Below are 57,671 nucleotides of genomic sequence, written 5' to 3'. Positions count from 1 at the left end.
CTGGTTCCGCTCAAGACAGCCAATTCCTCGTTGATGCCCGCGGAGATCACGTCAACGCCAGGGCCTACCAAGGTGGGCTCCGTATTCGAGAACCGTGCGACCGCGAGAGCCGCGTTGACAGCGCCGACGGCGACCACGCTATCGGCCGCCGATGGACTGGCTTTTCCCACCACGAAGGTGGGACGGCCGCTTTCGTTCCCTGTGGCCGCGACGATGAGCGGATCGGCCCCCTCCTTCTCCTTCCTTCTCGCCCTCAACTCATTCATCCAGGCGTCAAATATCCGTATGTTGTCGCGAAACGCATTCAGCGCCATCGAGGTAGCCGCGTCCGGATGCGTGCTCGCGGCGTCCAAGGACGCCCGATATCCGACGAAATCGAAGCCAAGCGACATCGAAATGACGTCGGCCCGTATCGTATAAGCGGCCCAGTTTAGAGCGTCGAGCAAGGCAGCGGCACCGCGCGTTCCGCCGATCGCCTTGGCGACGAACAACCGTTCGATGTTCGGCGCGACGCCGATCCGAACCCCATCTACGATACCGCCGCAGATCGTTCCCGCACAATGCGTTCCGTGGCCGTCGTCATCGAAGGCGACCCCTTCGCCGAAGTTGCCCCCCGGCTTCGAGGTGAAATCGGCTTCATCTATGGCGCCCTTCAATTGGGCAAACGCCGGATGATCTCGCTTTATTCCCGTGTCGATGATCGCGACCTTCACGCCTTTGCCATTGTAGCGTTTCGGGTCCACGCCCAAAGAAATCAGGCCCCACGCGGCGCCAGCGGCCTTGGAACCGCGTAGTATCGCGTCTGCCATCTTGGCTTCGACCTCGATCGGCTTGATCAGGGACACGGGCATCGGCCCAGCAGCCATTCCGATCTCTTTCGGGTTCGGAAGCGCGTCTCGGGTTGGCGCGTGCTCGAGAGCTACCCGATTCGAGACTTCGGGCGGTGCCGCAGTGGATGCAGTCTTCGCGTAGGGCGCCGCACCTCTTCGATCGCTGAGGGCAGGCTGAACGCGTCTAACAACCAGCCATTCCTTCATCGTCGTTATTGTCCTATATATCAACCAGGGGTCGTGGGCGCATATTACCCGAAATCATGTTTTAGAAAATGGACACGATTAAAATCGACAGAGCAATGGGAATCATCGAGGTCAAGCGCCGCGATCCTATCGATCCGAAGTCGTTTGAGCATTGCGGCATGGGAATCCTGATATCGCCCCGCGTGGCTATCACCTGTGCGCACGTGGTCAACGCGGCGGTCCCTCGGATGGTCGAAGTGGCGGAGGCTCCAGACGAGCATACGCGCATCACCGTTCTTTTTCCGATGGTGGAAGGGCAGCAGACACGTCAGTGCCGCGTCACGAAATGGCGGAAAATGGGAAAGAGCCCCCTCGACGACATCGCCATCTTGGAGTTGGACCAGCCGGCCCCTACCGCGGCTGGCGTCAACGTGCTCGCCGAGATCGTGCAGCAGCGCGACGAAACTGGGGATCTAAGCCTGTTCGGCGTCCGTGGCGATCGGGAGCTCGGCGAGCATGTGTCGGCGAGGTTGCTCGGACAATCCAGTCCGGCCTGGCGACAGATCGTGTCCGACCACGAAGAGGGCATAGAGCCCGGATTCAGCGGTGCCGGCGTATGGGACGAGACACACCAAGCCACGATCGGCATGGCGGTACGCGGCTACGATAGCAAGGTGGCTTTCTTTCTGCCAGCCAAGGCGCTTATCCGTTTCGCTGAAGATATACCGTACGAGCGGCGAGACTTGTCAGCGGTCTTTTCCCGCAACTTCACAGTTCTAGGTACGGCGTTCTTCTTCGCAGCTCTCTTTCATCTCCTCGCGGACCGCATCAGAGAGTTTCCAAAATTTTTATCCCTCGGACTGGGCAACGAGATCTTGGCCGCCTTCTGGGGATTACATCTCATCGTGGTGTTCATGCCCTTCCTACTACGGATGCTTCTTTCGTTCGCGAAGGCATACCGCGAACATCCTTGGTGGATGCGGATTCCGCAGTTCGGCTACCTAGGTGATCCTGCCCGACCGGCCGCCAGCCGCTTCGCGGCGATCGCCACGCTGGTCCTCCTCGTCGCAGGCCCGCTCTATCTAAGCGGCCATTTCATGCGTCGACTGCACAGCAACGAGATGAAGGTATATATCGACGCCAAAGCGTTCGGATACGATCCCTCGAAGCTCGTAGCCGCGGGCCAGAGTTGCGGACCCGGGCTTTCGGCGGGGTACTGTACACACCCGTGCGCGACTCTTTATTCATTGGTTCCGCCGGCGGAGCCAGGAAAGAGCGGTTACGTCAACAACTACTATCAAATCGGCGGTCTCGATCGGCACGTTCCGGAATCGGTAACTTTCTATCCTATCGTTCAACCGATCGCCCTGTGGGTGCTGACGGCGGCCTGCTTTATCCTTTCGGCTCTGCTCGTTTGGCGCGTCGCGAAGCCGGCGCGCAGACTGCTCGACGCGCCGGCGCCAAACGACTATTTGCTGCAGTAGACCTTGATCTGCTTGGCGGCCGCATCGCGAAGCTTGTCCTTTAGATTGGCGATCTGAATTCCGGTCTGATTCTCGAACTTTCCCGCCGAAACATCCGCATCGAGAGCCTCGCAAGTGTCGCGATTCGCCGACACGCTCGCAGTCAAGTCATCCTCAAGGTCGGCCGAGATCAAGGCCTGGTCGGATGTGGCGCACCGGACGTGTACCGTGATGGTGGCGGCGACGACCGGACCCGTCTCGCACAGAGAGAACGAGCGCAATTCGAGCGCCTTTGTCTTGTCAATGCCGAACGGGCCTTTTTTCAAGCCCGCACATGCGTCGTCGCGATGATCCGCGACTGCCTTTTCCGCGGCCTTTTTGGCGATCCGCGTGAGAGCAGTATTGCAGTTCTCCTCCGTCTGCGCCGTCGCCGGCGACCCCAAAAGGGTGGCGACGATGATCGTTAGGATCCTTGGCCACCCCGTGCTTCGAGGACCAGCCTCGAAGGCAATCGCGACGGCCCGGGAAAATACACAATAAGTCATTGGTCGCCAACAGCTGATCGGTCTTGAAATCGTCCACCACGAACGCTTTGCCAGCTGCTCTGCAAACAAGATTGTTCTGCTTGCAGTAAACCGGCCCCTCGATCTTGGATACGCTCCACGCGGTCGCTCTCATGATCTCCGCGGCGCCGGTGTAGTCGGCGCGGAATTCCGGGCTAAAACATCACCATGGCGCTTTCTTGCCGCCCTGAGTCACGCCTGGCGTACCGAGATTCGCGGCCGAGATTTGGTATGCGATTTGGGTGATATTATACGCGTCCAGCGCCATGCACTGGACTAGCCAGGTGCTGAACGTATCCGGGCCGTTGGCCGCTGAGTTGCCGCAAAACCAACCGTTCGTTAGCACCGCGTTCCAATCCGCGACCGTAAGATTCGTGAGCGGCGCCAGGCGGCCTGTTGCGTCCGACCCGTCAATCTTCATCGCAGCGATATTGGCGCGCGCGGTGTCTGCGTTCCCGATGCCGGAGAGATTGCCGGCCTTCGACAAATAGTTCGACAAGTTGACAGACCCGGCCGAAGCTGCGGCCGCTGCCGCGCTTGCAGCAGCGTTCGTAGCGCTCGTACCTGCGGCGCTTGCGCTCCCGCTCGCTGCCGCCGCTGCGGCCTGCGCAACAGCAATCGCCGCTGCCACGGCGTCACCATTCGTCGGATCGAACGTGAGCTGAAGCGACTTCGACAAGCTATCGTAAGTGACAACATTGTTCTTCAGCGCGCCATCTGATCGCCGGACATCTTCGATCGCTGCCGCGTGACCGGTGATCGCTTCCGAGATGTTGGCGAACTCCGCGTCAATCTTCGTCGCTGGCAGCGGCGTAGCCGGGTTGCTCGCCTGAAAGCCGCTGAAGTTATAACCAGGTGTGTAATCGGTTGGGTCTGCCACTGCGGCATTCAAGCGTAAGGGTCGATGGTTTCCCCGTAAGTCAGGAGCGGCGAAGCAACGGCCGAAAAGCGCTCGCGCGGCGCTATCGGCCACGGTTGACCGCCTCTCCTGGCGTTTCGAGCAACTGTCGCAATACCGCGTCACCAATCGGCGTCTCGGCGGCTCTGGTTGTCAGGCCACGCATCTGCTCAACGCTGTCGGGCGCGAGGAACATGTCCGCGAGTCGCCCGGTACCGCGACCCAGCCAAGCCCGCCGCATGCGGTCGCGCACACCAGTCGAGATCGACAGGCCGCCCGACTTCACCGCGGCCGCTGCCTCGGCGCTAAGCGGCGCCATCTCCAAATCGTGGGTGATCTGTTGGTTGAACGCCGTCGCGCTGCCCTGCGGCTTGCGCATGCCGGTCGCGCGCAGCACGTCTACGAGATCCTGCATGGACGACGGCGGTGGTCCGCCTGGCTGCCAGGGCCCGACACGAAGCGCGTCGATAACGGCGTTCAGGTTCGTCTCAGTCTGCGGCGTGCCAGCAACCTCTTTCGCGAAACGAGCTCCCCCGTATTGATTCTCTCCGCCCACAAGGCGGCCAGCGCTCGTGTCGTACTGATCAGCCAGGCGCTGGCGCACCAAGGCTCCGCCGAGCCCCGGGTCCTGGCGCTCGATACGGGTGATCGCGTCGACGATCTCGCCCTCGCCACCCGACAAGGGCTTCGCCGGCAACACGGCGTTCGCCGCCGCCCGCGTATCGGTGGTCGCAGCAAGGCGGCCTAGCGGCCCTTGCTCGAGCGGCTGAAGATTCTGGCGCCTGGCCTGCTCCTGCAAAGCCCCTACCCGCCCGGAAGCTATCGGACGCTGATGCGGCAGCGCTGAAAGCCAATTCGGAGGGGTGATCACCCCCTACCTTGAGGGTGCTTCGGCTCGGCTGTGCATATTTTTCCCGGGTTGTGGATACATACGCGCGCAAGCTATTGATCTCGCGCGCTGGTTGTTGTTTGATATGCCTACTTTTTAGGCTTGGGGGCTGTTTCACATGCGTAAAATTGCGATTGCGGCGCTTTGCGTCGCCTTAGGCGGCTGTGCCGCCGCGCCGAAAATGGGATGGGTCCGCGTCGACGGTCAGTCCTCCCGCGACAACCCGGTTCTGCAAACCCAGTTCGAAGTGGACAGGACTGCCTGTCTCGGCGAGCGCAACAAGGCGGCCCTGTCAGGCGTGACTGTTGCAGGCGGCGGACTGGCGGCCGCTATGGCTGCTCAAGATCGGTCCAATGCTGCTGATACAGTCGCTCAAGGATGCATGGCGGAGAAGGGTTATTTGCTCGTCCGAGAGGAAGAAGCCGATGCAAAGCGCGCCGAGTTGGCGAGGGTCGCCGAGCTGAAAAAGCAACAGGAGGCTGCGGCTGCCGCGCCTGCTCCGAAGCAAAAGAAGCCGACATCTAAACCCACAATCGCGCCGGGTACGTGAATGAAATCTATTAGATCCGTCGCAATCATACTTACATTCGGCGTTCTGACCTCTCCTTGCGACGTGCAGGCTCGCGAATTTGGCGGCTACGAGTGCTCCGATGATTGTTCGGGTCATACCGCTGGGTATCGGTGGGCGGAAGCGCACAATGTAACTTCCGACTCGGGTTGTCCGCTGCGAGGCAACGCAATCTCTTTCTACGAGGGGTGCTTAGCGTATGTCGAGGATCCCAATCGGGGAGCCGACGAAGACGACGACGGCGACGATATCGATTGATGAGGTCGAGCCCGGCATTTGCTTCGCGTGGGTCGAGGCCCGGCCAATCTTCAAAATAAACGCGTGAGCTACTGAGACCAAGGAGGAAGAAGATGAAGGCGCTGATGATCGTTGCGGGGCTGCTGGTGACATTTAGCTGCAGTGAGGCGTTGGCTCGTGGCGGCGGTCGCGTTAGTTACGGCGGCGGACATCACACGAGCAGCCACGGTGGAAGCTTTGCTGGGGGCTCTGGTTCGTCTCACCGTGGCGGGACGTACGTGAATTCGAACACCGGCAATCGGTACGGCACCCACCAATAGGAGCGCGTGAAATGGCAAAGTCGACTCGAAATACCGGCAAGCAGTGGACGCCAGGCGAAGTGAGCCAGCTCAAACAACTCGTGAAAGGCAATACGCCAACGCGAGTGATCGGTCTGAAGCTGGGCCGGACCGAGAACGCGATCTATAATAAAGCATCAGAGGAAGGTATTTCGCTAGCTCCGACCAACCAGCGACCCTACGGCACAAAGAAGTAGGACTGCGCGCGATGGGGCTGTTTTCGCGCAAGGAGCAGTGGGAACGCACATTCCGACTCAAAAGTCACCATGGCATCGCAAGGGGCTTCCTTGTCGTGCTTTTTTGGTTCTGGGGTGGTGTCGGCCTGCTGTTCAACGCGGGAACGCTATTCGGTCTCACCGGCAGCATCGGCGTCGGGACGTCCGCCTATCTGACAGCAACGTGCCTTGTATGGATCGGCGGCATGGTGCTGTTCGGCATCGGCGCCTACTCGCTCACACGGATTTTGATGGTGAACGGCCGATGCCGCTAGGCGCCGGCGACGTCAGGATCACGGAATAACGCAGCCCTTCCTCTGTCACTGAAAACTGCAACAACCGAAGAAACGGTGGAATATGCGACTGAAATCATTCCGAGTAAGGGAATTCCAGAGTGTTCGAGATTCCGGTGTGATCGAGGTCGATGATATCGCCTGTCTCGTTGGAAAAAACGAGGCCGGGAAGAGCGCACTACTGAAAGCGCTGTATCGATTGAATCCGGTCGTACCCGCTGAAGGAAAATTTAGCGTAACCATCGATTACCCGCGCATGGACGTCGAGGACTACCGCCACGCGGTTGAGGCGAACAAGCGCGATAAAGCAATGCCCATCTGGGCGCAGTACACGTTAGAGGAAAACGAAGTTGCCGACATCGAGGACATGTTCGGTCCTGATTGTCTCGTCGCGAAAACGATGTCGCTGTATAAGCACTATGACGATGATAGATGTTTCACATTGGAGGTAAACCAAGACAAGGCGCTCCAATACCTATTTGCAAATGCGGATCTTCCGGAGCCTACCCGCGGCGCCATTGCCGCAGCCGGATCAAAGCCTGCAGATATTCTGACCGCATTGAATGGTCAGGAACAAACAACCGAAACGAAGCGGCTGGCTGGCATAATCGCGCCAATCGCAAAGGATAGCCTTCGGAAGTTTATTTACAATCACTTCCTCGTTAAGGTTGTGCCTAAGTTTCTGTACTTCGACGAGTACTACCAATTGTCTGGACATGAAAATATCCAGGCCCTGATCGATCGATCTAACTCGGAGACCTTGAAGCCCTCCGACCACCCAATGCTTGGCTTGATCAGGCTTGCTCGGCTCAGCCTCAAGGAGATGGTCGAGGCGAAAAGCACGATCGATCTCAAGGGGAAGCTTGAGGGTGCGAGCAATTATCTATCGAAGCAAATATTAAAATATTGGTCTCAGAACAAACATCTCCGCATGACGTTTGACGTCCGACCTGGTCTGCCTGAAGATCCGCCGGGCATGCAGTCCGGCACTAACATATGGGGTGGCGTCTTCGACAGCCGACACCTAGTAACAACCGAACTCGGCAGCAGATCAAGAGGATTCGTTTGGTTCTTCTCGTTCCTGGCATGGTATTCCGACGTAAAGCGCAATGATGATAGGGTCATCCTGTTGCTCGATGAGCCAGGATTGACGCTTCACGCAAAAGCACAGGAAGATTTGCTTCGCTATTTTGAGACGGAATTAAAGGGCGAGCACCAGCTAGTTTACTCCACACATTCACCGTTCATGATTGACCCACGTCATTTCGAGCGCGTCCGCATTGTCCAAGATCTCAGCATCGAGAAGGACGGCGATTCAGATGGTGAAAAATCCGCAGCAGGAACCACCGTCCTACCCGACGTCTTCGCTGCGAGCGACGACAGCCTATTCCCTTTGCAGGGCGCACTTGGTTACGAAATTCACCAGACCTTATTCGTCGGCCCATATTCCATTGTCGTCGAAGGTGCGGCAGACCTCCTCTTCATGCAAGCAATTTCGGGCATACTGGAAGCGTCTGGACGAACAGGGCTCGATCCGAGATGGACGATAACGCCTGTCGGCGGCGCGTCCAAAGTACCGACGTTCGTTGCCCTGCTCGGGGCCCAGCGCGGAATGAATATAGTCACTCTGCTGGATACCCAGAAGGCAGATGAAGCATCGATCGAAGCGATTTACAAAGAAAAGCTACTGAAGAAGTCCAACGTTCTGACGTTCGCTGACTTCCTTGAAGGCGCATCTGAGGCTGACATCGAGGACATGTTTGGACTCGATTTCTATTTGCAACTGGTAAACGCCGAGTTTGCGAAGCAGTTGGACACTCCGATAAAGCCAACGGCTATAAAATCGAAGCACCCCCGCGTCCTAAGGCGACTCGAGGATCATTTCGAAAATCATCCACTAAAGAGCGGCAAGTTCGGTCATTTCAGACCTGCCCGTTACTTTGCGGAACATGCGTCGTCTCTAGTCAAGTCGATACCGAAGGAAGCACTTGATCGGTTTGAGAAGGCCTTCATCGCGATTAACAAGCTTATTGATTGAACTCCAGCATCGCCTATCCAGCATGATGGTGTGGACCCTGCGGACCACACCGCCACCCGCCCCTCCACACGTACTACGCTGCCCCTCACCCCAACACCCGTCTCGCCTTCGCATCTTTCACCGCAGCCACAACGCGCATTGGCAATTCCGCGTTCTGCCGCGTCATCGCAGCCTTAATCAATGCAATCGTCTTCTCGCTAGCGTCGCCCTGGATAACGACCGACCCACCGTGAACAGTGACACCTCCACCTAGCGCTTACCTCCTACCCCACCACCGCGCAGAACATCATTAGGAATGATCTGAGCGCCCCGCGGGACGTTCATAATCTCTGGGCCGTTTTCGCCGACCAGGGACAGACCGCCCGGCGCAGAATCAGTACCGGACGCGAATTGCCCAACGAGCGGGGCACCACCAACCGACGTCGGGCCGACAGCGCCAGCAATAGAGCCGTTCGCGTTGATGCCGCCACCGCCGATGCCAAGCAGGCCGAGGAGCCCGCCTCCACCTGAGCCGCCGAACGCCGACGACCAGAGATTATCCGCAGCCATCTGCGCCAGCTTGTCAGCAATTTTGCCCAGCGCGTTAAGCCCGGCCTCCTTGAGCGCGTCCATTGCGGACGCGCCGTTGCGGATCTTGGTCTCGAAGTCTACCAAGAATCCGCTGTTTATCTGCTGCCCGAGGTTGGCAAGCTCTTTGATAGTGGCGTTGAAGCGGAGGCCAGCGGCCTCGCTGCTGGCCAGAGCAGCTGGGATATCGTTCCCATAAATGCCCCTCAGTTGTTGGGCAATTGCCAAATCCTGCGGCGTCAGAAATGCAGACTTGGCGCCGAATTGGATATCAGACGCAACTTTGGCCTTTGCCAATGCATCAGCGGCAAGACCTGCGTCCTGCGCGAGGTCTTGAATTTGGTCCACAGCTTTTCGGTGATTGGAATGTCGGCCAACTGCGCAGCGTTCAGAAGCTGCGCTTCCGCCTTGGCTTCCTCTGTCGCGGCAGCGCCCTTGCCCTGCGTTTCCGCTAATGCGTTGGTCGTGACGACATATTTGTTTAGGGATTCCGTGACGCGATCGTATGCGTCAGCCGCCTCTTCGCCATCCTTGCGCTTAGGTAGTTTGGCTGCGTTCGGGTCCGCGTTATTAGCAGATGCAGGGCGTGCTGCAGGCGTCGGTACGCCCCGGGGGAATTCTACCTTGGACTGCTGCTCAGCAGCCGCCTTCAGCATGTCCCGAGCGAGGTGCGCCTTAGCGCGGCTAAGTTCTAGGCCGGCCGCGATTTGCATATTCTCTGGCTTGCCAGAGGCCTGCAAATTCTCAATCGCGCGGGTAACCTGGTCAACGTCCTGAGGCAGACCGCGCAAGTCCTTCTGCAGGATGTCCGCCGCATCGGCCCACCTGTTGAATGTTTCCTGCCCGCTGCCAGTTTGAATGTTCTGTGAGGCAAGCGCGGTCTTCACCAGTTCGTTGGCTTTTTCGATAAGACCGTCCAGCCAGCCAGCAATGTCCGCTGCTGTCGATTTAAATTGTGCAGCGAGTTGGGCCGATGACTGCTTCCACGCGCGATCAAACTCGGCGGCCTTGGCAACAGTGGCGCCGTCAATCACGGCGCCTGCAGCGTTCGCGCCCTGTGCGATATCCTCAAAGGACTTGCTGCCATTGCGAAGCGCTTCAACCGAGCTCTCAGACAGGCCAAGCATCTGCGCGGCTTTTGTCTTTTCTGGAATTGAGTCGAATTTATTGATCAGACCGCCAGCTATCGTAAGAAGCTGATTTAGAGTAATGACCTGACCGTTGCGGTCCTTGTACTTGATGTTGTTGGCATCAAGCAGCCGCGTCAGAGAGTTTTCGTTCTCCTTGGCGTCCGCCAAAAGGCTGGCGACCTTACGCAAATCGGCGACAGACTCCTCCGATGAAACACCGCCCTGCCCGGCAGCGAACTGAATCTGCTGGAAGCGCTCGGTGGTTAGTCCCGTATATTCCGCATTCTTCTGCAGATCGGCCAGTCGGCCGTTAACTTCTGTCAACGCGGCAAGAAGTCCGCCTACCAATCCAGTCACGCCAGCGGCAGCAGTGCCAAGAGACGCGAACCCACCCAGTCCAGGATTGAGGCTCGCAAACGATTGCTCAATGCGCGCGATCGCACTATCTGCGATATCGCCGGCCTGATTCATGTCGCTTTGGAATTGGTCCAGCTTTGCGCCGAGTTGTACTACGAGGTCGTTGCTCAATTTAGTTCCTTAGTAATACGGGGTGGTTGCGCACACCGCGCCGTGTGCTAAAGCGCGCTCCTATCAATGAAGGAGCGCCAAGTTGGCCAGGAACAAAAACGTAGTTCGCCGCGAGTGGACGAAGGACGATATCAAAACTCTGAAGGCACACTCTAAAGCGCGGACGCCGGTCGCGAAGATTGCGAAGGAGACGAAGCGTACTGTTGGCGCGCTGCGTCAGAAAGCACTGCACCTGGGAATTGGTCTGGGGCATCAGCGATGACCGCGCCAGAATTTAATATTGGCTGACACGAAACTGACGCGATCTGGTGCAGACTATTGGTCGTGCAGCTAAGGCCTGGGGAACTCATCGCCCAGCGCGTGAGGTTGAGGGCTCGTCATAGCCAGCCCCCGGCGGGCCCTCCCTCTCTTCCGTCAATAACACTGACGTACGGAAACACTTTCCAGAGTGTGACATTATCGACATTGCACCCCGGCAGCGTCGCGTTAGGCTAGTTCTGCCGGGGCTGGATTCCATATTTCACTTACAAATTTTAACCCGGCAGGCCGCAGTGGTTCGCCGCTGCGGCCATTTTGTTGAAAAGCGCGTTGGGTGCGTCACCCGATCCGCAGATTCTCAGCGGAGTCCTTGCCACGATTATTCACGACATCGAAGCTGACCTTGGCTCCCTCTGCGAGCGAGCTGAAACCAGCCTTCTCAACCGCCGAGATATGCACGAACACATCCTTGCCGCCGTTGTCCGGGGCAATAAATCCATAACCCTTGGTCGGGTTGAACCATTTCACAGTACCAATAGCCACTTTGAATTCTCCGTTTTCAAACCAAAAGCTAGGATGCGCGGTCGCTCCTAGTGGCGCGCCAACGCCCATGGCTTCAACAAGCTATAGCCGGGCGGCATGGTCGTCCAGCCTGCAGGCAAGCATCGGCTCGAAGCAACTGCGCCCGCAGTTCGACCACAACTTCCACCGGCTTCGGGTCACATCCGATCAACGATCGTGGCTCCTGATCCAACGGACTGGCCGCGAACTTGCTGCGCCCAAGCGCTGCGGCGAGCTCAGTCCTGTCGGCATTGGTCGGCCCTTTGTGCGCGCGCCTGAATAGCTCAACCGCCTCGGGGGTGATGTGCACGCGATGACGGCGCCTGTCCCGCCGCGATCTTATCGGCATGGCGGCTCTCCGAACTGTTCGAATCCCCAACAAATGTACCTGGATCCATTCGGATGTTCGGCGTGCCAGCGTGCCATGATCTCGGCACCGAACCGCTGCCAAGCGTCGTCGCGCCGCCTCTCGGTCGGGGTGTCCGTGCTCGTCTAGTTCGCAGATGCCGTCTAGGTCCCCCGTGCACGGCCAGCCCAGTTCGAGCGCCCATTCCCAATCGTCCATGGTACCGGCAGCCTGCTTGCGCCTATCTCTCCGCTTGCGGACCGGCATTTATCGTCGGCTCCCGTAATCTGGCGTACGGGGCATGCGGGGCGCCTCCGGAGCGCTGGCGCCGTCAAGCCCAAGCTCCCTGACCAGACGGGCAAACCCTATGCGACTATCCCGCTCGATAGCGACTTCCGGGCGCGGCTTGGTTCCAAAACGGTCGATGAAGGTCAGGCCATCGGCCTCAATGATTTCACGGGCCTGGACTCCACGGTCCCACGCCTCGCACGCTAGCGTGAGGAGCCTGACATGGTGCTCGTCCAAATCGAAATCGGCTAGCACGCTGCGAAACCATTTTGCGGTGGTCTGTCGCAGGTGCCGAGGTGGTTTAGGGGTGGTCATATGCAGGTCATCCAAATTTTTGATTCAACCGGGCTAAAATGCGCGTTCGAGGAGGCCGCCGGTCTTTTCCGCTGAAGGTGTGAGAGATCGGACCCAGCCCTCCCACCCGGGGGCCTCCCCTTAGCCCGCACTCACGGTCAGCACGCCGCTGTTAGCCCACAATGCGCCAACCACATGCGGATCCGCGGTGGGCAGAGCTGACACAATCAACTTGCCGGCCGCACTCACGGAGAAGGTCACGCCGTTGAAATTGATAGAACCGCCGAGATCGACGGTAAGCCTATCGCCGCCAACCTCATGATCAACTTTTGTCGTGTAGCTGCCCATAGTGCCTCACCAAACCCGCAGAACATCAGTTACGCCGCCGTCGTCACTCACGACAAACTCAGCACGATCTCCACCGTGCAATTGGAACGGACCTTTCCACTCAAGGTGACGCCGCTCGGCAGCGAGGTCGCTTGCATAAATCTGCACGGTCCTGCCATCGTCCAATACGGCGATGCCGCGGCGCCTGTGGCGATCCCAGCTATGTATCAGGCCATTGATCGTTGTCATTTCAGGATACCTCTTGCACGCCGCTTTTCTCGAATTCGTTGGAGTGCAGCAGCGTTGTTGGTGACTGCGATGGATCGAAACTTCATCTCCATCTCAGCCCGCCGCGCAGCTAACGACTTCGGCAGTGATGCCGCCCGATCGGGAGGCGGAGGCGATACGCAGTTGGCGCTCGTATCTTGGTACGCAGGCCACGTCACAAGCGACAATTCTCTAATCTCGGCTTTCGTGATCACGCGCAGTGGCATCTCCTCATCTGCCCACGACCAATTCTCTTCATCAGGCCAAAAGCCTATCGAGACTTGATGCACCAAACCTGACCGTACTGACGCGATTGCCTCCTGCCCAAGTGGAGACGTCGGATCGGGAAAAAGCGTGTATCGCAATCCGGTCGTATCAGCTTTAACCCGAAGCGTTCTGTTGCTCACTCGACCGAGCGGTCGGTCGTCCTGGTGGCTCCAGAGTGCAACAACGTCGGGACTGGCGGCAAGGAAAGCGTCGAAAGTCTGAAGCATCGAATCTCTCAAGAAAAAGTCCCCCGATATTCGCGGTGTCCGACCATCGAATGGCGTACCCAGAGATTATTCCAGCATCACTCATTCCTTACTCACCGCGCTTCTTTTGGCGCTCTTTGAGCATTCGCGTTGCGATCTCCACTGCGGATTCATCAGTCGTGCAGCGTCTTTCTCGCCGACCAACTTCACTCGCCGCGAGACGGACCCGCGCTTGCTTTCATCTCCGGAATAGACGTTGGTCTTAGACATAGCCCGCCTCCTTCCATTCGCGCAGATAGCGCGTAAGATGTCCGTCTTGACGATCTCCACAGAACGTCGGCTGCAGCGGCACAAGCGAAGTCCACGCAACGTCGTTAGCGTTTAGTTCGTCGACTAACATGTCGTACTCGTCGCGCGCAATCTGAAGCGCTTTCACCGCGGCAACGATCGCCTTTACGCGACGCGCGTACTCTGGCTTCACAGCAGCGCATACAGGCCCGACTTATCGGCGCACCATGAACCTGAACCAATCATCGAAATTGCGTCAGACCCAATATTGCAAACGATGATGTAATTGCGGTCGGTGCCCGCGGCTCGAAAGGTCCGCTATCTTCAAGCCTTCGCGCAATCTCACGAATCGGATGGGGCCATGAAGCAGTATGTTGGGCTGGATGTCTCGCAAAAAGAAACGTCGGTATGTGTGGTCGACGAAGTAGGTCAGGTCTTGTTCGAGGGAAAGGCCAAGTCCGACCCGGGGGCGCTCACGGCGCTGCTACGCAAGCGGGCGCCACAGGCGGAGCGCATCGGATTTGAGACCGGAGCGATGGCGAGCTGGCTTTGGCATGAACTTCGTAGAGTTGATCTTCCGGTGGTCTGCATCGACGCGCGGTATGCCCACGCGGCTTTGTCTGTGCGCATGAACAAGAGCGATCAGAATGATGCTCGAGGACTGGCCGAACTGGTACGAGTTGGCTGGTATCGAGAAGTCAGGGTTAAGAGCGAGGAAAGTCAGAAGATCCGCGCGATACTCGTCGCGAGATCTCGGCTCGTGGCCATGCGTCGAGATATCGAGAACCAGGTCCGCAGCCTCATCAAAGAATACGGTTTGCTGTTGCCGCGCGCTATCGGACTGCAGTTTCGCAATCAGGTCTGCGAGCTATTGGGCAAAGAGCATCAGCTCCTCGGTGTGATCGCGCCGCTTCTGTCGATCCATGAACAGATCTGCAAGCAGCAAAGCAACTTCGACAACGAAGTCCGCCAGTTGGCAAAGTCGGATGAGACGACGCGCCGCCTGATGACGGTTCCTGGTGTTGGTGTAGTGACCGCCTTAACCTTCCGCCATACGATCGACGACCCATCGCGCTTCCGATCGGCATCGAGCGTAGGCGCCTATCTGGGTCTTACACCTCGGCGCAACCAATCTGGCGAAACTGACATCAATGGCAAAATATCGCGATGGGGCGACCGTCTTCTCCGAACTTACCTGTTCGAGGCCGCGACCGTCCTGCTTTATCGAACGAAGAAATGGTCCTCCCTCAAAGCCTGGGGAATGAAGCTCGCAAAGAGGATTGGCATGAGGAAGGCGAAGGTCGCCATCGCGCGCAAGATCGCCGTTGTTCTGCACTGCATCTGGGTCGACGGTACATCGTTCGACTGGGGCCAGGCGAAGGAAGCCTGACCCGATTTTGTAAAAGTTCCTGGTCCGGTCTGCCGGACTGGCGATGTCCCGCTGGGACGGTGTTGTGGCGACCTCGTTCATTCGGCTGGTGGCGGCTTGACTGTACTCCGCTGCAGACGTTGAGGCGTCCGACCCGGACATCATCATGAGGCGCTGCGCGACCTCGGAAAGGACCATGACCCCAGCGAAGGCATCAACCAGCCCGTACGATCCAATGCCTGGCCAGCACAGCATGTATCAGCCGCGCCCGCGCCGTCTCCGCAACCCGACCAGCTCCGACGGCACGGGCGCTACCACCATGCCATGGGCGAGTCCAGAAATGTAAGCTTGACAATAAACCGCAATTAAAGGGCCGAATGACACTCGAACGTGGCGAGCCTGGGCCTGATAGATTTCGAGTTGCCTGCGACATGGAAGGATTGGCATCGAAATGCCGCGACCGGCCCTACGATGCTGGAAGTTGTCGTTACCGGATCAAAGTGAAGAACCGCACGCATCCGAGGCTGGCGGCATGAGCCTGAACACGACCGCGGTCCGGATCAAGGTGACCCTCAAGGACGTGAAGCCCGAAGTGATGCGTCGCCTTGTCGTACCCGTCACCCTGCGCCTTGATCGGCCGCATCTGACGCTTCAGGAGGCATTCGGCTGGACGAACAGTCACCTCTTCGAGTTCTTCGCTGGTGAGGTCCATTGGGGTATTCCCTCTCCGACAATGATTACGGCCACCAGCCCAGGGATGCCAGCAACACGCGGCTTTGCGATATCGTTCGCGAGACCGGCGCCAAGACGATCCACTATCTCCATGACTTCGGCGAAAGCTGGGACCATGTGATCAAGCTCGAAAAATGGTTCGAGAACACCACGTCGGAGGGACTTCCCCTCTTGCTCGAGGCCGCCGGTCGTTGCCCTCCGGAAGACGTCGGCGGTGCGCCAGGCTATGCCGAATACCTCGACGCCATCAGCGACCCCGCCCTTCCCGAGCACGAACACATGCGCCTCTGGGGCCCGGATCGGTTCGATCCCAACGTCATCGATAGGAAGGCGCTTGAGGCCGTAGTCAACGCCTTATCCGACGTATGGAAGCCGCGGCGACGCATTACGCGCTCAAAATAGGCGTCAAGCGTCAATCAAAAGGGCCGCAGAGCTACGCTTACGCAAAAGATTGAGCACGCTGAGTTGCTGAGGCTTAGGATCAAGCTGCTGCATTCGATGCTAGCCAACTTACGCAATGGGCAGCTCACCAACCTTTCTCCAGGTTGCCTCACGTCACGGGCTCGGCGGCTCGCATCAGATGTTTGAGTTTGACGAAGACCTGCTCGATCGGATTGAGGTCAGGGCTATATGGCGGCAAGAAGATGCGATGGGCGCCTCTGGCACACCTTCTCAACGTACAGGGTGAAGAGCTCACCATTGATGGGGCCATCAATCACCCAAGGTGCGCTGATCCTATCGTGAGGCAGCGCTGCGATGAAGGTCATTGTCTTCCAATGACCGAAAGGTGCAGAGGCTTGGAGGCGCTGCCCACAAGGTCCCCAGCCGCGCAACGGTGCCATATTGGTTTTGATCCACGTCTCGTCGATAAACACCAACCGCGCGACGTCGATCTTGCCTTGATGTGCTTTCCAGCGGGTCCGCTTACGGGCGACGTCGGGACAATCCTGCTCGGCTGGTAGAAGCGTTTTTTTGAAGCTGAGCCCTTCGGTGTGAACAAAAGTCCACACCGCCCGCACGTCTGATCCCGCGTGCAGCCAGTTCCTGCGTCAGTTTGCGCAAAGTGAATGGCCCCGAGCGAATGCGTTTGCGCAGCCAGTCGGCGTTGGCATCCGACAGAACACGTTTCTTATGGCCGCCGATTTGGCCAGGTGACAGGCCTCCGGTATCCCGTCTCAGATTCTTCCACTTCGTCACGCAGGAGGGGCTGATCTGGAGCGCCTCGGCAATCGAACGAACCGTGTCAGCTCGCGCCAAAGCCCGTTCCCGGATGTCTTCCGAATAGGGTCGCGTCATCCATGCTGGCCTCCGTCCTCCAGCATGGAGGTTGAATCAGAAATCGCTCCCGCTGGGAATCCCGATTCCAGTCAAAAACAACATGCTCTAATGCAGGACATCAAGTCAAAACGGGACTGAGCCCTGTCTGTGATTGGTTGGCTATCGGCACACTGGCGCGCTGGAAACTCCGAGAATGCCTAGACGGTCGCTTCTGAAACATGATGCTCGATGCCTTCGGCGTCCACCTCTGCGGTCTCACGGGGCACGCCAAGCACGAGCAGCATTTCAAGGACCAGACGATGGCGGGCGTGCACCCGCCTGGCGAGCGCTTCTCCCTTGTCGGTCAGAAAAATACCGCGGTAGGGACGGCCCACCGCCAGGCCTTCCCTCTTCCGCCGCGAGATCGTGTTGATCGCCTTCGGATGCGAAACCCCGAGCCTTCGCGCAATGCCGGTGGCGCGGGCCTCACCCGTCGAACAATCAGGTCGGCAATCAGCTCGACATAATCTTCGAGGATGGCGGTCGAGCGCGCCGAACGGGCCTTGTAAAGCGTAGCGCCTGCGCCTGTTCGGTGGGAAGCTCATCGAGCGATGGCGCGACATCCGTGGAAGCCTTCGGGCGCATGTGAGAATCCGGTCTCTTGGCATCTGACCATGGGCGCCGGGCCATGGCTGCGGTGGCTAACGTCCATGCTGGCGTCGCTGACGCCATCTCGCGGCACAGATCGGCGACCGAAAGGCCGGCCTCATGCTCCTTCAAGATTCCGATGATCTGCCGTCTGAAAAGCGACTATGCTTCAGGCTCTGGTCCTCGTCTGGGCCAGAGCAACTGCGAGCTTGATTAAGCCGGCGGGGCGAGGTCACCAGCGGAATTGCCGGATTGAGACACCCGTCGCCGATTGCTTAGTCTATTGCAGGGAGGCTCTCAACTGGAACAGCAAAGCCAGCTTTTACCCGATCCAGTACGACCATCGTCTTGAAGCCTTTGATGTCCGGGTGCTTATGGAAGAAGCGTCTAGTGAACTCCTCATAATCCTCCATGCTGCGTGTGGTAACGTATAAGATAAAGTCAGCATCGCCAGTAACGTAGAAGCCGTTGACGACTTCAGCTGATGATTTGATGGCCTTCTTAAGCCTATCAATTATATCCGAACGTTCCCGCTCCAGTGTAACCAACACAAGCATTTGTATTGGCCTTCCAACTGCCTTCGGCGAAACGATTGAGACATCGGCCTCGATGATGCCTTCCGAACGGAGTCTCTTTAGTCTTCGTTGGCATGCCGTGGCCGAAAGCCCCGCCAATGCACCGATTGCATCGGACGTTAGACGGTTGTTCTTTTGCACGATCTCGAGGATACGCGCGTCTACCCGATCGTATCGCATAATCCACTCCCGCCTTGAGGTGAATTTCACCGCCAGATTCAATGCGCCCGGCGCAGGAAATCGTTCCACAGCAGTGCCGCCGTCGGGCCAGAACCGCTCGAAGACAAAGGCAGCGCATTTACGCACCCTCGATTGCACGGCAGAGGAGAGAGCGGGCAACGCCGCCTTGTCTGTGCGAAAACAGTCCAACTTCGCCGAAGGACTAAGCTCCTGTTTAGAGAAGGTCTCTGAAGTAGGACGACGAGCCAGAGCACCCCTGCAAAGGGAAAGTCGTCTGAGCGAGCGATAGTGAATTACAGTACGCTGCACGTCTCACCGTCGTAGAGCACTATCAATCTCACACCGCCCTTGTGTTAGCCGTCAGCAACGCGCGAAGCTCACTTCTGGTACGCCTCTCGGCGCGCTTTGAAGCGGTCGACGCATTTTTTGGAGCAAAGGGCCGTCCGCCACCAATAGTAGCGGATCAGGCCGAACTTTCCGCCGCACATCGCGCAGCACTTTGCTGAACCGTGCTGAGAACCATCGAAGCTGTTGCGCATGCGTCGCCTCTTCTCGCATAGGCTGGACAGCCTCCATTTCTTCGCCGATGGCGCGTGCAATCAAATCCGCTGTTCGAATTTCTGATGAGGTCTGATCGCATAATGCGCTGTTAGGCGCCCCCGGAATCGCAGACGTTTTGCAGAGGCGAACCACCGAACGGAACTTCATTTCCACAGGTGCAAACACAGGATCAGATCCGCCCCATGGTCACGAGACCAGTGAGGATCGCCAGAGCTTCAAATAGGAAATAACTGCCAAATATCAGTTCTGCGTCGTGCGCCGTGTCGATGTCCCGCGCCGACACTTTTCGGGTAAAACATCCCCCCGTGAGCATTCCAGGTGGCCGCTCGTCGGAAGGGACGACGGGCGTCAAATATGCCGAGACCAGTTTGGCGACTGTCCGCTCCGCAAAGTCTCGGTACTTGGCGCCCGCAGTGGCGCCCAGTGCGGACGCAAGTCTCAAGGATGCTGCCGCGGCGATAGCGGTGGCGGCGGTATCCCGGCTCGTGTTTGGAATTGCTGGATCGTCAAAGTCCCAATACGCGACCAGATCCGTGGGCACGTGATCGATCCACCAGTCCAGCACGCGCACCGCATACTCGCGCCACAGCGGCTCCTTTGGACGAACCATTGCCGCATGAGCGGTATAAAGAATCGCCCACCCCTGCGCACGTCCCCAAGTGCTCACATCGCTGTATCCCTTATGCGTGTGCGTCCTGAGCACCTTACCTGTTTGCGGGTCGAGTGTGGATGATTGGATCACCGAATTATCGGGCCGAACATGAATCTCCAAGACCCTCCGCATGTGGGCATTGGCGATCTCGTCCATGCGCTGATCCCCCAACTGGTCCGAGGCCCAGTAAAGCAATCCCGTGGCCTGGAGAGAGTCGATGCTGCTTTCAGCAGTACCGACAGCATTGGCTTCCTCGGCATCCTGGCCGAGCGGGATCAAGCCAAGCTTAGGATCGAACATCTGCTCCAGCGACCTGGCTGCCGTGAGCGCGGCATCGCCTGCCATGTCATCTGCGAAGAGGATGCTTCCAAGCGCCGCACCGTGGTAGAAGCCAAACCCCTTAAAAGCGGTCCGGAGCCGGGCGCGAGGCAGCATTCTGCTCAGGGCGGCACGCGCGTCAGAAATCGGAAAGCGCTGTGGATCGGCCAGATGTGCAAGCCAAAGCTGACCAACAAAGGCGCCGCCGGTCCAATCACCGTCGGGCGTGAACGTCCATCTTCCATCAGTGGTGCGAGCCCAGTGCGGCAGGCCAGTTTTGGCAGTCTCCCGCGTTTGCGTGATGCGCGCCAGCATCCGTTCGCGTGCGGACAAGTAATTGCTTCCGGACATGTTTTCTCCAACAAAGCGTCGGCTCCAACGGAGCCCTGATTAGAAGGCCGAAGCGGCAAATTCAGTCGCCGATGTAGACGAGCCCGCGCCTTTTTGCTGCGTGATAGACGACGACGCTGAGCACCGCGACCACAGATCCATAAACCGGGAACATCCATGCCATATTTGCGTGCTGCAACCAGACCAGCAAATAGGGAGAGGTACCCCCAAAGAGTGATACGCCAAGCGCATACCCGACAGCGATGCCCGTCGTGCGCACCGCGCGTGGCATCAAGGTGGTCGCAATAAAGTTGTAGAGAGCCATGTTGAAGCCGACGATTGCGCCGCCGAACACCATTACAAAGAAGAACGTCGAAATACTCTTCTCAGAATAGAGCAACGTCAGGAAGAAGCACGCCACGAGCAAGAGCCGCAGGAGTGTGAACGCTCGCGAAGCCCGAACTTTGTCGGCGAAGGCGCCCACAAACGGCGCCGTAACGATCCAGATCACGCCCATCAGCGTCGTGATCCCGTACACCCAGGTGCTGTTCTCCTTGAACACGCCATTCGCCAGGTTGGGCAAGCCGGCATTCCACGCGTAGTTCGCGATCTGCACCGCCCCGACGACCAGGATGACCGCGAGCAGCGAAAGCCGCACGCTCCAGAGCGTCTTCCAGACGCCACCGGTTGTCTCCTGCGTACGTGATAATTCATCCCGATGCATGACGTGTTTGATCAAGGTCTCTGGCAGCTTGCTGCGCAGATAGATGATCAGCAGGCCGAGGGCTCCGCCGACGGCAAAAGGTAGCCGCCAAGCCCATTCGTGCATTGTCTCGGACGCCACCGAGGCGCTCACGAGAAAGGCGACCAAACTGGAGCCGAAGACACCGAGCTGAATGAACGTGCCGCTGATCAGGCCAAGGTAGCGCCCTTCTTGGCCTTGTGGAGCAAGTTCAATCGCTATGGCATTTGCGACTCCGGCCTCGGCGCCGGTAGCAAGTCCCTGAACAAGCCGGATGATCAACAATATGATCGCCGCTGCGACGCCGAGCTCCCTGTAACTGGGCAAGACCGAAATGAGCAGCGAGCACAAGGCCATCGCGGTGACGGAAATCATCATCACGCGCTTGTGGCTGATGCGATCTGCTATCGGACCGAGGATCGCAGCTCCGACCGGTCGCGCGAAGAAGCCCGCGCCGTAAACGGCGAGTGCGGCGAGCAGCGATGTTGTCGGATCACTGGAGGGAAAGAAAAGTGGCGACAGAAAAGAAGCCATCATTCCGTAGACAGTCCAGTCGTACCACTCCAGGGCCACGCCACCGCCCAAAGCAATGGTCATGCTCCTCGTGGCAACTCGTTTTTGGGGCGACACTGCCCGCGCCGAGCTTTGCGGATTGGCTGTGGGGATGGGTTCAACGATGGTAGTCATTTGTTTCCTCGCATTTATTATAATGAAAACGTTTACATTTCTTCACGGCAGCGCAGTGTGGAGCATTGTCGCATCGCGGACGACTTGCTTGATCAGGAACGGATTTGGGCGCTTCCCTCAGCGTCCGGAGAATATTGGCTGCCGCTTTTCGACGAAGGCAGCCACGCCCTCCCTTTGGTCATCGGTTGTGAATGCGTAACGGATAGCGCGTCGCTCAATCGCTAAGCCAGCCGACAGCGCGGTTTCGTAACCTGCCTGAATCGACTCCTTGGCCAAGTGGGCAGCAATCGGCGCGCGCTTCGAGTTGACGCGTGCTATCGCGAGCGCGCGTTCGACTAACTCAGACGACGGCAGCATTTCGGATGCGAGGCCAGCAGCCAATGCCCTTTCCGCGCTGATTGGCTCACCTGTCAGCACCATCTGCATGGCAAGGGATTTGCCGATGCTCCGCGTCAACCGCTGGGTCGCGCCATCTCCGGGCATGATCCCGATCGTGATTTCCGGCTGCGCAAGCACGCTGTCTTCCGCGGCAAGCAGGATGTCGGCTAGCATCGCGAGCTCGAGGCCGCCGCCGAGGCAGACGCCTCGAACCGCTGCAATGAGCGGCTTGGGGAAGCCGGCGATGGAATCCCATGCATGCTGCCGTGCAGGATCGCTCAGCGCCTCAAAACCGTGCTGCTGCATCTCCTTGATATCGGCTCCAGCGGAAAAGCCCTGCTCATCACCCGTCAAAACCACGCACCGCACGGCCTCGTCAGAGCGAGCCGCACGAAGCACATCCGCAAGCTCGCCCAAGAGCGCCGCACGCAGGGCATTCCCTTGCTTTGGGCGATTGAGCCGCAGCAGGAGTACGGCCGGGTCAGGCCGCTCGGCGATGACAAGAGGAGGGACAGCTTGATTCATATCATTCCTTCAAATCAAACTCTGCGAAGGGCTAGGCGCCGGCGGCTTTCTTCGGAAGGAAGCGTTGCATGTTCGCTTGCGCGGTCTCATGCAGAATGTCTTGAACGAAGTAGCGGTTGGCCAAGTCATCCATGACTTCTGCCCTTGGGGTTACCGAGGTGGTGAAAAACTGCTTTGTGGTGAGCACGGCGTGGGGCGGCATTGCCGCCAGGCCCTTGGCGTAGCGGAGCGCCGCCTCGCGAGCGGTTTCAGCCGGCGAGGACAGAATGTCAGCCAGGCCCAACCGATGTGCCTCCACTCCGTCGATCCCAGTCGGGCTCCAGCTCAAGGACCGAGCCGCAAACGGGCCGACGCGCGCGGCCAAAGTGTCCAGCCCGAAGCCCGGCAGCCAGCCCAGAGACACTTCCGGCAGATGCCAGCGCGCTTGCCGAGCGGTTACGACAACATCGCATGCCGCTGCGAACATGAGGCCGCCGCCCAAGGCAAACCCATCCACCGCGCAGACGACAGGCTTTCTGGCAAGGGCGAGGGAGCGCACAAATGCACCCAGCCGGCGATTCAGGTCGAAAGTGTCGTCGATGTCGCCCGCCGAGAAATCCTTCAGGTCTGCGCCGGCCGAGAAACCGGGGCCATTCCCAGCGATCAGGATGACGTTCACAGCCGCGTCGCCGGCTGCCTTGCCCACCGACTCAGTTAGATCCTTCAGCATGTCTTCGCCGAGCGCGTTGCGTCGCTCCGGCCTATTCATCGCCAGGATCTGGACTTTGTCTTCGCATTCCATCGAGACGAACTTCACGTCAGCCGCTCCTTACGCCGGTCCTGCCCTATCATGAAACTGCACCGCCAAATTCATTGGCTCGTCCTTGAATATCCTCGCGTCCATCAGCTTCAGATTGGGCGAGACAATTACGTCGAACTCAATGTTCGCCAGCACATGCTTTTGGACAGATATGCCAGGTGCGACTTCGGTGAGCATGACCCCGTTTGGCGTAAGCTTGAACACGGCACGCTCGGTGATGAAAACGACCTCTTGCTGGCGCTCCTTTGCAAAAGCGCCACTGAAGGTGATCTGGTAGACGTCCTTCACCCACTTCTTGACCGTTCCCTCGTTAGCGATGACGAGAGTCCCGTTGTCCGGGATCGCATTCAATCCCGATGCCGTTAGGGTACCGGAGAAAACGACTTTTTGGGCACCCTGGCTGATGTTGATGAAGCCGCCTGGCCCTATGATCTTGTCGCCGAAGCGGCTCACATTGACGTTGCCGTGTCGATCGACTTCAGCAGAAGACAAGAATGCGATGTCCAACCCGCCACCGTCGTAAAAGTCGAATTGATCCGGCTGCGGCGCAATCATGTCGTAATTCGTACCTGCGCCAGCGTCCTGTCCGGGGGCAGGAATACCGCCGATGACCCCCTGCTCGGCCGTCAATGTGACTGAACGGTAGATCCCCTCTTCTGCGGCCACAACCGCAATTCCGTTCGAGATCCCATAGCCGATGTTGACGGTAGCTCCCGGGTACAATTCAAGGGCCGCTCGTCGCGCGATCACCTTTCTCACATCGAACGGCAGCGATGCGATCTTCCCGTCGGGCACACGCATCTTTCCGGCATAGGCTGGGCTATACTCCGTCGCATAGGTTTGTCGCTGATGGGGATCGACGACGAGGTAATCGACCAGAACCCCAGGGATTCTCACTTCTCGCTGGTTCAGCGTATTGGATGCTGCGACCCGCTTGACCTGGACAATGACTATCCCGCCAGAGCGGCGCGTGGCAGCGGCAATCGACATGCTTTCGCCGACATATGCCTCGTCTTCGAGCGAGATATTTCCCTTCTCGTCCGCAATACTGCCTCGCAGAATCGCGACCTGGATGGGGAAAGTCTTGTAGAGCAGGTGCTCTTCTCCTTCGATGTCGACAACAGCAACCATCTCCTCTCTGCTGCACTCGCTCTGCTTGCAGCCGCCGATACGAGGGTCAGCGAAAGTTCTGAGGCCCACTTTCGTGATCACGCCGGGGCGTCCCGCCGCGCTTTCGCGGGTGAGCTGCGCCAGGACTCCCTGAGGGAGGGTGTAGGCTTCAATTTCATTGGCGAGCGCACGCCGCCCAAGCGCCGGACAATTGTTCAAGCCGCTGGCTACCACTCGACGCACCAGGCCTGGGGCTGCGAGCTTGTTGAATCCTGTCGTTGCCCAATCGCCGATGGCGACCGTTCCCACCAGCATCAAGTTCTTGGGAGACCCCTGCTCGGAATGAACGTCGCGAAGGGCGTCAATGACGAGCTCAGGGATCGCAACTCCGGCAGAGCCGCCGAAATAGACGCAATCGCCATCGGAGATCAGCGATACGGCTTGCCGAGCCGTGATGATTGGCACTTCGCCGGTTCGCTTATTCTTTTTCAATTGCATGCCTTCACCACTTTGATGCGCCTGATCCCTGTGGGGCAGCCTTGTGCCCCGGCCCGCTTCTGCATACGCGGGAAGCGTCGTTTTGAAAAGGTTTACATTGCCATTGGTAATCCGACAAGTGAAAAAGACGGAGATCCGCAAAACTCAAGCAAAACCGACTCTAATAGGCCCTTGCCAACGTCATTTTGCCCAATATGATCAATTGTATCGACGCTGGCGGTATGATAACGATTTCAGTAGTATGGTCTGAGGGGGCCGCCTTTTAGGGCTGGCTGGTGGAAAAGAAGTAGGCTCATGGCGTTAGAAAAAGCGGCCCGGATTGACCGAGGCAGGCAATCACCCACTGTGGTGGAAATAGCGAAACGGGCCGGTTGTTCTATCGCGACAGTTTCGCGCGTATTGAATCGGCCCGAAACCGTCGCAATTGACTTAAGAGAGCGCATTCTTCGGCTCGTTGATGAGCTCGGCTATGTTCCCAACGGATCAGCACGCGCGCTGCGATCTTCGCGGTCTCGACTGATTGGCTTGATAGTTCCGACGCTGGATGCAGCGATCTTCACGCGAATGCTCGAAGGTCTGGAGAGCCGGCTGGCACCGGCCGGCGCTTCGCTGGTCTACTCTGCAACGGGTTACGATCTGGATCGGGAAACACGCGTCGTGCGCAACCTGATCGAAAAGGGCGTCGACGGTGTTGTTCTCGTGGGTTCTTGCCACAGGAAGGAAACATTAAAACTGCTGCGTGAGCACAAGGTGCGATATGCTGTAACCTACGCCCTCTCGGACGACGTTTCGATCCCCAGCATGGGTTTTGACAACCGCAGCGGCGGGGCTTTGGCGGCAAACTACCTTGCAGATCTCGGCCATCGGCACCTTGCAGTTATTGCTGGCGTAACGCGCGATAACGACCGAGCATCCGGTCGCCTCGAGGGCTTCCTCGCCATGGCTGAGCGTCGCGGAATAAGCCGCTCCAGTATTGTCGTTGTGGAATCGCCCTACGAGTTCAGCAGGGGTCGAGCAGCCGCCAAAATTATTCTGAACCAAAACAAAAATGTGACTGCCATATTCTGCGGCAGCGACGTGCTGGCTGTCGGAGCGATGCGCGCATGCCAAGAGGCAGGATTAAGCGTGCCCAAGGACATTTCGATGATCGGGTTCGACAATCTCGACATCGCAGAGTATCTCACTCCGGGGCTGACGACAGTTGATGTCCCGGCTCGCCTGATGGGCGAACAGGCCGCCAACTATTTTCTGGCGGATCAAAATTCCCTGGACATCCATGCAAGGGTCGAGCTCGAAACGCGTCTGATCGTTCGAGACTCAACTGCACCCGCGAAGGATCGCTAATAACACGCAGCCTGCGCGCATTGTCTTGTCAGGCTCAATTTTCTGCTCCCCAGCCGCAACACAAGTGTCAGCGAACCTCACAGGTCAAACCACGCCGTTAGCGGCGTTCCGAAAAATTCCGAACCATGTTCGTAGCAAGGTGTTTGCCGGCGAAGACAAGGGTCAGTTCTCGTAACATTGTTCAAGGCGAGCGACATTGGCGATCCCGATCGATGCACCACACCAGTCGCACTTCCGATGCCCCTCAATCCCTCCCCAGAGAGATTCTAACTCATGCAAGATCACACAAGCCAGACCTATGGAGGTCTGTTTCCAGTCGCGCCAACGCCATTCACGGACTCTGGAGATCTCGATCTGGAGGGGCAACGGCGTGTTTTGGATTGCATGATCGATCAGAAGGTCGACGGAATTTGTATGCTTGCCAACTATTCCGAGCAGTTCCTATTGTCGGACGAGGAGCGCAGATTGCTAGTTGACCTCTGTCTGTCACACGTCGCCGGCCGCAGACCGGTCATGGTGACTTGCAGTCATTTTAGCACTCGGATTGCGGTGGAACGCGCACGCTATGCCGCCGAACGAGGCGCAAGCCTACTGATGCTGATGCCGCCCTACCACGGTGCCGGTCTCAAGGCGGATGAAAATCATATGATCGAGCATTTCGCTCGTGTCGCCGATGCGGCGGGAATTCCGATCATGGTTCAGGACGCGCCGCTCAGCGGCGTAACGCTTTCGGTACCCTTTCTCGTTCGGCTCGCACGGGAGGTGCCGCTTGTTAACTATTTCAAGATCGAAGTCCCGTTTGCCGCCGCGAAGCTGCGCAATCTGATCGAGGCGGGCAATGCTGCCATAGTCGGTCCGTTTGATGGAGAGGAGGCCATCACCATGATGGCAGATCTGCAGGCTGGAGCGACCGGGACGATGTCGAGCGCGCTATGTCCGGATTTGTTGCGGCCGGTTTTCGATTATCATGTGGCGGGTCGCAGCGGGGAAGCGGCCGCTGCCTATGCAAAGGTGCTGCCCTTGATCAATTACGAGAACCGTCAATGTGGCCTGCGGGCAGCCAAGACCGTGATGATGGAGGGTAAAGTCATCAGATCTGACGCGGTGCGGCATCCGCTCGAGCAAATTCATCCCCATACGAAAGCCGGCCTGATTGAACTGGCGCGCGAAGTCAACCCTTTGGCGCTCCGCTGGGGCCATTGAAATGGTTCTGCCTGAATTAAGTTGGTCGGCGAACTGACGTGCGAGGCCGAAAGCTCATGCACCTCCGGAATTTAGTCAAGTTCAGAGCTTATCGATGACAAACAACTATATTGCTGGCGAATGGCTTCCGAGCTAATCCATGCTCGGTGCCTCGCGCAATGTGGCGCTTGGGGACCCAGTCCTGGCTGACGCCGGCTCGAGTGGCCTCCTGGCTTGGGAGGTGCGACTGGCGCAACCTGTTTCCGACGTTACCCTTAGCGACGAAGAGTTCGTGCAACTCTGTCGTTGCCGGGAATGGTCCGGTACGCCGGTTCATCCATCCCACTCCTCGAGCTGTGCAGCTCATCATCCTGGCCGGCAAATGCGCCGAGGAGATCGTGCTCCTGCATCAATCAGTGGGGTTCGCCGGAGAGAACTAGCACCGGGCTACCTTTAGTAGCTGCATCAGTTCAATCTCTCGAAGATGACGTTTAGATCGGTGACGGCAGCAAGACGGTACGCTCTGCTCTCCATCAGATCTATGATGCGAGCCGTGTTGCCACCGAGAAAATGCTCACTTGGCTCGCACTGGATTATGGCAGGCTTGATGCGCTCGTGGTCAATGGCCTTGACGAGATCGTAATCTAATCCTTCGCAATCAATCGACAAGAAATCGATCTTGTTTGCATAGGGCGTCAATAGCTCGTTGATGTCTATAGCGCTCACCTCGATATGCTCTCGCACACCTCCTAGGCCGTCGAAGTCTCCGAAGCTCTCGATATGCGCTTCATTCAAAGAAGACAACTCATGAGCGTTTCCGATGAAGAGCGTGGCAGACGCGCGTGAAGTTGGCAGGACAACGGACGGCACGAGAACGTCTCTCGGACGCACTGTCCGGATCAGCGATCCCAATTCAGGATTGGGTTCGACTAGAACACCTTGCGCTCCTCTTTGATACATAAGATAGGTATTCGAGGTGGAGATGGGGTGATTAGCGCCGATCTCGACGTAGAACACGCTCTCCCAAGATCTTTGGCTCTTGGAGAGTCTTGCAGCCAACATTCCTTCCAAAATAACGTCTTCTCCGGCTTGTGCGTAGCTAACTGGGGCGAAGTGCTTGATCCGAGAGTTGGGAAGATTAAGCCTTTCGACTTCCCGGTTTATGCACTCGTTCTCAAGCTCGGAAAACATGAACTTGCCCTTCACATGTAAGCCGTTAAAGATAGCTCTCGCATGGTGGTCATCCCGGGGGCAACTGACTATGCTGGTAGTTGACGACTCTTGACGGAGCCGCCTGCTTTTATCAAAAAGCTCTTCTGGGTCGTGGTCGAGTAGCTCGCCATTTGGCTTTGCCCTCACAGATCCGGGCAGGCGGCTTTGGCGAGTAGGCCGGCGGAATCTCACCGCCGGTCTCTCATAGATCCCAGCGTGAGACTCTCGCCTCACTGGGCTCCCATCAGGCGAACGAGCCGCGTATGCCGATCTTCCAGTGTGCGAACAAGCCGGGACGTTCTCGAGATAGTCGTTCGAGGACGCGGCCGGCCTTGGCCTTGCGACCCATAAAGCGTTTGAACTTCCGCATCATCCAAGCCTCGATTGTCTGATTGACGTATCGAAGGATTGGCCCCAGAGCCGCGCGCGTGAATCGACCGTAATATTCAATCCACCCCCGCAGGAGTGGATTGAGCTGCCGAGCGATGTCAGCCATTGACACACGGGTTCGTCTTCGGAGGTTCAAATCCCGGATTGCCGCCCGCATGGACTTCAGCGCCGAAGCGCTGACCCCAGGCAGAAAACTGCAGAACACCGAGGCGTCTTGCGAGTTCTTTGCCCGTCGGGGCCGGAAGCAATAGCCAAGGAAGTCAAACTTGACGTTCGCATAGCTTCCTTTCCGCCGGCTGTCCTTACAGTAGATGATCCTGGTTTTGGTGGGGTGCATCTCAAGTCCGCATTCCGCCAGGCGAGTTTGTAGCTCGGCCTTTAGGGCTTCCGCTTCTTGCTCGCTCCGGCAGTGCACTAGACCATCGTCTGCATACCTACACCATGGGAGGTCAGGGTGCGTCCGCCCCATCCAGAGGTCGAACGTGTAGTGCAGGAAAAGGTTGGATAATATAGGGCTGATCACGCCACCTTGCGGGGTGCCGCGGGTTCGCTCGATAATTATTCCATCCTTGTCCATAGGTGCCGTCAGCCATCGTTCGATGTAGAGCAGCGCCCATTTGCACGTCACGTGCTTCCGGACAGCCCGTAGCAAAAGTTCGTGGTCGATGTTGTCGAACAGACCTTTGATGTCGAACTCGAGAACCCAGTCGTATTTCCAGCACCGCTTGCGCGTGACACCGATGGCATCGAGTGCCGATTTTCTCGGCCGATAGCCATAGGAGTCTGCCAAAAATATTGGGTCCAAGTCCGGCTCAATGAGTTGTTTGACAACCATCTGGGCCACGCGATCCGCTTCGGCTGGCGCTGGCCTCCAGCCTTTTTGGGAATGGAGACGGCGCGCACCGGTGGTGGAAAGTAGCTTCCCGAGCTCATCCGATTCCAAAGCTTGTAGAGATTGTTCTGCAAGTCGGAGTCGAACTGCTCGATCGTCTGTCCATCCACGCCGGCCGAACCCGCATTGGATTTGACCGCTTTGTAAGCCTCGTACACACGTTTCTTATCGATATGAAACGGCTTGTTTGTCGTGATCGTCGTCGTCATCCTGTTTCCAGTTGCTACGTCAATACGATTGTCCTGACCCGACCCCTTTGCTCCGGCCCGATTACGGGGCCTTCACCGCTCGTACGGGTCGGTCCGCCCCAGGCCCTGGCTTCGGTACTCTCGCCTCGCAGTTTTGGCCGCTTCAGCTTCTCCCTTGGCATCCAGGGACTGGTTCCTGCAGTTCCGCACGAAAGCCTGCATCCGCTTCACGCCCCCTATACGCCGACTGCTATCTGCCCAGTACTCAGGTAACCGACAGATTTATCCCAGAGGATGCGAGCGCCTCCGGTTTTGGCAGTGTCTAAAGCCTTTCGGCGCGTCACCGAGGGTTTGCTCACGCTCGTCTCTCGAATGCTCACCTGCCCGAATTTCATTCGAACTTTTGATCCAACGCTCACCACCACGCCTTTTGAACGCAGCAGCTTGGACTAGTTTGGGACCTGCTCCTGAAAGCCGATCCCGAGGGGCCCGCCCTCATCTTTCGCGCAGCTTATCCCCACGGTCAGCTGTTCATTGCAAACCCCCTTCCGTGTGCATCTGCAGCACACCCCGCACCCGGCTCTTCCCGAGGGTAATCCGCGTCATATCCGCGCCTGCGCCCATGTGCGAGTGATTCGTGGAGTTGGCAGGCGGAGGCGTGCCGTCAGGGTCTCGAACTCCGGCCAGCCCATGCGCCGACTTTTCTGGCTGCGTCTCAGCCCCGCTTCTAAGCCGCGCTATTGCACCCAAAATCGAGTCACTTCAATCTTGCAAAGCGACTTTCAGTGCGTTTTTGAGAGCAACGCACCCGTGATCACAAGCAATGGCCAGTATGCGTTCTAAACGCGCGCCTCTCGTCTTAGTCGGCCATTCGTTCCTCCATCAACCAATGATCTAGGTGAAGCTTGTGCGAAACTTGGTGCGTGCGAAGCATTGCGGATAGTTCGTGCGACGCGTCCAAACTTGCGTCCCTCGGTGGCGTCATCTCGGAGCCAGCGTCCGATTGCCGTTTGAGACTGCGATGCCGATTTCCTGCGCTTGATGCGAAGCCAATGCGACATTGGCGGTGCCCGGCTTAAAGGCCGCTCCGAATGTTATCAGGAGATCGTGCGTCCGCGTTCGCCCAAGCGATGCGAGCGTCGAGCCGTCGCCGGCCGAAAACCGGACGAGCTTCCAGACCGGATTCGCAGTACCGGAGGTGATCACCACGAATTTGACGTGGTAGCTCAACACATCTTGTTTGAACGTATCCCCGGCATCTCTAGGTATCGAAGACGACGGAAGTGCAAGCTCGGACTGGAGCCTATCCCGCAACCACTCCGAGATTCCTAGATGACTCTCCAACAGGAACGACGAACCGTGGAACGAAGGTCTGTCTTGATCACAAGTACCGCCGGAGAATTTGCGAAGCTTATCAAGATTCCAATAATTGCCGAACTTGTCCTCGCGCGTACCTTGGGATGAGAGCGTTCCGCCGAGGCCGAGCGAGCGCGCCTGGCCGTCGGCTAGAGGATCGATGAACGATACGCCGGGATTCAATGCCCCCGTCTCGTCGACCTGAAGGTCGACGGTGGTCTGTACTCCCCATCGAGTCGGCAGCAAGGCGTCGTTGTCATGCACGGCCTGAACGATGTCGCAATAGATCTTTTCCCGGATCTTGAATTCAAGATCGCCGCCTGCTGTCAGTACCGGAGTGCGGGACGTCTCCCACGCCTCCTGCATCTGCGGAACGTAGGTCCCGCATCCGGAAAGGGCTACGCATATTCCGGCCGCCGCTGCGGCCGACGTGATCGCTCGCTTCATCGTGCCCACTCCACGTCACTGCTGCTGTTGCGTCTTCTTGAGAGCGTCGAGCAGCGATTGGAGCGGAACACCGTTAATACTGAAGTTTTCGAAGTGCGCAGCACACGTCCAAAGGCAAGACGTGCGACCGCCCTCCGAGTTCTTTGCGACGTTGCAAGCGGCGCGATCACAGTTGATTTCCTGGGCCGGGAGAATGTCCTGGCAGGCCGGCTCCTTCTGCTTGGGGCAGAGGATCGTTTCACTGCGGACGGAATTTGCAGCGCAGCACATTAGAAGGGTAGCGATGAGAAAAGAACGAAACATTTTTGCCCCATAGAAATACAATTGCAAATTGCCGCATAACGAGGTAACAATCAAGTCATCGATATCAGCGATTTTCGTCGGGACGTTATGCAAGACGCCGTTTGACTAGGCCTGCGTAGGGCCAGGTCGGGTTCTATTTTCTGCTTTAACTTTCGACCCGTCCTCAAGATTCGAGCAGCACGATTAATTCAACTTCGCGGAGGTTTTCCGTGAGCCCTTTTTCATTTCGAATAGATTGCGTTCGCGTCCTCGCAACTCTCGCTTTTGCCGTTCTTCCTGCCGTGAGTTATGCGGAGTGCACGGCAGACCCTCAGTGGCTACCGAGGACCCCGACACCTACCTTCGACCGACCGCCGCCGCATCCGGCACCGGATTGTGTTTTCTACAAACCTGCCTGGCACAACTTCTTGTTCGCCGCCCAACCTGTGAACGGAAATCCGGCCTTCCTCTCCTATCCGACGATTGGTGATGTTTTCGGAGCTGCAATCGGATCGAAATTCGCGTCAAAGAGGCTGAACCTGTTGGCTGTGGCGCCCCGCGCGTTAAAAGGGTCGAACAACTTCACCGCTGATACGATGAGATTCCCGGGACCGAGCACCCCCGGCTCCATAAACGCAGGGGTGCGTCAAGCGGGATTTGCAGGCCTTCTGATCGATCAGAGCGGCCAACCGATCTTCTACGCCATACATATGAACCAGAGGTTCGTCGACTTCGTTCGAGCAAAGAAGCTGACCACCAAGGCGGAGATCGAGAGCGCCGACCCCAACCTCGAACTTCCAACGGGATCGGTCGAACTTAAATCTGCCTGGCGCGTCGTTCCGAAGGGTAGCATTCCGTCGAATTATATCACGGTTACCGAAGCCAGCGTTCCAACGCTAAAGCGTAATGGCCAGCATCTGGAAATCGATGAATCCGCGCCGCCTCGGACTGAGACTGTCGCGCTACTCGCTCTTCACGTAGTGTTCAGACCCGAAGGACATCCCGAATTCGTCTGGGCGACCTTCGAACATGTGAATGAAAACGGCGTACGCGATCTGGCACCGGCTGCTGCAGCTCAACCCTCCGTCGACAATGGGCTGCCGGGCGGCGTCGACGGACCGATCAGTGCACAGGACTTCACGCTTTACAAAAATGGTACCCTCGCGTCGGCAGCGAACCATTTTCTGAAGGACGATGCGATGGTGACCTCGTTTGACGAGAAATCCCAAACATTTCTCAGCGGTGGGAAGCCGGTTGAAACGTCTATCTATCGGTTGTTCGCTGGATCAAAGTCGGTTGGAACGGGTATAGGCGAAGATGGTGATGTCACCGATCTCAACACGTCTATGACGTCCCTGTTTGCGCAGAGCGCTCCGAACGACCCGCGTCGCAATTATCGGCTCGTGGGGGCGATCTGGATGGATAAACCGCAACTCCTCACGGTGGACATGCCTATCGTAAATCCGGCCGGTATGGATACAGACGATCCGGCTGCGATCGTCGCCGGCGAAGATGGTCTCTCGAGCATGGCGATGGAGTCCTTCACTCAGAATAGCTTCGTCAACTGCTTCAGCTGTCACGATACGCAGGCAGTGACGGACAGCAACGCCAACGTCGTATTGAGCGCCAGGAAGCTGAACGTCAGCCACATTTTCTCGAAGTTCGTCATCGACTCGAAATAGCGAGGAGACCGAAATGGGTTTCGATCAAGTCAAAGGCATCCTCGATCAAGGTATGACGACATGGGTCCAAGCCAAGGGGAGGCCGGCCAACTTGCAGGGCCACGGCGCGACGTTCAAATGGGACACCAAGGCCGATCTCCTCGCGGCGTCGGGCCATGGAAAGCGCCTCATTCAACCCGACGTCATTGGCCAAAACGGCGCCGCCGCCAACCTAGTGATCGATCTCCGGGCGGGTATAGACAGCCCTCTGCTGCGTATGCCGAAGGGCGGCCCATTTATACCGGATGATCAGATCAAGATTATCGAGGACTGGATCACGCAGGGGTGCCCGGACTGACGTCCCGACTCGCAGGAGAACCAAAATGACACTCACGCGAAGAGCGATACTGTCGTACGCCGCGCTTATCGGCCTACCTCAGGTCGTCGTTCAGACGGCGGTCGAGGCGCAAACCGGCCCCGTAAGAACCCGCCAAAACGCCAAAACATTCTCGCAGGACCCTCAGAAGGTGGCCGCCTTGCGTGCCGGTGTCGGCAAGATGAAGGCCAGGACCAAAGCAAATCAGGATGATCCACTCGGATGGTATTACTGGTCGGCTGTTCACGGCACGACCGACGATCCTGGCAGTCTGGGCAAGATCTATAATCAGTGTGAGCACACGCGCTTTAGGCCAAATCCCTTGCGCCCAACGGCCGTGGCTGAACATTTCATCTCGTGGCACCGTCCGTTTCTATTCTTCTTCGAGGCAACACTCAAACGCGCCGCCCAAGAGGCCGGAGCGACGACCCAGTTCGAGCTACCTTACTGGAATTGGTATGAAGACGAGGACGTGCCGAAGATTTTCACTGAAGGCAACGATGCGACTAATCCGTTGTGGCACGCCAGAGTGAACGAAAGCGTCAATAGCGGCGCATTATCGCGGTCGCCGCTGGACCAGAAAGCCCTGTTGCCGCCCTCTGTGTCCGACTGGCGTAAGTGCTTTTCGATCCCGTTTGAGCTGGATCCGCACGGTGCGGTTCATAATCTGATTGGCGGGGATATGGGAAACATCTTGGCTTCGGCGAGAGATCCGGTTTTTTGGGTTCATCATGCGAATATCGATCGGCTCTGGACGGTCTGGACGAAGATGGCCGGCCATACGAACCCGAACGACACGGCTTGGAAGCAAACGACCTTTACGTACGACCAGGCTGGCGACATGAAGCAGACGGCTGGCGCGGTGGTAGATAGTCAAGGCTCGCTCGGATACCGTTATGATGACGAGGCACCACTTCCGGCATTTCAGCCGGCTGTGATTGCCGCAGCCACCATCCAAAGCGACACACCGATGCCTCTGCCTGGTCCCACAGCCAATTCAGCTATGGCTACTGTCGCCGCGGCGAAGCCAGTGGCACTCGGCGCAAGTTCTGTGGCGGTCGACCTCAAGCTACCGCAATCGGCCCAAACGCAGCTCCATAGTCTCACCACCGCTGGCACTCCGCCCGGTCCTGGCGCAATCACCGCAGCATGGCTTGTCCTCGAAGACGTCGAGATCGGAACCGACGGCAAGAACGGCGGTTTCAGCTTCAACATTCTGGCGACGCTACCGGACGGGCAGCAAGGCACCCGGCAAGTCAAGGTAGGTCAGCTCGGTACGTTCACTTGGCCTACCGATGACGGGGGCCACGGCGCCCACGCGGGACATTTGGCGCCTGTATCGCTGACCATTCCGCTGAAGGATGTACTTTCGGAGCTTGGTTTGTCCAATCCTGGAGATCTCGCCAACGGGCTACGTGTGGTGTTTCAGGCCCAGCATAAGGAGAAGCCTGGTGAACCTCCAAAGGAATTCGTGAGGGTGGGGTCTATTTCGATCAAGACATCGACCGCGCCATTGCAATGAAGGCCGACGTCGCCAGCATCAAGCAGGCGGCGTTCTGTTGTCGGCACAGTCGTTCGAGGGCTTGATTTTGATCCGGCCCTCGCCAGGGTCGTTTATGATTTGAACTCTGCTGTAGCGGCATTTCTGTCGACGGGACGGCCGAGCCGTTGCGGCCTACGCCCTGCTCCAAAGCGGGCGGGGCCTCACTTCAGATCCGCCGGATGAAATTCTTGTAGAGCTGGTTTTCAATTCTCTCCACTCGTGGGTTGGCTTGTCGTTCGTGTTTGAACGCAACGATCCACATGCTGGCCCCGAACACGAGCGGCGGCAGATTTGTTGCGACGGCGATTGCCGCCATCACGACGAAAAACGTCTCGGAGGTGACGTCTGCCGCGAGAGAAACGACGAAAAGACCCAAGAAAGACAGATGTCCATCTATCAGGACCAGTGTCCGTGCCAACGACCCTTCCCATAATATTCGGCCCAACTGCAGAATACAGAGGTAGAGGGCCAGCTCGCTGTAAGACTGCGTTATCTGGAACGATTTCGCCGCAGCATTGGCGTCTGAGCCCAAACGTCCGTTAATTTCTTCCAGATGCTCGTCGATGACGGATAGAGATCTTTCGGTTTTGACGCTCAGCGGTTCGTAGAACGAATCGAGCGCTCCGAACCCAAGATTTGCTCCGACAGCTAGTTGCAGGAGGCTTGACAAGTCGCTGAGCGGCATAGCGCTACTCGCGTCCTAGGCTGGGGGCGCACCAAGGCGACCTTGCCGGCCGGGCAACAAAGCAGGACGGCGACTTTTTGTGTCCTCGCGAGCATCTCTCTTCAGAAGTGTCGGCGCTGGGAGCTGGGCCTCGTCCCAGATCGGAAAACTCTGCTGAAACGTACCACGCGTGCCTAGCGGTTAGCATGCAAGTGACTTAAGCGCTCCAGCCCCTGCTCAATGAGAGATATTGGAAGATAGCTGAAACACAGGCGCAAGTAACGGCCACTTCGTGGGCCATAGTTGCGACCATTTATAAGGTGCACGTCGTGCTCGCGGCTTGCAGCTTCAATAAACCTCTTCGGATCCGTACCCAGAAGACGTACCCAGAACGAAAAGCCCCCGCTTGGCACGCTATATTCCGGGTCGCAAATCCGGCTGCACTGCAATAAGCTATGTACGCTGTCTCGCTTCGCTCGGTAGTGCTCGCGCAAGCGTGTTATGTGCGAGTCAAGAGCGTTCGATTGCAACAACCCCAAAACGACGTTACTTAGAACCGGACTTACGCCCCCGTCGCGTTTGAGGTGCGCAAGCCTATGGATGATGTCCGACTCCGCAAGCACCCAGCCTACCCGTAGCCCCGGTCCGGCAACTTTCGAGATGCTATGGACATTGATCACGTTATTGCCTGGCGCCAGCCAATGCGCTGGACCGTTGTAGGGTAACTCAGCATAGACAAGGTCCTGCACCAAGAGAGCGCCACTGCGGCTCAGCAGTGACGCCAATTTGGCCACATAGTCGCGCGACATCTGGCGTCCGGTCGGATTATGAAATGCTGGCATCGTGTAGAAAAGCTTCACCCGGGCATTGGTCTGCAGCATTGCCTCGACCTCGTTTAGATCCACTCCCTCTGCGGCCAGACCTAGCTGGACCACGGTTGCACCCGCGATCGAAAACGTACGCAGTGCACCCAAGTAGGAGGGGTCCTCCGTCAGGACCACGTCACCGGGGTCAATCCAGCTATCGGCAAGCAATTGTAAGGCCTGTGAAGCTCCACCCGTAAGCATAATTTGGTCATGCCGCACACCGTACCTCAGTGCGAGCTTTGTACGGAGTTCGGGCAAACCCGCCGCATCCGTATACTGCGGAAGATCGGCGAGAGCCACACCTGTACCTCCGTCAAACCCGCCCGGCCACGGCAGTTCTGCAAACATCACCGGGTCAGCCAGCCCGTAGCCAAAATTGATACCATGCTTCGCACTCGAGGAGTTGAACGGCGCGAAACCCTGAGCGATAGCGCTGCGTCTTGAGATGCGGGAATTCATGGCTTCATCATTCGGATCGTCATGATTGCGAAATCTGTTCTTTGCGAAAGCGCTTATTGTACTCCGCGGCAAAGTTTTCGGGTATTGGCGCGCTGAAACGGGGAAAATCCACCGACGTCTTTGGCTGGGCTGCTACTGCGAAAGTCTCGAGGGACGGCCGCCATGCACCGCCAAAGTAATGCTGGCCGTAGCCCATCGCTAGCTCAGGTACTACGGGATAGAGGAGGCTCAGGAACAGCGAGATCTGCGCAGCATTCCATGTCCAATCGTCTGCATGTGCAAAGCCAGCTAGCTCGAAGCACCTATCGATGATATCAAGCGCATCCCAGAAACGAAGTCCGGTGACCGCTTCGGCGTAATCTTCAGCGAAGCGTCGGAAATTCGGAGAGAGTTCGGCGCTCTCTACTGTACGTGCGTTTTCTGCACACCGCCGTAACGCATCTTCCCAGACCCGCATGTGTGACGCTGCCGAGATGAGTCCGTCGAGATTAAAATCGTTTGCGTCGGTTCCAAAGGGCTTGGCCACTCGCGCCAGCGCATAACGGAGTACGTTTGGTCCTACGTCACGCGCCACTTCATCGGCCCAAAGAGCATGGTCACGACTAGTGGAAAACTTCTCGCCTTCCAGCTTGTAGAAATCCTGGACGGAGTGATTCTTTGGAATTCGGTAACCGCGCGCGAGTAGAGCGCCGGCCACACCTAGCGTGTAATAGAAGCGATTATCTTGCCCCATGAAGAAGAGAAGTTCGCTATTCTCGTCGTGCAACGTCGCGTTTGCGTCCAGACCTAAGCGGGCGCATTGCTCGCGAATTCCGGTATCGAAGCACCAGAGGCCCTCAAACCATGTAAGCAGCGTTTGGCCGATCAGAGAGTCCGGCTGTTTTAGCTCCACACCGTGCCTGAAATGGCGGGTCATCGGCAAGCCGCGCACCTCCCGGTGTAGCCAAGCGCGCGCCTTGGCGCGTATCGGCTCGGGCCATCCGCTTTCTCCAATGGCCTCGTGCAGTGAGTGAGCGAGACGTGGCATGTCGAACACGGCCTGCGTGATGGGTCTTAGCACAAGATTGCGGCCGCAGGTGACGTGCCGGGCGTCGCAGATTGTGTCGTGCTGAAGAGCCAGCCCGCAGTTCTCACACAGGTTGCTGTCGCAAGGCGATGAGCAAGCCGGGCAACGGCCAGTTGCGAGCGAGTCCGCAACGAGCTCATCGCAATCTTCGCAATACAGTTGGACGCCCTGCCGTACGTCGACGTAGCCGGCCACCTGCAGCTCGCGGAATATCGTCAGCGCATTTCCCTTGTGAATCGCGCTCGACGTGCGCACGAACACATCAGGCGTAATTTGCACGGCGCGCAAACACTCTAAGATCTTATGAACGTATTCTTCTGCGACCTCGCCAAAGGATCGGCCGAGCTTTCGTGCCGTTTCTAGCGTATGCGTGCCGTGCTCGTCCGAGCCGGTGATGTAGTAGGCCCGATGGCCGGTCATGCGTTGCAAGCGGACGAATATATCAGCGAGTAAATACACACCGCCGACGTGGCCCAGATGTAGTTTGCCGTTAGGGCAAGGCGGCGCGGGACAGACAAAATAAGTGCGCACGTCAATCCCACCAGATCGAGATGAACTTGAGAGTGCTCTCTTGGCTGATATTGCGAATAGTGTGCGTCTGATGTGGCGACATGTAACACAAGGTCGCTTCGCTAACATCACGGGCCTGACCGTCGACCTCGAACTCTCCACGACCAGAGATCAGCAGCCACAGCTCGTGCTCCTGATGATCGTGCGGGTCGACCGCATCGCCTGGAGCGAGCTCCACGACTGAAGCGCCAAATGCTGGGCTGAGACCCTCCGGGAGATGTTCTAAAAGGCGCCAGACCAGAACGCCGTATTCGGTTCTCATCAGAGAATGATCGAGCTGTGTCGTGTACACGTTGGTCTTCCTCAGAAGTGGCTAGCAGTCGCGATAGAATATGCCATTGGGACGCTTTAGGTTCTCAAGATCCGCCAAAGCTTCCTCTGGTGGGTTGTAGGCACGCTTCATACGGTTGTATTCGGTGCGTGTAGGCCCCCCAGTGGTTGCGCGCTGGAATACCAAGTGAATCGCACGTCGCGACCGATCGCTCTTGTTTGGCAAGGAGTAATGGGGCGCATAATCGTCGAAAATGAATACATCGCCAGCTTTCAGTCGCACCGGCTCCCATGCGAATGTCTCGGCGATCTCCGGGTGAATCACACCACCGGCATCCATCGGAAACATTCCTTCCTTATGGCGAGCTGGCGTGAAGAAGAGCCCACCGTTACCCGGGCCGGAGGCGTCCACGGCGATGGATGCAATTGCGTGCACCATGCGTTCGGGTATCTTGTGCGGGACATGATAGATGTCCTGATGAGGGCGGTATCCGCCGCTGTCCGGATACTTGAAGATCAGAAGTTCCTTCAACATCCGTGTCTTCTCATTCAAGAGCGTCTCGACCGCTATACGAATGCGGCCATCGGCTAAGAGGGCGTCCCTTAGAGGGGCATGGTAGTCTAAGAAGTTCTCGGCCTTTGAGATAATTTTTCTGCTGTCACTCGTCTTCTCGAACCACAACATCCACTTGTCGGAGCTTACATCCCAACGTGCAACTTCCTCAACGTAACGAGAAATCTTGTCGCGCGTCGCTGGATCGAAGAACTTCTCCAATCGAAGGTATCCATCATTATTCCATTTCGATTGTTGCGCTTCAGTCAGCATGTGCGAGCTCCTTCCTAAGATGAGACGGATCAGCTGTGCATCTGCCGAGGCGGGTTGCTAGCACCGCATTAAGAGCGGTCGCGCTCAATAGGCTCAGCAACATCACGTCAGGACCGAATCCACGGACCAATTGCCCTCCGACCATAGGAAAGCCGAAGAGCCCGAGAAAGTATGCGAGGGTAAAGATCTGCGATGTAGCGGGCACGGAGACGCCGTGCTCGCCAGCGAGATTGACGGCTATCGTATTCAAGGTTGAATAACTCAACCCATAGCCGGCGGCAAAGAGGACAGAGGCCGCAATATAGAGTGAGGTGCTGCCACCGTTGAGAAGGAACAGTACCAGAGACGCAGCGGTCAGTAGGATGAGCGTGAGCGCCAGTCGGCGCAACGGCAGGCTGCCCATGAGATGAGCGACTGAGAGGCGCAGTACCACGCTCGTAGCAGTAAACACGAGAAAGAACAGATCGGGATTCAAGTGACGTGATGCGGAATACGCGCTCTGATATGTGGACAGCCCCGCGAACATGCAGGCTGAAATGGTAATCATGGCGATCGGGAGTGCTGTGCACTTCTGAAGCAGTGTCGTAGTCGCGGCCAGTGTAATTGCGATATCTGGCATAGCCAGTGCCGATAGCCTCGACGTCGCGCGTCTTGTAAGGTCTACGCAGGCGGCGGCGATCACGCACGCAATCGCAAGCACCGCGTAAATCGTTGCCAGCGTGCCAGTGTATTTTGCAAGCAAGTGACCAAGTGGAGCTGCCAGGCCGAGCCCAGCCATTTGTGATCCGGATAAGACCGTTAAATACTGAATACGGGCTGAGGGCAGTAGATGGCGGATTATCTGCAGCGGTGCCAAAATGAAGAACACCGACCAGGCAGCGCCCACCAGCAATCCTCCACCGTACGCCGCTCGCGTATCGAGGGCAGCGCCGGCAAAGGCAAGCATGGCTAACGCCATAAACAGCGATGCGACAGTCAACGTGGGCAAAAGGCCCATCCGCTTTGCCAGCCACCCTGCCAAGCAACAGGAAACGAGAGTGCTAGCCATGCCGCTGGAAATGACAAGACCCGCGGCTTGACCATCCGTTTCGAGCGCATGCATGTAGTCCGGCAATAGAAAGCTAGTGCCGTAAGCTGCTGCAATGAAAATGGAGGCAATAAAAAATGGTACAGAGGCGCGGTAGTCGAGCGTGCCCGAAAGCTGGTCGGCAGTGTTGGCCGTTCCATCCGCAATCCGGCCCTGCAGCGGTGAGGTCGAGCCGCCGTTCCTGTGCCACCCGATACCTGTCGGGTTGATCGCATCGCAACCCCACCGGCGTCTCGTTCAGACGCGTCCGAAGGTGCGTAAACCTGAATCATCTGCCTATCGGATGTATTCAAATAGAACGGTCGGCCGAGGAGGCTATTGATAATTTGACTGTTACGGTACGCGACCAAAGATAGATTGGCGCTCTGCAATCCGTGCTGCACGCGGCTTTGATTTTGTAGATATATTGGTCCTGGCATGGGCCGACCGAAGCGGACTGCGTAGTCCACGCCAAGTACTGGCAGGCCATCTTCCATACACGCTCCCTCGAGCAAGGCCTCCAAGAAGGGCGGCGTACGTGGCTGGAAACCAGTAGCAAGCACGATACGATCGACGAGGATGCAGGTATTTCGTTGCGTTGCGACCTCATCTAGATCTACTCGCCAGCCCTGTTTGTGGGAGGTAATGTCTTTCACGACTACGCTCGGCAACACACGAAAACGATCGGCCAGCGTGCCATCTACGGTGCGTTCGTACAACATTTCATATAAGCGGTTGCACAAGTCGACGGAAATGCCATCGCTCGTAAGCATCTCGCCCTCGACCAAATCGCGGCGTCGCTGAAGCGGTAGAGCGTGAAAGCGATGGCTATACTCGGGCGTGTAAGCCTCATTCACGAAGCTGTTGTCGTCGATGGCAAAAAAGTTCGAACGCGACGTTGCCCACGTGATCTGAGTGGATACAGAACGAGTAAGAATGTCCTCGATAATCTCAGCCCCGCTCTGACCGCCTCCCACAACGAGCACATGCTCGGCCTCATGCGGTAGCGGCCGCTCGAGATAGTCAGCTGCATGGTAGACAGTGCCACATAGGTAGGATCTGGCGCAGGCGGGGATCCGGGGCTCTACGCCAACACCAACAACAACAGCGCGTGCTAAGTATGTGGTCGTATTCGTGTTGATGCGGTAGCCGTCTCTAAAGGGAATGACATCCTTGGCGTCCTCGGAGAAGCGGAGCGTCTTGAGTCGCCCTGCGACCCAGCGGTAATACTCAATAAACTCCTGCCGGGACGTTGAAGCATTGCGCTTGTTGACAAAGCTGTAGATCCGACCATGCAGTGCCAAATAGTTGAGGAATGAATATGGGCTAGTAGGATCGACCAGGGTCACGCAATCCTTGAGCGGCGACACCTGTAGGCGACTGTTCGGCAGCGCAAGGCCTGGATGCCAGACAAGCCCGTCTCGCTTCTCCAGGAAAAGTGCGCGGAGCGGAGTAGGTTCAATAAGCGCTGCAAGACTAAGGTTAAATGGGCCGATCCCAATTCCGATGATATCCAGGATTTCCACAGAAGCCTCCTTGAACTCGTGTAAGTTCTTGTCGTTGGCGCTCGCGTAAAATCTGTCCGGGTCCGGGTACGTCGCTTCATTGATTAAGCCCGTTTGTGTGACTTGGGATGGGGCAGCGGCTTGGCCTGTAGCCGCGGCAGTGGTCTGTCTGCTCATTAGCAACCGCCATGCCACGTACAAAATCTCGACTGCGCCTTGTTGGACGAGAAGAACATGTCCAGCTACGGCATTTCGTGCGGAATTGCCCAGGCAGCTCTGTCGGATTTACGACATTCCGGCGGCAATCGGACATACACATGAGGAATTCGGCGCGCAGGGATCTATGGTTGAAGACCAACACACCGTGAGTGCTCGTCTACACCGACAATGTCGGCTACGTAGACAAGCGCGTAACGGCACTCGCTAGCCGTTTCCCCTGGGGGTGGCGCCAAAATGGTAGTTCAATCCGATCTTTCCGACATGATAGTTCCTAGACAGGCTCGTTGTGTTCGCCGGAAGAATTGCCAAAGGCGGATCTTGCACGGTGGCAGGAGTCGCGACACTCGGCCCGCCGAAATGCAGATAGTCATACTCGGCTGTAAACGACCATGCGGGCGTGAGCGCCTGCTCGACGCCCAGCCCGATGATGCCCCCGAGACGACCATAGTCGAAATCGGTTTTCTCCTGTGGCAACCGGCCCCCTCGTAGTTATTGACGAAGTCGCCCTGATTGTTTTGCCAAGCCACGCCTCCCTTGATGTAAGCCATTGGGTCGCCCAGCACGCCGAACGCGTATGGTGCTGCTGCGACGGAACGGGCAACAAAGGCAAAGCCTGGCGGATCGTTCCGCGTTTCCTTGAGCAGCGCTTGCTGATTGGTGCCGAGCAGGCGCAAGTAATTCGTTCCGCCACGTTCCATGAAACGCAAAAAGATTCGCGTGATAAACAATCTGGCCGGCGTCGGAATCTTCAAAGTAGACACGGACCTGCATGTAGTGCCGTCCGTCTCGAACTTCGCCGTCAAGAGAGACTGTCACAGCGCGGTTCCTCTTATTGCGCGTCCGGGACCCTCATACAGAGGCGTTTTTCTGAGCAAGCGCCAAAATCTTGAGTTTGGCTCCAGCTGCCGGAAGCACAGCGGCCTGAATGCGGCAGGCGTTGCGCTGCTGACGTCGACTTCGGACGAATGTATCGAAGATCTATCGTCAGCGCGTATTGCGGGAAGTGCGCATAAGAACGTAGGCGGAGTTCTGCTGCTACCGAAGCTGCATCTCTGGGATTTCGCGATGAGCGATGGCAGCCCCTTTCATCGGCAATCCATAGACCAACTATCCGCTTCCCCAGGGCTCTCTACCACTGCGTATTGCACGGTGGACTACGAGGGCATCCGCCGGATCGGACCGAAGGCAGCCGCGCACGCCGCCGCCTCCCGCGCGTTCACGCCGGCGCACGTTAGCCTCCTCCCGCAGCGTCGCTGCGGTAGCGGCTGGTCGAGGTCTGGTAGTACTGCGCGCGGATGGCCGCCATGGCCTCGATCAACGGTCCCCAGGGCGCGGGAAAGCGTTCTTTCGCTATCACCCGATCCAGCATGCGCGTATGGCCGGCTAGCTCGTCGTTGAGGAACTCCACCACCGGCATAGCCGGATAGCGCTGCAGCAGCAGGATCGCCGCGTTATCGGCCTCGCCGGCGGACCTGTCCATGTCGCGTCCATGCAGATCGTTCTGCAGGCGCCCTATCGCGGAGATGAGCCGCAGGACCTGGCGAAACGCCGGACGCGCGCGCAAGGTCGCCATGTCCAGTCCCCACAGCAACGACAGGCAACAGAACACGTTCGCGTAGGCGATCGAATCGATGCCGTTATGCAGGTGCTCGGCGTAGGACCAGCTTCCCGCCCCTGCCGCCTGCGCGTGTCCGGCGCGCAGCGCCGCGCAGTAGCACCGGGTATCGTCGAGAAGCTGAGCATAATCGCGACGATCGTAGGCGAGCGCGGCCAGCGAAGCGCGCAGCACAGCGCAGCCCTCGAATCCGGGGAGCGCGCACGGCACGCCCTGCCCCAGTGCCTGCTCCACCGCGGCGAGCTGCTCCGGCGCGATCAGGCCAAGGTCGTTGCAATCGTCCAGCCAGAACAACAGCGCCAGTTCGCGATAGAACGCCACGGTCAGCGTTTCGTCCTGCGGATCGCGGCCGGTGCGGGCACTGATGTCGTGCAGACTAGGGTAGATGCGCTGCAGGATGTACTGGCCGCCCCTGACCGCTTCCACGGCGTGCTCATCGGCGAACCCGGTCAGGGAACGCCCCCACTCCAGCACCTGCTGCAGCGCGCGTTCGGTCATGGCGCCGCTCCTGTTCCCTCGGCCAGGACGCGCCGCCCCCAACCAAGCGCCAGCCACAACCCGGCGAGTTCGGCCACGCGCACGACCCGGGTGGGGCAATACAGTTCCTTGCCGATCCACAGCGGAGTCTGCGGCAATGCATGCGCCGCGTGGCGGGCGAGCATCCACTCCAGCGCACGCGCCACCGCCTGCGCAATGCGCCGCCGCCCTGTCGGCTCTTCGCTCCCGTCCATCACGTGCAACGCGAACAGCGCATAGGCAGTTTCCTCGAATGTGGACACGCGACCGGCGCCCCAGCCGCCGTCGTCGCGCTGCGCCTGCAGCAGCGCCGCCAGCGCGCGCTCGTCGCGCCACCGGGGCTTGCCTTGCGCCAGCGCTGCAACCGCATGCGCGGTGGGATACAGCCACGAAACGTGCCATTTTTCGTTGTCCCAGAGACCGTGCGGGTTGCGATTGGCCTCGACGTAGGCGCTGGTGCCGGCGGTGGGCTTTCCCAACAGTCGCAACGCATGCAGGGCATGGATGTTGGTCGACACCGAGGCATTGCGTTCGCCGTGGAAGGTGACGAACAGCTCGCCGATTTCGAAATGGCGCAACGCATCGACCGCCCGGTCGCGGCCTGCAAGGTGCAGGACGCACAACGCAACGGCGGTGTCGTCCGCATCTGCCGCGAAGTGCACGGCCGGGCCCAGACCGCGCACGCCCAGGCGGGCGTCGAGCTGCGCGACGATCACGCGCACCGCCCCGGCGAGCGCCGGATGCGCGAACAGACCGGCCAGATGCAAGGTGTACAGCGACCAGCATGGCTCGAACACATTGATCGGCCAGACGTTCGGAACGACACCTTCGATGCCGCTGCGCGTCGCTCGCGATGCCGCCTGCAGATACGCGTCGGCGCGCCCGACCTGCGGCGTGCTCCCCTGTGTCACGGCGTGCGCACGCCACGCGGCGGTGGCCGCCGGACTGATGCCGATGCTGCCGTCATCATCTGGCCATGCGGTTGTCGGCGACGTCCCCCAGGCTTCCCAGGAGTGCAGCAACGGATGGCCGCTCGGCAACGTCGCCACGGCGCCCAGCTTGACCCGCGCTTGCCGCAACGGCAACAGCGCCGGGTGGCGCGGAAACGCCTCGCCGCCCGGCAAGGATACGGCCTCGTCGCAAAACCGCGGCAGGATCAGCTCCGCGCCGATCGGCGCGTCGTCCGGCACCGCATGCGCATAGGGATCGGGCTGGCGCTGGAGGAACCGCGTTGCAGCCTGCACAGCGTCGGCAGCGCCGGGAAGCGAGTCGACACGCTGCAATGCCAGCAACGCCGCCCACGTCGGCGCATGACGGAACAGCGGGAAGTCCGCGCTTCCCCATCCGCCATCGGCCTGTTGCTGCGCGATGAGCCACGCGTATGCGTCCTGCCGACCGGTGACGTTGCCGCGGAACTGCAGAGCTCGCGCCGTGTCGTAGATCGATGGACCGACGCTGCCGCCATCGCGCATCTCGCACAGCAGGTAGCGCAATTCGGAAAGGATCTGTTCAGCCAGCGCGTTCACGCGGGATGTTCCTTCTGCAGACGGTGGACGGGAACCAGGATCGGGCAGACGCCGCGCACGTCGCCGCAGGCCCGTCGCTGCCGTACTGGGCGACCGCTGCGATCGGCGCCGCGGGCACGGACACAGTGCAGCATGCACCGCTGCCGCCGGCCGATCGCATGGCACAGGGGCGACTCCATGCGTACGGGCGCGCTCATGCGCATGGCGCGTGCTGGAACAGAGATGCGTCGGCCCGCTGCAGGATCTGCGCCAAGCGTTCCGCACGCGCCCCCAACGGGGCGACGGCCTCCCCGGCGTCGCGCAACAGATCCGACACGAACTGGCGCGCTGCCTGCAGCCCCATGATCGACGCGCAGGTCGGCTTCCGCGCCGCCGCGTCCTTGCCGGGGGTCTTGCCTAGGGTCGCGGTATCCGCTGTCGCGTCGAGAATGTCGTCGATCACCTGCAACGCCAGGCCGAAACAGGCGCTGTAGCGATCGAGCGCACAGTACAGCGCAGCGTGCGCGACATCCTCCGTGATGGCGCATAGCGCGCCCATACGAACGGATGCGCGCACGAGCGCTCCGCACTTCATCCGGTGCATCACCAGGATCCTGTCCAGCTCGACGTGCTTTCCAACCAGCGACAGATCCATGGCCTGCCCGCCCGCGGCACCCTCGACGGACACCGCCTGCGCCAGTTCGCGCACGAGCGCGATACGGTTGTCGCCCGGCGCATCCAGGCTCGCCAGGGTTAGGAAGGCGTGCGCCTGCAGCGCATCGCCGACCAGGATCGCGGTGGCTTCGCCGAACTTGACGTGCACGGTCGGGAGGCCGCGGCGAAGCACGTCGTCGTCCATCGCGGGCAGATCGTCGTGGACCAACGTACAGGCGTGCATCATCTCGATGGCGGCACCGACGTCATAGAGCATGTGCGCCGGCGTGTCGGCCAGTGCGCCGGCAGCCAAACAGAGCAAGGCGCGCGTGCGCTTGCCGCCGTGCAAGGTGGCGTAGCGCATCGCCGCCATCAGCTCGGTCTCACCGTCGTCTTGGACGCAGAGAAGACGCGCCAGCGCCTGTTCGACCCGCTTTACGCCGTCCTGCATCCAGATCTCGGGCAGCAGCCTGCCGGATGCGCCGCGCGCCTGCGCGCCCAATCCGCGGTTCGCGGAAACGCCAGCTCGGTCGTCGTGTGGCGTGGAACCGGTCTGCATGTTGTTCATGTCCTTGTACCTGCCAGGAGACAGCCACGACGAGCGGCGAGCCGCCGCGGTGTTGCAGGCCCCGCACCGAGCGCGCGCGCCGAGTGCAGCAATGCCGCTCGCCGCCGGCGCCGCTGCCTCACCACACGGAGCATGCGATGCCAACTCATGAGAATCCGATGCGGGTAGCCATAGACGGATGTGCGGTCGGGTAATAACGCCGGCCTTTTTCGACGCCGCTCAGCAACCGCGGCCTCACCCCGGCCTCGTGCATGGTCAGCGCCAAGGCGATACAGAACTGCACCAGTTCCAGCCATGCCAAGTGGTAGCCCATGCAGACGTGTGGGCCAGTACCGAACTGCAGCATGTCCACCGGCCGGATCGGGTCGGTGCGTTGCAGCCACCGCGCCAGCCGAAACTGATCAGGCGCCTCGTGCAGCAGCGCCGAGGTCGAGAAATGCAGCAGCGGTATGCACAGATCGGTGCCCGCAGGAATGCGCCGTTGGCCGAGTCGCAATTCACGCAGTGCGCGACGCACTAAGAGCGGCGTCGGCGGATGCACGCGCAGCGTCTCGCGGAACAGCGCCTCGGCGATCGGACACTGCGTCAGGTCCGCGTGCCGGATCGGCACCGCGCCTACGCGTTGCGCCTCCTCGACCAGGGCGTCCCACAACCCAGGCTGCCGCGCTAGCTCGATCACCATCCAGGCCATCGTCGAAGCGGTGGTGTCGTGACCACCAAGCAGCAGCAAGCGGATATTGGCGACCAGGACGTCATCGGAAAGCTCATCGTCGCTGCGATCAAAGGCGCTCACCATGTCGTTGATCAACCCGGTGCGCGAGGCATGTTCGCGCGCGGCGCGGACGAACTCGCGCAACCGCGCATCGATCCAGTCGCGGGCAGCGCGGCCGCGCCGCAAGGGCAGTCCGGGCAGGTCGATCGGGGGCGCGACGACCAACTGCAGCAGTTGCCGGTACTTGCGATGCCATCCCGGCAGGTCGTGCGCGGGGATTCCCATGAGACTGAAGATGAGCTTGAGCATCAGATCGCCGGTTTCGCGCAGGATGGTGACGTCGCCCCGGTCACGCCACCTCTGCACGCGCGCCTGGATGACGGGCGCGAACAGCTCGCCGATGCCGGCCTGGGTCAGCCCCTTGGGCAGAAGCGCCGCCTGGATCGCATCGCGCGCCTGCCGGTGCGCGATGCCGTCCTGGGCGACCAACGTTCCGCCAAACAATTCGGGCGCGATGTCTTCGATCAGCGCCGAGGACACGTCCTTGTGCCGGAGCAGTGCGAGAGCATCCGGATCCATGCAGGTGATCAGGTGGCCGACAGGACCAAAATCCAGCCAGAAGTGGCTACCCAGCGTCTGTTCCGCGCGCCGGAGCAGGCGCGGCAGGTCTCTGGCGATGGCGGGAAGATGCCCGACCAGCGGGAAAGCGCCGGGCACGACCGGGATGTCGTGCCGCAGGCAGTGTCGACGGTCTAACGGGTTGAGCAGCATGTCCGTCAGCCGCATGGCGCTGCGGTCGCTTCGGCGGTATCGTCGGCAGGCCGCGCGGCCCGGCTGTTGCCACCGTCGGCGTATGTCGGCACATGCGCCAGCATGCCGCCATCGATGCACACGACCTGGCCGGTGATGAACGCAGCATCGTCGGAGAGCAGGAACGCCACCAGCGCGGCCACGTCGTCGGGGTGGCCGACACGCGGCAGGAGCTGGTGCCGGCGCAGATGCCGTTGCATGCACGCGTCCAGCTTGGCGAGGAGTCGCTCGGTCATGATGAGACCCGGCGCAACCGCATTGCAGCGGATCTGCGCATGACCGTATTGGGTGGCGAGTGAGGCCGACAGCATGTTCATCGCCGCCTTCGACGCGGCGTAGGACGTCAGCGCGGTGTCACCGCTGAGCCCCTGGCACGACGACATGTTGACGATCGCGCCACCACCGCGGGCGATCATCCGTGGGATGGCCTGTCGGCAGCAGAGCAGCGTGCCACGCAGATTGGTCGCCATGGTCTGATCCCAGACCGCTAGGTCCAGCTCGAGGATCCCGCGGTCGCGCGGGGTCAGATGCATCGCGCTCGCGTTGTTCACCAGCAGGTCGACCCCACCGAAGTGGCGCTCCGCCGTCTCGAACAGCACTGCCACCGCCTGCGCATCGGCAATGTCAATCGCCAGGGCGAGCGCGTGGCCCGCTTCGGCCGCGATCTGCGCGGTGCAAGCGATAGCCGCCGAGCCTTCAATGTCGGCCACCACCACTCTGCCGCCCTCGCGCGCGATGGCGAGGGCGCATGCCTTGCCGATGCCGGCGCCGGCGCCGGTCACCACGGCCACTTTGCCTTCAAACCGTCCCATCGTATCATCCTAGATTGTGCCGGTCTTTCGCGGCATGCCGCTCGGCCTCCGCTGAAGAAGGCGCAGGGCCGGCGCTGCCGCGCTCGCCATCGCCAGCGTCGCTTTCGATGACCCTAACGGCGGCGACCGGGCACTGGCTGGCCGCGAGCCGCACGGCGGCGTGCAGCGCCCGCGGGACCGTCGACACGCACACTTCGGCCACGCCGTCCGGTTCGCGCTGGCGAAAGGTGCCCGGCAGCGTCAGCACGCACTGCCCGCTGGTTCCGCACAGGTGCTGGTCGACCATGACGCGCATCTCAGCTCCCCTGCGCATGCAGCCGCACCGGCAGCGCGCGGAACGTCCGAAGGAACGCCGAGGGCTCCCGGGTCGGCTGTTCGGCCAATGCCAGCCTGGGGAAGCGGGCCTGGATTCGCGGCAGGCTCTCGGCCAACTGCACCCGGGCCAGTTGCGCACCGAGGCAGAAGTGAATGCCGTGACCGAAGCTCAGCATGATCTTGCCGTCGGTCGACATGCCTGGATTGGTGCCGTAGAACCGCGCGGCATCGAAGCGATCGGGATCGGCGAAGGCGTCCGGGTCGCGATTGCCGGACGCGATCAGCACGCGCACGTCCGCGTTCTTCGGGATCACCACGCCGCCCAGTTCGATGTCGCGCAGGGCGATACGCGGAATGGAGCTGAACATCGCGGGCGCGTCGCAGCGCAGGACTTCTTCGACGAATGCCTTCACCCCCGCGGCGTCTGCCTGCAGCCAGCGCCGCTGTTCGGGATACGCCAGCATCGCCAGGACCGCATGGTCGATGGTCGCAGCAGTGGTCGCGAAGCCGCCCAGCAGCATGCCCCACAACATGCTGATCAACTCGGCATCCGATAGCGTGTCGGCATCATCATCATGTGCGCCGACCAGCATCGACACGATGTCGTGGCGGGGATCGGTGCGCTTGCGCTTTATGAGGCAGCCGAAGTAGGCCAGCACCCTGGCACTGGCCGCGTCCGCCGCGGCGAGCTGGGGATCGCTGGCGTGCGGGTTCAGGCCTTCCAGAATGGCGCCGATGCCGGCGGCGAGCCCGAACATGTCGTCTTGGGGCATGCCAAATAGTTCGGCGAAGACCAGCATGGGCAAGGTCAGCGCGAATTCCCGATGCAGGTCCACCGCCTCCCCGCGCTCCAGCGCGGGCGCCATGCCGTCCAGGCGCGCTGCGACGATGCGCGCGATGCTCGGCCGCAGGTTGTCGATCTGGCGCATGGTGAAATCGCGCGAGATGAGCCGGCGCAGACGCGTATGCGTCGGTGGGTCCTTCATCGCAAGCGTGGACGCCAGCAGATTGAGCGACAGGCTTCTCGCCGCACGCGGGAAATAGCGCGCCAGTTCGCCCGGCGCCGGTCCCCGAAACGCATCGCCCGTGGCCTTAAATGCCCAGGAGATATCGGCGTGGCGGCTCAACAGAAAGAGGCCCGACGCCGCGCGATGCACCGGATCGTGCTCGCGCAACCACCGCATGAACGGATAGGGGTTGTGGATGCAGGTTGGCGACGCCAGTTCGGCGAACGCGTCCCGGCATGCTGCCGTGGTTTCTTGCACGTCCATCTTGGTTACCTGTTGGTTGATCTGACCGGCGCGCGGCAGATTCCGGAGAAGATCGAGATCGCCCTTGGCGTCCGCGGCATCACCAGAGCACCGGGAACTGCTCGAACCCGCCGGTGATGATCTCCTTGCGCAACTTCAATTCTTCGGGCGACACGGCCAGGCGCAACGCGGGAAAGCGCTGGAAGATCGAACCGAACACCACCTTGAGTTCCAGCCTGGCCAGCGCCGCGCCGATGCAGGAGTGCGACCCGGAAGAGAACGCCAGGTGCGGCTCTCCGTCGCGTCCGATGTCGAAGATTTCCGGGTCGACGAAATGGCGCGTATCGAACGACGTCGCCGGCAGGCCGACCAGCACCTTGCTTTCCGGGGGAATATGCACGCCCGCGATGGTCACGTCGGTCCTCGGATAGCGCATGATGCCGTCCCAGCCCGCGCCCGGCGGGTACATACGCAGGATTTCCTCCACCGCCTTGTCCACCAGGGATGGATCGCGGACCAGGCGTTCGCGCTGTAGCGGATGGCGGAACATGGCCAGCAGGCCGAATTCGATCTGCGCGACAGTGCTCTCGTGGCCCGCCACCAACATGCCCGCCGCCAGGCCGATCGCCTCTTCCTCGGTCGCCTTGCCCTGGTCGACCGCCGCGAGCAGATCCGTTAACAGGTTGTCGCCCGGATCCTGGCGCTTGTCCCTCATCTTGCCGCGAATGTAGGCGCGCAGTTCGTCCCAAGCCAGGCGCGACGCGCTGCGCGGGCCGCTTTCATGCTGGTGCGTCATCACCTCGTCGGACACCCCGGCGAAAAAGGCGTGATCCTCGTAGAGCACGCCCATGAGCGCGCTGATGACCATGGCCGGAAGGGGAAATGAGAGGTGGCGCCGCAGGTCGGCGGGCTGGGGCTGGGCTGCCAACGTCTCGAACAACTGCGCGGCGATCGCCTCGACCTGCTGGGCGAGCAGCTTCACCCTGTGGTTGCTGAAAGACGGCGCCACGATCGTGCGCAACCGGGCATGCTCGCCCCCCTCGTGAGAGACCAGCCAGCCGGGCGAACCGAGAATCACCGAGTCCGGGGTGAATGCCGCCGGCGGCATTCCCGCCGGCCGGAACGCCGCGTCAGACAGTACCGCCTTGGCCTCGTTGTAGCCTGTCACCCACCAGCCTTTGTGCCCGGACGGGAAGCGCACGCGGTGGATCGGACCGTTGGCGCGCAGCACCAACATCTCGGGCGAGGGCTCGATGTGATCGACGCGCCACATCGGCAGCGTCGGCAAGGGTCGTTCGGACATGGTGGCACTTCAACCTCTAAGTGATGGAAGGGCGGAAGGTGACCGGCGGACGCTACGGGCAGCGAAGGACGTAAAACGGCATGTAGACGACGTCCTCCGCGGCGAGGATCGGTGCTAGATCCTCCAGTCGCACCAACAGCGCGGGGAAGGCGCATCGCAATTGCAGGCCCGCCAGCGCAGCGCCCAAGCAGAAATGCTTGGCCAATCGACAGGAGCGGGTTGTGCCGGGTGACATCGAACCCATCGCCATAGGATCGACTGACCGCAGGGATTGGTGAAGGAGGTCGACCGTACCTGTCCGCCAATATAGCCCCCGGACCAGTCCCACACTGCCGGTGGCAGTTTCACTCCTGGCTCAAAGTTCGCCGCTTTGGTTGCGCCGCTCGCGACGGGCGCAATTGTTGTGGCTCCCAAAAGGAGCACTCTAGATCGCATCCAACACCTGCCTGCATTTTCTCGGTCGACAACCGAGCGCCAAGTCACTGCCACAGCAAACCGTTGGAGGGATCAGACACTAACGCGGCGGTCCGTCCCGAAGACCATCACAGTGCGCTTGGCAACTATGCCGTGAACAGAGCAAATCGCGTGCCGAAGTGAATTCGCAGGCTCAGCAGACGCTTCGCAGCGGCGCGTAGTGTCAGGTTTCTGGCATTGAGTCTTAATGTCGACAACCGGCCCAGCAAGTGCCCGACAAAGGCCTGCTCTCGCGCTTAGTGTGCGGGGCAGCCCTTGCGCGATATTTCAAGCATGCTTGGCTCTCGGGGTGGACCTCGTCAGGACCTTAGATGCGCTCGCAATGCTCCGGACGAACGTAGCGGAGGCTTGGGGAGATGTAGACGCTTTTCTTTGCCCGCAGCCGCTTGCCCGCACGGCCGCTCAATGCCGCGTTTCCGAAAGCCGGCCGGGCCATCCGACAGTACATAACAGCTTCGCGAGCTGGGTGAAGCGGGTCATCCAAATTCTCTGTACCGGGTAGACCGCATAGCGACGGTCGACCGCTATCCGTCGCCGACCGGCATCAGGTTGAACTTGAGGTTCAAGCCTTTGCCGGTGGCTATGCGGCGAATTTCCCAGCCCGCACCTTGCGGCCTCGATGATGATCGACAGGCCGGAGGCGATCAACGGCGCACCCCGCACGGCTCAACAGCGAAGGAGGAACTTTCTTGTTTCACGAGGAATGACGGCGCAGCCAGCAGGGGATGAAAGTTGTGACGCCGCTGTTGTGCCATAAGCGATCGAGGCTTCTTAGCCGGCCTTCGGCCAGATCCACTCATCGAAGACGCCGCTTCGTCCGCTCGACCCGAAACAGAACTGACATCGACGAGAACGTGGCGATCCTCGCGTCCTGCAAAGACCGGCGAGCGAGTTTGACCGAGATTGGCTCTCGGCCGCGTGGCGACAGGCGGATCAAAACCTCCGCGACCGCACTCGAGCAATACGCCTGCCAAGTCGAGGCGGCCGTACTTGTGATCCGCGCTATTCGGTCGATCGCTCACGACACTCGCCACGTATCTGCCTCACTGCGAGCGAGCCGCGGCGCTTGCACTGCCCTGAATGTCACCTCAAAAGACGATGACGGCGTGCGCTCCGGCTGCGTGATAACGTCACCTCACGCGGCGTGACGTTATCCGCCGATCGGCCAATCCCTGCCGGGCTGGTCCGAGCCCGGTCAGTCGCCGGCCTCTGCATAGACAAAATCCGTCCACAGGATGGCGTCTCAGAGAATGTAGCCGCCTGGCGAGCGATCACCGTGCAAACAGGCAATTTCCTCTGGCCTGCGCCACGTACGCATCCTGTCAGATACAAGCGCGCTTCATGTCTGAAACCCGCCTCCAACTGTCTTCGAAAGCCACTGCGCCAAAGACGCAAGCGAGCCCCTTCTACAGTGATGGCCCAAATCCTGCACCGCCTCTCCGCGTCAGGGCGGCGGCAACAAGATGGGAGTCGTGTTTGGGCCTCGATCTGTCAATCGACAATGTGGTTGCCGTAACAGAGGTCGCCTGTCTGCACCCCGCTCGGGGAACGGAATACGCTCCGGCTTGCCACGCCTCGCGCGGCTGACGGCTGCTTGCTCACCCTGAAGAGAGGCGTCAATTACATGGTCGATGAATTTGATCTTCGAACCTTCACGCCACATCCGCAACGCGACGCCGTGCTCGGCGAAGTGCACGCGCGCCCTTTCACCCGCCTTGTTTCGCCATTCAGCGTGATCCACTTGGCTTTTCTTGCGCAGGGTGAGGCGGCCACAAGCGATCGCTGCCGTTTTATCGATTTTTGCCTCGAGCGCAATCTTCCGCCGCCTGAGCAATCGGCGAAACTTCATCAGATTGTCATCGAGCCCGCTACGCTACGTTGGGAGCAGCATTCGGAATTCACAACATTCACCTGGATCTGGAGAAACACAAATGGTTCTGCCGCAGACCGATTTGACAAAGTTGATGGTACCGTCCGATCACTGATCCGCGCGTTGCGTCAAACCGGCCAGTTGCTGGTCGCGATCAGGCTAGAAGTGGAGCAGGACGCCTCGCCGACCAGGCGCGCCGAACAGGTTTTTGACAAGAACAGCCTGGCCATGGTTGCTACAAAGAGCGGCGCAGGCGTTGCCGCCTCAGACTTCCGCGTAGACGAAAAAGGCTTTACGAAAATTCTCGTCTGCGACCTTGGATTGACGTCGCACGATCTCGGAGCGCTGGTGCAACGGCTCCTGGAGATCGAGACCTACCGTCCACTGGCGCTGCTTGGCCTATCGGCCGCCCTTGAGCTTGCACCTTCCGTTGATCGCATCGACCGCCGCCTTGTTGAGGCGCTCGAAAAAATGCAGAGCGGTGAGGGGCTGCAGTTCAACAACGATTTGCTCGCCGAGCTGACTGCGCTGGCCGCCTCCTTCGAAAAAGGCGCGACCGGAAGCCTGTTTCGCTTCGGCGCCAGCAGGGCCTACAACGAGCTGGTCCAATCACGACTGTCCATCATTGAAGGCAATGACGTCTCAGGTTATCCAACCTGGTCGTCGTTTCTGGCGCGCCGCATGGCGCCCGCAATGCGAACCTGCGCGACCGTAGAGGATCGTCAGGCGGCTCTGTCGGTCAAGCTGGCGCGTGCCGCCGATCTGTTGCGGACCCGTGTCGACGTCGAAATCGAACGACAACATCGTGACCTGTTGCAGGCTATCAACGAACGCGCGAGACAGCAACTTCGTCTGCAGTGCACGGTCGAAGGATTATCGGTCGGGGCGATAGGATATTATGTAGTCAGCTTGTTTAGCTATCTTGCCAAGGGCGCGCATGACGTCGGACTGCGGGTAGAGCCCTCGTTCCTGACCGCAGCCTTCGTGCCGATCGCAGTCAGCGTGATCTGGCTGGTGAGTTACAATATCCGTAAGCGACACCTCAAGCACGACGACGCGCCGTAGGTTGCTTGCGACTGAAGCTCCTTGAGGGAATCAGTGCGTCCATCCTGCGAAGCTCGCATGGTCGTGGTGCGACGCTGCCGCAAGAGCGCGGCCAGCTCCTGCGCAAATTAATGCCCGCCCAGACCAACCGGGCGAGGCATTGCGGATCGGATCAATCGCCGTTCCGACAGTTAGGACGAGACCAGATCTAGCTGAAGCCCTCGCCTTCTTCATCGGTGAACAGGTTGGCGAAGATCGGAGCAGTGAAGCTCGGATCGTCGGTATCTGGGGGGTTATCGCCCGGGCGGCTGGTTTCGGGCATGATGCGGACGTTCTTCGCCTGCAGCGCCGAGGGTCCGCACGAGGGCCCCGCCCTTGCGGGAGACGTGTGGAGGCGGCGCGTAGCGTTTGGATGCCTTGCGCGCGCCAAGGGCGCAGCCCTTTAGCTCTTTGTTGAAAAAAGAATGCGAGCGGCGTGCCGCTCTCCGTATTCGCGCGAGTGGGGATCGAAGCCGAATGGCCGAGACGGCCTTGCGGCTCGGTTCATATGTGGACGTATATGGACCCCGCCCGATTGCAACGACCGGCTTGATCAGGATCGACGATCACAACTGCTGACGTATATCCGGCTTC

Annotated in this window: 49 protein-coding genes and 7 pseudogenes (1 of these 56 running past the window's edge); 14 read left to right on the top strand and 42 right to left on the bottom strand. The window is 59.4% G+C overall.

All coding sequences use genetic code 11. The annotated features are described in order from the left end of the window. Positions 1 to 866: the 5' portion of a S8 family serine peptidase gene (locus XH98_RS34865; RefSeq protein WP_271598049.1), read on the bottom strand. It extends 202 nt beyond the left edge of the window; the window shows 866 of its 1,068 coding nt (coding positions 1-866); it begins with the start codon at positions 864 to 866; the stop codon falls past the left edge of the window. A gap of 239 nt (positions 867 to 1,105) precedes the next feature. Here XH98_RS34865 and XH98_RS34860 point away from each other — a divergent pair, with 239 nt between their 5' ends. Beyond that, positions 1,106 to 2,500 carry a trypsin-like peptidase domain-containing protein gene (locus XH98_RS34860; protein ID WP_271598050.1) on the top strand — a complete coding sequence of 465 codons (1,395 nt, stop codon included), beginning with the start codon at positions 1,106 to 1,108 and terminating at the stop codon, positions 2,498 to 2,500. On the opposite strand, the gene XH98_RS34855 is transcribed toward XH98_RS34860, so the two are convergent. From XH98_RS34855 to XH98_RS34845, 3 genes are all read right to left on the bottom strand, one after another. Further along, positions 2,485 to 3,093 (bottom strand): hypothetical protein, encoded by a 609-nt coding sequence (locus XH98_RS34855; RefSeq protein WP_271598051.1) that lies wholly within the window; start codon positions 3,091 to 3,093, stop codon positions 2,485 to 2,487. The two genes, XH98_RS34860 and XH98_RS34855, sit on opposite strands and share 16 nt — an antisense overlap. A gap of 112 nt (positions 3,094 to 3,205) precedes the next feature. Then, positions 3,206 to 3,922, bottom strand: coding sequence for a hypothetical protein (locus tag XH98_RS34850; RefSeq protein WP_271598052.1), 717 nt, complete (start codon positions 3,920 to 3,922; stop codon positions 3,206 to 3,208). 82 nt (positions 3,923 to 4,004) lie between these two features. Further along, positions 4,005 to 4,739, bottom strand: a complete 735-nt coding sequence (locus tag XH98_RS34845; RefSeq protein ID WP_271621256.1) for a hypothetical protein — start codon at positions 4,737 to 4,739, stop codon at positions 4,005 to 4,007. A 208-nt stretch (positions 4,740 to 4,947) separates the two neighbouring features. Between XH98_RS34845 and XH98_RS34840 the strand changes: the two genes are divergently transcribed. The 4 genes from XH98_RS34840 to XH98_RS34825 all read left to right on the top strand — a co-directional run bounded on the left by XH98_RS34840 (position 4,948) and on the right by XH98_RS34825 (position 8,518). Beyond that, positions 4,948 to 5,379, top strand: coding sequence for a hypothetical protein (locus XH98_RS34840; protein WP_271598054.1), 432 nt, complete (start codon positions 4,948 to 4,950; stop codon positions 5,377 to 5,379). A 586-nt stretch (positions 5,380 to 5,965) separates the two neighbouring features. Beyond that, a complete protein-coding gene (locus XH98_RS34835) occupies positions 5,966 to 6,169 on the top strand; it encodes a hypothetical protein (protein WP_271598055.1) in 204 nt (67 codons plus the stop codon). Between the two features lie 11 nt (positions 6,170 to 6,180). Then, positions 6,181 to 6,462 carry a hypothetical protein gene (locus XH98_RS34830; protein ID WP_271598056.1) on the top strand — a complete coding sequence of 94 codons (282 nt, stop codon included), beginning with the start codon at positions 6,181 to 6,183 and terminating at the stop codon, positions 6,460 to 6,462. An 82-nt stretch (positions 6,463 to 6,544) separates the two neighbouring features. Next, positions 6,545 to 8,518 carry an AAA family ATPase gene (locus tag XH98_RS34825; RefSeq protein WP_442868669.1) on the top strand — a complete coding sequence of 658 codons (1,974 nt, stop codon included), beginning with the start codon at positions 6,545 to 6,547 and terminating at the stop codon, positions 8,516 to 8,518. Positions 8,519 to 8,767: 249 nt separating this feature from the next. Here XH98_RS34825 and XH98_RS34820 read toward each other — a convergent pair whose 3' ends face one another. From XH98_RS34820 to XH98_RS34785, 7 genes are all read right to left on the bottom strand, one after another. Continuing rightward, the gene (locus XH98_RS34820) at positions 8,768 to 9,382 is read right to left on the bottom strand and encodes a hypothetical protein (RefSeq protein ID WP_271621255.1); all 615 of its coding nucleotides are present in this window, start codon (positions 9,380 to 9,382) and stop codon (positions 8,768 to 8,770) included. Next, positions 9,325 to 10,743: a hypothetical protein gene (locus XH98_RS34815; RefSeq protein WP_271621254.1), complete on the bottom strand. Its 1,419-nt coding sequence runs from the start codon at positions 10,741 to 10,743 to the stop codon at positions 9,325 to 9,327. The genes XH98_RS34820 and XH98_RS34815 overlap by 58 nt, the downstream gene beginning before the upstream one ends. 597 nt (positions 10,744 to 11,340) lie before the next feature. Then, the gene (locus XH98_RS34805) at positions 11,341 to 11,544 is read right to left on the bottom strand and encodes a cold-shock protein (protein WP_271598061.1); all 204 of its coding nucleotides are present in this window, start codon (positions 11,542 to 11,544) and stop codon (positions 11,341 to 11,343) included. Between the two features lie 631 nt (positions 11,545 to 12,175). Further along, positions 12,176 to 12,511, bottom strand: coding sequence for a P27 family phage terminase small subunit (locus XH98_RS34800; RefSeq protein ID WP_271598062.1), 336 nt, complete (start codon positions 12,509 to 12,511; stop codon positions 12,176 to 12,178). 120 nt (positions 12,512 to 12,631) lie between these two features. Beyond that, positions 12,632 to 12,838: a hypothetical protein gene (locus XH98_RS34795; RefSeq protein ID WP_271598063.1), complete on the bottom strand. Its 207-nt coding sequence runs from the start codon at positions 12,836 to 12,838 to the stop codon at positions 12,632 to 12,634. A 6-nt stretch (positions 12,839 to 12,844) separates the two neighbouring features. Continuing rightward, positions 12,845 to 13,066 (bottom strand): hypothetical protein, encoded by a 222-nt coding sequence (locus tag XH98_RS34790; RefSeq protein ID WP_271598064.1) that lies wholly within the window; start codon positions 13,064 to 13,066, stop codon positions 12,845 to 12,847. Further along, complete coding sequence (locus tag XH98_RS34785) at positions 13,063 to 13,578, bottom strand: HK97 family phage prohead protease (RefSeq protein WP_271621253.1); 516 nt, start codon at positions 13,576 to 13,578, stop codon at positions 13,063 to 13,065. The genes XH98_RS34790 and XH98_RS34785 overlap by 4 nt, the downstream gene beginning before the upstream one ends. A gap of 628 nt (positions 13,579 to 14,206) precedes the next feature. On the opposite strand from XH98_RS34785, the gene XH98_RS34780 reads away from it, so the two are divergent. The 3 genes and pseudogenes from XH98_RS34780 to XH98_RS34770 all read left to right on the top strand — a co-directional run bounded on the left by XH98_RS34780 (position 14,207) and on the right by XH98_RS34770 (position 16,348). Further along, complete coding sequence (locus tag XH98_RS34780; RefSeq protein ID WP_271621252.1) at positions 14,207 to 15,235, top strand: IS110 family transposase; 1,029 nt, start codon at positions 14,207 to 14,209, stop codon at positions 15,233 to 15,235. Positions 15,236 to 15,665: 430 nt separating this feature from the next. Further along, positions 15,666 to 15,878 (top strand): annotated as a pseudogene (locus XH98_RS40960) (IS1096 element passenger TnpR family protein); the annotation flags it as partial. Between the two features lie 47 nt (positions 15,879 to 15,925). Continuing rightward, positions 15,926 to 16,348 carry a plasmid pRiA4b ORF-3 family protein gene (locus XH98_RS34770; RefSeq protein ID WP_271621251.1) on the top strand — a complete coding sequence of 141 codons (423 nt, stop codon included), beginning with the start codon at positions 15,926 to 15,928 and terminating at the stop codon, positions 16,346 to 16,348. A 163-nt stretch (positions 16,349 to 16,511) separates the two neighbouring features. Here XH98_RS34770 and XH98_RS34765 read toward each other — a convergent pair. From XH98_RS34765 to XH98_RS34720, 10 genes and pseudogenes are all read right to left on the bottom strand, one after another. Further along, a pseudogene (locus XH98_RS34765) lies at positions 16,512 to 17,242 on the bottom strand (IS630 family transposase); the annotation flags it as partial. A 179-nt stretch (positions 17,243 to 17,421) separates the two neighbouring features. Continuing rightward, the gene (locus XH98_RS34760; RefSeq protein ID WP_271598067.1) at positions 17,422 to 17,826 is read right to left on the bottom strand and encodes an iron dependent repressor, metal binding and dimerization domain protein; all 405 of its coding nucleotides are present in this window, start codon (positions 17,824 to 17,826) and stop codon (positions 17,422 to 17,424) included. 86 nt (positions 17,827 to 17,912) lie between these two features. Continuing rightward, positions 17,913 to 18,024: pseudogene (locus XH98_RS34755) on the bottom strand (transposase); the annotation flags it as partial. A gap of 102 nt (positions 18,025 to 18,126) precedes the next feature. After that, positions 18,127 to 18,606, bottom strand: coding sequence for an Lrp/AsnC family transcriptional regulator (locus XH98_RS34750; RefSeq protein ID WP_271598096.1), 480 nt, complete (start codon positions 18,604 to 18,606; stop codon positions 18,127 to 18,129). A gap of 377 nt (positions 18,607 to 18,983) precedes the next feature. Then, positions 18,984 to 19,145, bottom strand: a complete 162-nt coding sequence (locus XH98_RS34745; RefSeq protein WP_271598068.1) for a hypothetical protein — start codon at positions 19,143 to 19,145, stop codon at positions 18,984 to 18,986. Positions 19,146 to 19,336: 191 nt separating this feature from the next. After that, positions 19,337 to 20,488 (bottom strand): glycoside hydrolase family 88 protein, encoded by a 1,152-nt coding sequence (locus XH98_RS34740; RefSeq protein ID WP_271598069.1) that lies wholly within the window; start codon positions 20,486 to 20,488, stop codon positions 19,337 to 19,339. 61 nt (positions 20,489 to 20,549) lie between these two features. Continuing rightward, a complete protein-coding gene (locus XH98_RS34735; RefSeq protein WP_271598070.1) occupies positions 20,550 to 21,896 on the bottom strand; it encodes an MFS transporter in 1,347 nt (448 codons plus the stop codon). A gap of 117 nt (positions 21,897 to 22,013) precedes the next feature. Further along, positions 22,014 to 22,799 (bottom strand): enoyl-CoA hydratase-related protein, encoded by a 786-nt coding sequence (locus tag XH98_RS34730; protein WP_271598071.1) that lies wholly within the window; start codon positions 22,797 to 22,799, stop codon positions 22,014 to 22,016. Positions 22,800 to 22,830: 31 nt separating this feature from the next. After that, entirely contained in the window at positions 22,831 to 23,595 is a 765-nt protein-coding gene (locus XH98_RS34725; RefSeq protein ID WP_271598072.1) for an enoyl-CoA hydratase/isomerase family protein, read from the bottom strand. Between the two features lie 12 nt (positions 23,596 to 23,607). Then, complete coding sequence (locus tag XH98_RS34720; RefSeq protein WP_271598073.1) at positions 23,608 to 25,206, bottom strand: acyl CoA:acetate/3-ketoacid CoA transferase; 1,599 nt, start codon at positions 25,204 to 25,206, stop codon at positions 23,608 to 23,610. Positions 25,207 to 25,500: 294 nt separating this feature from the next. Between XH98_RS34720 and XH98_RS34715 the strand changes: the two genes are divergently transcribed. Together XH98_RS34715 and XH98_RS34710 are read left to right on the top strand one after the other, a co-directional pair. Continuing rightward, positions 25,501 to 26,550, top strand: a complete 1,050-nt coding sequence (locus XH98_RS34715) for a LacI family DNA-binding transcriptional regulator (RefSeq protein WP_271598074.1) — start codon at positions 25,501 to 25,503, stop codon at positions 26,548 to 26,550. 273 nt (positions 26,551 to 26,823) lie between these two features. Then, the gene (locus tag XH98_RS34710; protein WP_271598075.1) at positions 26,824 to 27,753 is read left to right on the top strand and encodes a dihydrodipicolinate synthase family protein; all 930 of its coding nucleotides are present in this window, start codon (positions 26,824 to 26,826) and stop codon (positions 27,751 to 27,753) included. Positions 27,754 to 28,197: 444 nt separating this feature from the next. Here XH98_RS34710 and XH98_RS34705 read toward each other — a convergent pair whose 3' ends face one another. From XH98_RS34705 to XH98_RS34695, 3 genes and pseudogenes are all read right to left on the bottom strand, one after another. Further along, a complete protein-coding gene (locus tag XH98_RS34705) occupies positions 28,198 to 28,923 on the bottom strand; it encodes an FkbM family methyltransferase (RefSeq protein ID WP_271621250.1) in 726 nt (241 codons plus the stop codon). A 265-nt stretch (positions 28,924 to 29,188) separates the two neighbouring features. Next, positions 29,189 to 30,435, bottom strand: a pseudogene (gene ltrA, locus XH98_RS34700) (group II intron reverse transcriptase/maturase). Positions 30,436 to 31,395: 960 nt separating this feature from the next. Continuing rightward, a complete protein-coding gene (locus XH98_RS34695; protein WP_271598077.1) occupies positions 31,396 to 32,217 on the bottom strand; it encodes a hypothetical protein in 822 nt (273 codons plus the stop codon). A gap of 710 nt (positions 32,218 to 32,927) precedes the next feature. Between XH98_RS34695 and XH98_RS34690 the strand changes: the two genes are divergently transcribed. Genes XH98_RS34690 through XH98_RS34680 form a run of 3 tightly spaced genes read left to right on the top strand, consistent with a single transcriptional unit; the run spans position 32,928 to position 36,058 of the window. Then, positions 32,928 to 34,181 (top strand): hypothetical protein, encoded by a 1,254-nt coding sequence (locus XH98_RS34690; protein WP_271621249.1) that lies wholly within the window; start codon positions 32,928 to 32,930, stop codon positions 34,179 to 34,181. A gap of 13 nt (positions 34,182 to 34,194) precedes the next feature. After that, complete coding sequence (locus XH98_RS34685) at positions 34,195 to 34,518, top strand: hypothetical protein (protein WP_271598079.1); 324 nt, start codon at positions 34,195 to 34,197, stop codon at positions 34,516 to 34,518. A gap of 25 nt (positions 34,519 to 34,543) precedes the next feature. Beyond that, complete coding sequence (locus XH98_RS34680; RefSeq protein ID WP_271621248.1) at positions 34,544 to 36,058, top strand: tyrosinase family protein; 1,515 nt, start codon at positions 34,544 to 34,546, stop codon at positions 36,056 to 36,058. Positions 36,059 to 36,245: 187 nt separating this feature from the next. On the opposite strand, the gene XH98_RS34675 is transcribed toward XH98_RS34680, so the two are convergent. The 17 genes and pseudogenes from XH98_RS34675 to XH98_RS34595 form a co-directional block, all read right to left on the bottom strand. Continuing rightward, positions 36,246 to 36,764: a hypothetical protein gene (locus XH98_RS34675; protein WP_271621247.1), complete on the bottom strand. Its 519-nt coding sequence runs from the start codon at positions 36,762 to 36,764 to the stop codon at positions 36,246 to 36,248. 173 nt (positions 36,765 to 36,937) lie between these two features. Further along, entirely contained in the window at positions 36,938 to 38,068 is a 1,131-nt protein-coding gene (locus tag XH98_RS34670) for an aminotransferase-like domain-containing protein (RefSeq protein WP_271621246.1), read from the bottom strand. A 19-nt stretch (positions 38,069 to 38,087) separates the two neighbouring features. Further along, the gene (locus XH98_RS34665) at positions 38,088 to 39,665 is read right to left on the bottom strand and encodes a class I tRNA ligase family protein (RefSeq protein ID WP_271598084.1); all 1,578 of its coding nucleotides are present in this window, start codon (positions 39,663 to 39,665) and stop codon (positions 38,088 to 38,090) included. A 1-nt stretch (position 39,666) separates the two neighbouring features. Further along, positions 39,667 to 39,996 (bottom strand): cupin domain-containing protein, encoded by a 330-nt coding sequence (locus XH98_RS34660; RefSeq protein WP_271598085.1) that lies wholly within the window; start codon positions 39,994 to 39,996, stop codon positions 39,667 to 39,669. A 21-nt stretch (positions 39,997 to 40,017) separates the two neighbouring features. Continuing rightward, positions 40,018 to 40,800: a phytanoyl-CoA dioxygenase family protein gene (locus XH98_RS34655; protein WP_271621245.1), complete on the bottom strand. Its 783-nt coding sequence runs from the start codon at positions 40,798 to 40,800 to the stop codon at positions 40,018 to 40,020. Continuing rightward, the gene (locus tag XH98_RS34650) at positions 40,790 to 41,914 is read right to left on the bottom strand and encodes an MFS transporter (RefSeq protein ID WP_271621244.1); all 1,125 of its coding nucleotides are present in this window, start codon (positions 41,912 to 41,914) and stop codon (positions 40,790 to 40,792) included. The genes XH98_RS34655 and XH98_RS34650 overlap by 11 nt, the downstream gene beginning before the upstream one ends. A 506-nt stretch (positions 41,915 to 42,420) precedes the next feature. Beyond that, positions 42,421 to 43,548, bottom strand: a pseudogene (locus tag XH98_RS34645) (SidA/IucD/PvdA family monooxygenase); the annotation flags it as partial. Positions 43,549 to 43,794: 246 nt separating this feature from the next. After that, entirely contained in the window at positions 43,795 to 44,064 is a 270-nt protein-coding gene (locus XH98_RS34640; protein ID WP_271621411.1) for an outer membrane protein, read from the bottom strand. Between the two features lie 113 nt (positions 44,065 to 44,177). Continuing rightward, a pseudogene (locus XH98_RS34635) lies at positions 44,178 to 44,406 on the bottom strand (4-hydroxybenzoyl-CoA thioesterase); the annotation flags it as partial. Between the two features lie 415 nt (positions 44,407 to 44,821). Then, positions 44,822 to 45,703, bottom strand: coding sequence for a terpene synthase family protein (locus XH98_RS34630; RefSeq protein ID WP_271621243.1), 882 nt, complete (start codon positions 45,701 to 45,703; stop codon positions 44,822 to 44,824). Beyond that, positions 45,700 to 47,247 carry a hypothetical protein gene (locus XH98_RS34625; protein ID WP_271621242.1) on the bottom strand — a complete coding sequence of 516 codons (1,548 nt, stop codon included), beginning with the start codon at positions 47,245 to 47,247 and terminating at the stop codon, positions 45,700 to 45,702. Before XH98_RS34625 ends, XH98_RS34630 begins: the two co-directional genes overlap by 4 nt. Positions 47,248 to 47,440: 193 nt before the next feature. Then, positions 47,441 to 48,439 carry a polyprenyl synthetase family protein gene (locus XH98_RS34620; RefSeq protein WP_271598097.1) on the bottom strand — a complete coding sequence of 333 codons (999 nt, stop codon included), beginning with the start codon at positions 48,437 to 48,439 and terminating at the stop codon, positions 47,441 to 47,443. A 154-nt stretch (positions 48,440 to 48,593) separates the two neighbouring features. Beyond that, entirely contained in the window at positions 48,594 to 49,931 is a 1,338-nt protein-coding gene (locus tag XH98_RS34615; RefSeq protein WP_271621406.1) for a cytochrome P450, read from the bottom strand. A gap of 5 nt (positions 49,932 to 49,936) precedes the next feature. After that, positions 49,937 to 50,782: an SDR family oxidoreductase gene (locus tag XH98_RS34610; protein ID WP_271621241.1), complete on the bottom strand. Its 846-nt coding sequence runs from the start codon at positions 50,780 to 50,782 to the stop codon at positions 49,937 to 49,939. 4 nt (positions 50,783 to 50,786) lie between these two features. Further along, entirely contained in the window at positions 50,787 to 51,077 is a 291-nt protein-coding gene (locus XH98_RS34605; RefSeq protein WP_271621240.1) for a ferredoxin, read from the bottom strand. 1 nt (position 51,078) lies between these two features. Continuing rightward, positions 51,079 to 52,368, bottom strand: a complete 1,290-nt coding sequence (locus XH98_RS34600) for a cytochrome P450 (RefSeq protein WP_271621239.1) — start codon at positions 52,366 to 52,368, stop codon at positions 51,079 to 51,081. A gap of 79 nt (positions 52,369 to 52,447) precedes the next feature. After that, positions 52,448 to 53,650 carry a cytochrome P450 gene (locus XH98_RS34595; RefSeq protein WP_271621238.1) on the bottom strand — a complete coding sequence of 401 codons (1,203 nt, stop codon included), beginning with the start codon at positions 53,648 to 53,650 and terminating at the stop codon, positions 52,448 to 52,450. A 2,098-nt stretch (positions 53,651 to 55,748) separates the two neighbouring features. Here XH98_RS34595 and XH98_RS34590 point away from each other — a divergent pair. Continuing rightward, positions 55,749 to 57,059, top strand: a complete 1,311-nt coding sequence (locus XH98_RS34590; RefSeq protein WP_271598095.1) for a DUF3422 family protein — start codon at positions 55,749 to 55,751, stop codon at positions 57,057 to 57,059. Positions 57,060 to 57,246: 187 nt separating this feature from the next. On the opposite strand, the pseudogene XH98_RS34585 reads toward XH98_RS34590, so the two are convergent. Then, positions 57,247 to 57,387, bottom strand: a pseudogene (locus XH98_RS34585) (DUF736 domain-containing protein); the annotation flags it as partial. Positions 57,388 to 57,671 lie beyond the last annotated feature (284 nt).

Source organism: Bradyrhizobium sp. CCBAU 51745 (assembly GCF_028128715.1).
GTDB lineage: Bacteria > Pseudomonadota > Alphaproteobacteria > Rhizobiales > Xanthobacteraceae > Bradyrhizobium > Bradyrhizobium manausense.
The sequence above is the reverse complement of the archived record's forward strand: the minus strand, read 5'-3'. Positions and strand labels throughout refer to the sequence as shown.

Coding starts and splice junctions, on each gene's coding strand:
- XH98_RS34795 (WP_271598063.1), bottom strand. CDS start 12,838: ATGGGCAGCTACACGACAAAAGTTGATCATGAGGTTGGCGGCGATAGG.
- XH98_RS34695 (WP_271598077.1), bottom strand. CDS start 32,217: ATGAAGCGAGCGATCACGTCGGCCGCAGCGGCGGCCGGAATATGCGTA.
- XH98_RS34600 (WP_271621239.1), bottom strand. CDS start 52,368: ATGGACGTGCAAGAAACCACGGCAGCATGCCGGGACGCGTTCGCCGAA.
- XH98_RS34825 (WP_442868669.1), top strand. CDS start 6,545: ATGCGACTGAAATCATTCCGAGTAAGGGAATTCCAGAGTGTTCGAGAT.
- XH98_RS34860 (WP_271598050.1), top strand. CDS start 1,106: ATGGACACGATTAAAATCGACAGAGCAATGGGAATCATCGAGGTCAAG.
- XH98_RS34615 (WP_271621406.1), bottom strand. CDS start 49,931: ATGCTGCTCAACCCGTTAGACCGTCGACACTGCCTGCGGCACGACATC.
- XH98_RS34730 (WP_271598071.1), bottom strand. CDS start 22,799: ATGAATCAAGCTGTCCCTCCTCTTGTCATCGCCGAGCGGCCTGACCCG.
- XH98_RS34830 (WP_271598056.1), top strand. CDS start 6,181: ATGGGGCTGTTTTCGCGCAAGGAGCAGTGGGAACGCACATTCCGACTC.
- XH98_RS34705 (WP_271621250.1), bottom strand. CDS start 28,923: ATGTTTTCCGAGCTTGAGAACGAGTGCATAAACCGGGAAGTCGAAAGG.
- XH98_RS34720 (WP_271598073.1), bottom strand. CDS start 25,206: ATGCAATTGAAAAAGAATAAGCGAACCGGCGAAGTGCCAATCATCACG.
- XH98_RS34790 (WP_271598064.1), bottom strand. CDS start 13,066: ATGACAACGATCAATGGCCTGATACATAGCTGGGATCGCCACAGGCGC.
- XH98_RS34750 (WP_271598096.1), bottom strand. CDS start 18,606: ATGCGATACGATCGGGTAGACGCGCGTATCCTCGAGATCGTGCAAAAG.
- XH98_RS34605 (WP_271621240.1), bottom strand. CDS start 51,077: ATGCGCGTCATGGTCGACCAGCACCTGTGCGGAACCAGCGGGCAGTGC.
- XH98_RS34785 (WP_271621253.1), bottom strand. CDS start 13,578: ATGCTTCAGACTTTCGACGCTTTCCTTGCCGCCAGTCCCGACGTTGTT.
- XH98_RS34800 (WP_271598062.1), bottom strand. CDS start 12,511: ATGACCACCCCTAAACCACCTCGGCACCTGCGACAGACCACCGCAAAA.
- XH98_RS34710 (WP_271598075.1), top strand. CDS start 26,824: ATGCAAGATCACACAAGCCAGACCTATGGAGGTCTGTTTCCAGTCGCG.
- XH98_RS34715 (WP_271598074.1), top strand. CDS start 25,501: ATGGCGTTAGAAAAAGCGGCCCGGATTGACCGAGGCAGGCAATCACCC.
- XH98_RS34745 (WP_271598068.1), bottom strand. CDS start 19,145: ATGCGCAACAGCTTCGATGGTTCTCAGCACGGTTCAGCAAAGTGCTGC.
- XH98_RS34760 (WP_271598067.1), bottom strand. CDS start 17,826: ATGTCGCGCCATCGCTCGATGAGCTTCCCACCGAACAGGCGCAGGCGC.
- XH98_RS34675 (WP_271621247.1), bottom strand. CDS start 36,764: ATGCCGCTCAGCGACTTGTCAAGCCTCCTGCAACTAGCTGTCGGAGCA.
- XH98_RS34735 (WP_271598070.1), bottom strand. CDS start 21,896: ATGACTACCATCGTTGAACCCATCCCCACAGCCAATCCGCAAAGCTCG.
- XH98_RS34610 (WP_271621241.1), bottom strand. CDS start 50,782: ATGGGACGGTTTGAAGGCAAAGTGGCCGTGGTGACCGGCGCCGGCGCC.
- XH98_RS34780 (WP_271621252.1), top strand. CDS start 14,207: ATGAAGCAGTATGTTGGGCTGGATGTCTCGCAAAAAGAAACGTCGGTA.
- XH98_RS34835 (WP_271598055.1), top strand. CDS start 5,966: ATGGCAAAGTCGACTCGAAATACCGGCAAGCAGTGGACGCCAGGCGAA.
- XH98_RS34840 (WP_271598054.1), top strand. CDS start 4,948: ATGCGTAAAATTGCGATTGCGGCGCTTTGCGTCGCCTTAGGCGGCTGT.
- XH98_RS34590 (WP_271598095.1), top strand. CDS start 55,749: ATGGTCGATGAATTTGATCTTCGAACCTTCACGCCACATCCGCAACGC.
- XH98_RS34740 (WP_271598069.1), bottom strand. CDS start 20,488: ATGTCCGGAAGCAATTACTTGTCCGCACGCGAACGGATGCTGGCGCGC.
- XH98_RS34685 (WP_271598079.1), top strand. CDS start 34,195: ATGGGTTTCGATCAAGTCAAAGGCATCCTCGATCAAGGTATGACGACA.
- XH98_RS34630 (WP_271621243.1), bottom strand. CDS start 45,703: ATGACCGAACGCGCGCTGCAGCAGGTGCTGGAGTGGGGGCGTTCCCTG.
- XH98_RS34680 (WP_271621248.1), top strand. CDS start 34,544: ATGACACTCACGCGAAGAGCGATACTGTCGTACGCCGCGCTTATCGGC.
- XH98_RS34595 (WP_271621238.1), bottom strand. CDS start 53,650: ATGTCCGAACGACCCTTGCCGACGCTGCCGATGTGGCGCGTCGATCAC.
- XH98_RS34670 (WP_271621246.1), bottom strand. CDS start 38,068: ATGAATTCCCGCATCTCAAGACGCAGCGCTATCGCTCAGGGTTTCGCG.
- XH98_RS34620 (WP_271598097.1), bottom strand. CDS start 48,439: ATGCAGACCGGTTCCACGCCACACGACGACCGAGCTGGCGTTTCCGCG.
- XH98_RS34655 (WP_271621245.1), bottom strand. CDS start 40,800: ATGCTGACTGAAGCGCAACAATCGAAATGGAATAATGATGGATACCTT.